Origin of the sequence: Stenotrophomonas sp. PI_27, assembly GCF_027854495.1 — a bacterium.
Lineage (GTDB): Bacteria > Pseudomonadota > Gammaproteobacteria > Xanthomonadales > Xanthomonadaceae > Stenotrophomonas > Stenotrophomonas pavanii.
Map to the genome: position 1 here is coordinate 1 of NZ_JAJNOF010000021.1, position 48,631 is coordinate 48,631.

Sequence of the window (48,631 nt, forward strand, 5' to 3'; positions counted from 1 at the left end):
AGCGGTAAAGCGCGGTGCCGACCAAGGTCGGCACCCACAGGCCCCGGTTACGGGCGGACCGGCAGCGCGACCGGACGCAGCGGCGCGGCATCGCCACCGCGGATCTTCAGCGGGCCGCCGATGAAGGCGAACTCATAGACCTGGTCGCGGGCCAGTTCGTCCAGCGCCACCAGCTCGATGATCGGCGCGCCCTGCTGGGCCAGCAGGTAGGTGTGCAGCGGCACGTAGTCGTCGGACACCTCCGAGGGGAAGGTCTCGAAGCTGAGGTTGTCGGCACCGACGATCATCGCGCCGCTGTCCTCCACCAGGAAGCGCGCCGCGTCCAGGCCCATGCCCGGCGGGTTGGCCATGTAGGCCTTGGGCTGTTCGAACAGGCGCATGCGGCCGGTGCGGATCAGCACCACGTCGCCCTGCTGCAGTTTCACCTTCTGGCGTGCCAGCGCATCCTTCAGGTCCTGGCGGGTGACGCGGTAGCTGTCCGGCAGCATGTCCACGCCCTTGGCGGCGGCCACGTCGATCAGCACGCCACGCGCGATCAGCGGCGGGAACTTCTCGATGCCGGTGACATTCCAGCCACGGTCGCCGAGGTGCTTGTCGGCCTCGAAGCCGTTCCAGATCTTTCCATGGATGCCGAAGTGGTTCAGCGCATCGATGTGGGTGCCGGTATGGCTGTACATCGAGAACGCGGTGCCGGTGTAGCTGCGGGTGAGGTTCATGGTTTCACCCACGCCCATCGGATCATCCATCACCGTGCCGCGTGGGGTGTGGGTCATCCAGAACTGGTAGTGCGGGTCGCCGGCATCCTGCCAGCTGGGCATGCCGACGTAGTATTCGGTGGCCAGGTCATAGGCCTTGCCGCCGCTCACCCGCGACAGGATCGCCGCACGCGAGGCCTCGGTGATCAGGTTGAGGCGGCCGATCTCGTCCTTCGGCCCCCAGGGGCTGGTGCCGACCTGCTGGCCGGAGGGAACGCGTTCGTGCGCGGACACGGTAGTGGAAGCGGCGGTGCCGGCCAGCAGCAGGGCCAGCGCGGTGGCCAGGGTACGTGGGGTCATGGGAAATCTCCTTGCAGGGTGGGGGAGGGTGCGGCTCAGGCCGCGACCAGGTGCGCCAGGGCCTGGCGCAGTTGCGGCAGCGGCAGGGTCTGCAGGCGCAGGCCGTTGCCGCCGATCACAGTGGGTATGGAACGGATGCCGAGCGCGGCGGCTTCGGCACGATCGGCCTGCACGCGCTGGCGCACTGTGTCGCTGCGCATGTGGTCAGCGAAGGCGCCGCGTGGATGGCCCAGCGATTCGGCGATATCCAGCAGGACTTCGGCATCGCCGATGTTGCGGTGCTGGTGCAGGTGCGCCCACTGCACGGCATCGAACATCGCGCCATGGGCGTCGTTGCCACCAAGCATGCCGGCGGCCTGGCAGGCCAGTGCGCCGAGCCAGCCGGATGGATACTCGAAGTCCTGTGCGCGCATGCCTTCGATATCGATGCGCGCGGTGTCTTCATGCGCGGCGCAGTCGGTCCAGTGGCGCAGGATGATCGCCTTGGCGCGCTCCATCGAGCCGAACACTTCGACCATCTGCGCGCGCGAGTCCTGCAGCACGAAGCTGCGGTGGCGCACCTGGATGCCGAGCTTGGCCGAGACCTGCTGCAGGCGCGGGGCCAGCACGAAGCACCAGCCGCAGACCACGTCGTGGAAGAAATCGACCACCGGCGCTGCGGTGGCGGGGGAAGGAACGGAAGACATCTGCCTGCCATCGGTGAGAGGGGAGGCGGCAGATTAGGCAGCGCGGCGTGGCCGAAACAGCACGCCGCGGGCAGCTCAGTTTTCGCTGGCGGTTACGAATCCAGGCCAGCGCAGCCGGGCAGCTCGGCGTGCAGGAAATCGATGAATGCACGCACCTTGGGCTGCAGGTGGCGCGACGTGGGATAGACCGCATGCACGAAGCGTGGCGGATAGCGGTGGTCGGGCAGCACCTGCTGCAGTTCGCCACGGGCCAGCGCCGGTGCCGCCAGGAACGAGGGCAGGGCGCCGATGCCCATGCCGGCCACCAGCAGGTCGCGCAGCAGCAGGCTGTTGTTGACGGTGACGCGCGCCGGCAGGGTGATCGTCACCTGGCCATCGGGGCCGAGCAGCGGCCAGCTGCCGGGCGAGTCGGACAGGCTGTAGGCCAGCACGCTGTGCGCCTGCAGATCGTCCACCGCCCGCGGTGCCGGATGCTGCCGCAGGTAGGACGGGGCCGCGCACAGCACCTGCTGCAGCGACGCCAGCCGGCGCGCCACCAGGCGTGAATCATCCAGCTCGGCACGCAGCCGCAGCGATACATCGAAACCCTCACCGACTGCATCAAGCAGGCGATCTTCCATCACCAGATCCAACGACAGCTGCGGATGCTGCTGCAGGAAGCGTGGCAGCAGCGGCGACAGCGTGCTCAGCGCGAACGACTGCGGCGCGTTCACGCGCAGGCGCCCGGCCACGTCGCCACGCTGTTCGGCGATACCGCGTTCCAGCGCCTCCAGTTCGTCGAGCAGGCGGCAGCATTCGCGGTAATAGGCGTGGCCGGTCTCAGTCAGGCCCATGCGCCGCGTGGTCCGCTGCAGCAGTACCACGCCCAGATGCGCTTCCAGCGTGCGCAGCTGCTTGCTCAGGCCGGCGGGCGACATGCCCAGGTCTTCGGCAGCGCGGGCCAGCCCGCCGCGTTCGACGATGCGGCGGAAGGCACGCATCAGGTTGAAGGAATCCATGCCGGCCCCGGGCGCGATGAGGGCGCCATTGTAGATCCACATCACGCGCCGGGTAGTAGATCCACGCCGTGCGTGGATGTGGGAAACGCGGCGCCGACCAAGGTCGGCGTCTACCCGGTGCGCGCGGGTTGCGCCGTTTGTTCAAGCCAGCACCCCGTACGCGGCGCCAGCATGCAGGCCCCTCACTTCCCGGGTTGCCCATGAAGCACTGGATGCTCCGACTGTATGCCCCGCTGTTCCTGCTGGGCTTCGTTGCCACTGCCGTCGTCTGGGTCGGCCATTGCCACGGTGACCCGCTCTGGCTGCTGGCCTTGCTGGCGGCCGCCATCGCGATCTCGTTCGCCGCCGAGCGTGCCTGGCCGTACGACCCCGCGTTCAACCACGACCACGGCGACAGCCTGCGTGACACCCTGCATGCACTGGTCAACGAAAGCCTGAACCTGCTGTCGATCGCGGCGGTGACGCTGCTGGCGGCAATCATTCCGTGGCAGGCCTGGCCGCTGCAGTGGCCATTCGCGCTGCAGGTGCTGCTGGCCATCGTCTGCGCCGATCTCGGCATCACCCTGGTGCACTACGCCAGCCATCGCATCGGCGGGTTGTGGCGGCTGCATGCGGTACATCACAGTGTCACCCGCATGTACGGTTTCAACGGCCTGATGAAACATCCGTTGCATCAGGCGGCCGAAGCAGTGGGCGGCGTACTGCCGCTGCTGCTGGTGGGCATGCCGATGCCGGTGGCCGCGGTGCTGGCCTTCGCCATCGCCATCCAGCTGCTGCTGCAGCACTCCAACGTGGACATGCGTCCCGGCGTGCTGGGCCGGGTGATGGCGTGGGCGCCGCTGCACCGCTTCCACCACATGCGTTACGGCACCGCCGGCGACGTCAACTTCGGCCTGTTCCTGACCGTCTGGGATCACCTGCTGGGGACCGCCTTCGATGCGCCGGGCTATCGGCTGCAGCAACGCGACCTTGGCATCGGCAGCCAACCAGACTATCCGCGCGATTATCCGGGCCAGCTGCTGGCGCCGTTCCGCGAACTGCCGCATGGCGAGGTGCCGGAGCTACCGGAAGGCCTGCGCAGGCGCGAATGATCGGACATGTCAGGCCGCGTGCAGCTGCAGGCCCTGCAGCTGCGCGGCACCGATGCCGAACATGCGGCGCAGGCTGCGTGACAGATGGGCCAGATCGGCGAATCCAGCGGCATGCGCACTGTCGGTCAGGCTGTGCCCGCGCAGATGATGCATGAGCGCGTTGCGCAGCCGTTGCCACAGCACCCAGCCGCGCAGGGTCACCGCCAGCTCGGACTGGAAACGCCGGTGCAGCTGGCTGGTCGACAGGTGCGCCGCCTCGGCGATATCGGCGGCCGGCACCGGGCCAGGCAGGTGCTGGGCGATACGGGTCAATGCCGCCTGCACGCGGCGGTCCAGCGGTTGCGGGCGGCTCAGTCGTGGCAGCCAGTCGTGCAGTTCCAGCACGTTGCCCGGCAGTACGTGCAGGTGCTGCTGGATCTGTGCGGGATCGGCATGCGCGGGTTCGAGGAACACCGTGCAGCCTGCTTCCGGCGCCGACAGGATCGCGTGCGTCTGGAAGGAGGGCAGCCACAGCCTTTGGCCCTGCTGCCGTACGCCATCGACTTCGATCTGCCAGGGCGTACTGTCGCTCAACAGCAGTTGATGGGCGTAGTGCGCATGCGAGGCGCTGTCACCGGCATGGCCATGAAGCACGGCAGCGTGCGCATCCAGCAGCAACGTGCCATTCCAGGGCAGGGCGGGGGAGGACATGGAGGGATTGTAGATCCACGCCATGCGTGGACGAATCTCCATCGAAATCGAGTAATTCGACGATTGATCGAAGAGCATCCACGCATGGCGTGGATCTAATGCAGATCGCGACGAATTGTCGAAGGCGGGGTGGGTCCGGTTGCGGGGGCGTGAGCGCCATGGATGGCGCGACCGAGCCTCCAGGGACGGATTCACGGCGTCCCCCGCAACCGGACCCACCCCGCCATCGCACAGGAAGCCCGCTTTTGCTTGGGCTGTTGCTTCTGAGGTTGCCGGCCAGCGGCCGGCACTACCGCGGGGGCCGGGCGCAGCCTGGCCGTTCGCCCCCTCAGCGCCCCTGCGGGTCCGGCCGGTGATGCACGTATTCGACCACGGTGCCATCGGGATGCACGGCGTTGAACGCCGCCCCGGTCGGGACCACCTGCAACGGGAAGATGATCTCGGCGCCGGCGGCGACCAGCTTGTCGTGATAGGGCCGAACGTCATCGACCAACAGTGTCCCCGTGGTCGAGGTGAACGGGGCCAGCGCCGCCTGGCTGCCTTCGATCAGCAGGAAGGCGCCGACCATGGCCAGGCGCAGCCCGGCGTCCGGGAACGGGAAGCCCGCATCGGCTACCACGCCCTGCAACTGCTCGTAGAACGCCACGCTGCGTTCCAGCTCGCCCGGAGCCACGAACACCCGGATCAGCACGCGCGGTGCGCGCTGGCTGGAGGTGTCACAGCGGTCGCGCCAGAGATGGTCGAAGTCGCGATGTACGTTCATGGGCTCGATTCGTGGCCAGGGACCTGCATTATCGGCAGCCCTGCGCGGCCCGCTGATGACCGCCAGTGATGGCCTGATAACTGCGGGCCAGGTTGCCCCTGTGACTTAGGTCCTGTTGACAGGTGTGAACGCCCTCGCACAATCTTCACAGGATTGGGTCGCCCTGCGCGGCCCGGGCAGGCAGGTTGTCACGCCGGGAGGAGGGTCCCGCGCGCAGACCGGCCCGTCCTCCGGCCTGTGGGGCGTTGCCTGGCAACCCCTGCGCGGCATGAACGCTGCACCCTTCGGCGGCACTTTCCCTGGACCGATTGCCTTGGCAACGGAATTACGCCTGCCGATGAAAACGTTTACAAAGCCGCTCGCACTGTCCCTCGCCCTGTCTGCCGCACTGGCCGCCCCGGCCTGGGCCGACCCTGCGGCGTTTACCGTACTGACCCTGGAACAGGCACCGGATGCGACGGCGATGGCGGCCCTGGCCGCGCAGTTGAAGACCCTGCAGGTGGACGCGGTGAGCGTGCGCCAGGTACAGCGCGGCATCGGCCAGGTCGATCCGCTGCAGGTGCTGGCCGATGGCCTGGGCTATGAATACCGCTTCATCGCCGCCGGCAAGGACGATGGCCAGACCCAGCGCGGCCAGGCCGTGCTGACCCGGCTGCCGATCGCCGCCGAGTCCGGCCCCGACCAGCCGGGCCTGAACTACCTGCGCCTGGACGATGGCCGCCACACCGTGGCGGTCTACACCGATGCTGGCGCAGGTGCGGCGCAGCTGCCGGCGCTGGTCACGCGTTCGCGGCTGGGCGCCCCGGCGGTGCTGCTCGGCGCGGTGGCCGGTGAATCGGCCAAGGCCGCAGGTTTCGATCCGGCGCGTGTCGCGCTGGAGGCCGATGCCAGCTATTTCAGCGACGGTTTCCAGGCCGCCAGCAGCGCACCGTTCAAGGTGGCAGGCAGCACCCTGCGCGCCACCCTGCTGACCCTGGCCTATGCCGCCGACAAGCACGGTGAAAAGCCATGGATGGACACCACCCTCAACGCCGATGCGCGCGCTGCGCTGCTGCTGAAGGCGATGACCGAGGATGAGAAGTTCCAGATGCTGCACAGCTACTTCGGGCTGGGCAAGGACGGTGGCCCGCTGCCGGAAGGTGCGGTCGGTTCGGCCGGCTTCGTGCCGGGCGTCCCGCGGTTGGGCATTCCGTCGCAGCAGTCGGCCGATGCCGGTGTCGGCGTGACCAATCCGGGGGGCATCCGCCCGGGCGACTTCGCCACGGCAATGCCATCGGGCCCGTCCACCGCATCGAGCTGGAACCGCGAAGTTGCCTTCGCCGGTGGCGCGACCATGGGCCGCGAGGCGTGGCAGCAGCGTTTCAACATCCTGCTGTCAGGCAGCGTCAACCTGCAGCGCGACCCGCGCAACGGCCGCAACTTCGAATATGCCGGTGAGGATCCGCTGCTGGCCGGTTCGATGGTCGGCGCGCTGATCCAGGGCGTGCAGAGCCAGCACGTGATCTCCTCGATGAAGCACTTCGCGCTGAACGACATGGAGACCCGGCGCAACTTCCACGACGTGCGCATCGGCGAACAGGCCATGCACGAGTCGGACCTGCTGGCCTTCGAGATCGCGCTGGACGCCGGCCGCCCGGGCGTGGCGATGTGCTCGTACAACAAGATCAACGGCACCTACGGCTGCGAGAATGGCTACCTGATGAACCAGGTGCTGAAGCAGGAATGGAAGTTCCCCGGTTTCGTGATGTCCGACTGGGGCGGCGTGCACAGTGGCTCGAAGGCAGCGCTGGTCGGCCTGGACCAGCAGTCGGCCGGTGAAGTGTTCGACGCGGCGGTGTTCTTCGATGAGCCGCTGCGCCTGGCCGTGCATGGCGGCGTGGTGCCGCAGGCGCGCCTGAACGACATGGTGGCGCGCATCCTGCGCACGATGTTCCTGCATGGCAACTTCGACAACCCGCCGCAGCACCAGAAGGTGGATGCCGAGGCCGGCTTCGCCGTTGCGCAGCGCACGGTGGAAGAGGGCAGCGTGCTGCTGCGCAATGAGGGCAACCTGTTGCCGCTGGCCGACAGCGTGAAGCGCATCGTCATCATCGGCGGCCATGCCGACAAGGGCGTGATCGGTGGTGGTGGTTCGTCGATGGTGGGCGTGACCGCCAAGGGCACCAACGCGGTGCCGGGCGTGATGCCGACCACCTGGCCGGGCCCGGTGATCTTCCATCCGTCCTCGCCGCTGGAATCGCTGCGTGCGGCGCGCCCGGACGCGACCATTGAATATGTGGACGGGACCGATGCCGCGGCTGCGGCCAAGGCCGCCGCGCAGGCCGACGTGGCCATCGTGTTCGCGACCCAGTGGGCGGCCGAATCGGTGGACCTGCCGGACATGCAGCTGCCGGACAACCAGGACGCACTGATCTCGGCGGTGGCCAAGGCCAACCCAAAGACAGTGCTGGTGCTGGAAACCAACGGCCCGGTGCGCACGCCGTGGCTGGCGCAGGTGCCGGCGATGCTGCAGGCCTGGTACCCGGGCATCCGCGGTGGCGAAGGCATCGCCGCGTTGCTGACCGGCCAGGTCAATCCGTCGGGTCGCCTGCCGGTGACCTGGGTGACGGACGAGTCGCAGCTGCCGCGCCCGCATATCGATGGCCTGGGCTTCAAGCCGGCCAAGCCGTTCGGTGATGTGTTCGATTTCGATATCGAAGGTGCCAACGTCGGCTACAAGTGGATGGCGGCCAAGGGCCTGACCCCGACCTTCGCCTTTGGCCATGGCCTGTCCTACACCTCGTTCGCCTATGACAACCTGAAGGTGAGCGTTGAAGGTTCGCGCCTGGTCGCCAGCGTCGACATCCGCAACACCGGCAAGCGCGCCGGTGCCGACGTGGCACAGCTGTACCTGAAGCTGCCGGCCGGCAGCACCACGCCGATCCGCCTGATCGGCTACGACAAGGTGAACCTGCAGCCGGGCGAACAGCGCCGCATCCGCATCGAAGCCGAGCCGAAGACGCTGGCCCACTACGATGCACAGGCGCGCCAGTGGAAGATCGATGGCGGCACCTACCAGGTGCAGCTGTCGCGCAACGCCGCCGAACCGCTGCAGACGGTGGACGTGCAGCTGGTGGAGCAGGTGCTGCGCTGATGCATGAAGGCACGGCCCGCACAGGGCCGTGCCTGAAAAAGGGGACGGAGGGGATTAAGTCGTTTATGCATAAACGACTTAATCCCCTCCGTCCCCTTTTCATATGGCGAACCACCTGCGCAGGAAATCGATCAGCTGCCGCACCTTCGGCGAGGGCTGCGTGCTGTGCGGGTAGACCGCATACACGCTCTGCTGCGGGAAGCGGTGCTGGCGCAGCACCGGGCGCAGGCGGTCCTGGGCCAGGTCGTCCTCGATCAGCCAACGTGGCAGCACGGTGACCCCGGCGCCGGCCACGGCGAAGGCGCGCAGGCTGCTGGCGCCATCCACGCGCACCACGGCATTGTCCGGATGAGTGGCGAACAGCGCGTCGCTGCCATCGGGGGCAACCACCGGCACGTCGGCCAGGCGTGGGTAGCCCAGGCGGGGCAGGGTACCCAGCTGCACGGGGTCATCGGCCGCATCGGCCGAGGGCAGGCGTGCCAGCAGGGACGGAGCCGCCACCGCACACAGTGGATGGCGCTCCAGTTCGCTGGCGTGCAGCCCTGAATCCGGCAGGCGGCCAAGACGGATCGCCAGGTCGAAACGCTCGGGAATCAGGTCCGCTGGCGCTGGAGAAGTTGAAAGGTGCAGCTGCAGGGCCGGGTGCCGCGCACGGAACGCCTCCAACGCGGGAATCAGGCGCAGCTGCGCGTACTCCGGCGTGGTGGTCAGGCGCAGCACACCCTGCAGCTGGTGCTGGTCGCGGCGTGCGGCATCGATCGCTGCTTGCGCGGCATCCAGCGCCTGCACGCAGTGCTGCAGGAACTGCTCGCCGGCCTCGGTCAGGGCCAGGTGGCGGGTACTGCGCAGCAGCAGGGTCACGCCCAACTCCTGTTCCAGCCGCTTCAGGTTGAAGCTGACCACCGCGCGGCTGAGGCCGAGGCGATCGGCCGCAGCGGTCAGGCTGCCGGCCTCGACCACAGCGCGGAAGATATCGAAGCGGTCGAGGCTGACCATTGCGGCTCACTGTCAAAATGGTTTTGACAGTGTTGCAGCTGCCGTCGTGTTTTTCCAACAAGACCCACACGGCATGCTGCTCGCTTCCCCGCTGGAGCGCCGCCGATGCCGTCCCCCCGCCTGCGCCACGAGGCGATCTTCCTGCTGGTGTTCGCCCTGGATCTGGTCAACATGTTCATCGCCACGGTGGCCTATCCGGCATTGGCAGCGGAACTGCACGCCGAGGTCAGCACCCTGGCCTGGGTGGGCACCGCCTATATGCTGGGCCTGAGCGTGGTGATTCCGCTGGCGCCCTGGCTGGCTGCGCGCTGCGGCGAGCGTCGCTTGCTGCTGGTGGCGCTGCTGTTGTTCGCGGTTGCCGCTGCGCTGGCTGGCGCAGCGCCAGGGATCGGCTGGCTGCTCGGCTGGCGCCTGCTGCAGGGATTGGCCGGTGGCCTGCTGATTCCCGTGGCGCAGGCGGCAGCGTACCGGCACTGCACGCCCGACCAGCGTGGCGCGCTGACCCGGCGCATCCTGCTGGTGGCGCTGCTGGTGCCGGCATTGGCGCCCGCGCTGGGCGGGTTGCTGGTGCAGTGGCTGTCCTGGCGCGGCGTGCTCTGGGCCAGCCTGCCGTTGGCGGTGGTGGCGATCGGGCTGGTGCTGGCGTGGATGCCGGCCGACGGCACGCGCAGTGCACCGCGCCTGCAGGCCTATGCGCTGTCCACCGCGATGCTGGCGCTGGGCGCGCTGCTGCTGGCGCTGACCTGGCTGGGGGAGTGCGGACATCGCAGCGCAGGTGCCGTGTTGCTGCTGGTCGCACTGCTGCTGGCGGCGGCCCACCTGCAGCATGCACGCCGGCAGGCACAACCGCTGCTGCGCTGGTCACTGCTGTCCCATCGCGGGCTGCGCCTGGCGATGCTGGTGTATCTGGCCGTGCCCGGTGTGTTCATCGGCAGCCAGCTGGTCAGTACCCTGCAGCTGCACCAGGCCGGTTACAGCGCCGCACGCATCGGCGCGCTGATGCTGCCGTGGGCGCTGGCCTCGGCCGTGGCGATCACGGCCAGCAAACGGCTGCTGGCCCGCCTCGGCCCGGCCACGGTACTGCGCGTGGGCATGCTGCTGCAGGCCAGTGGGCTGCTGTTGATGGCGCTGCTGCCGCCGCCCGCCTTAGCATCGGCCGCGCTGTTGTTCGCGCTGATGGGCGCTGGCGGCAGCCTGTGCAGCAGTACCGCGCAGACGCTGGCCTTCCAGGGCGTGGAGGGCGAGGCGCTGGGTGATGCCAGCGCTCTCTGGAATCTCAACCGCCAGCTCAGTTTCTGCCTCGGTACTGCGGCCATCGCGCTGCTGCTGGCACTGGCCATGCAATGGCTGCCGGCCAACGCCACCCGCGTGGCGCTGGGGCTGGCCGCCCTGCTGACCCTGCTGCCGATGGCATTGCTGCGCAGGTCTCAGAGGATCACCTTTTTGCAACCGGAGAACACCTGATGCATACCACCGCAGAACATGAAATCCACCACCTGCATGACAAGCTGCAGGCCTGGTTCCGTGCCGACGTCGGCACCGACGCGCTGGGTGATCTGATGGCGCATTTCTGCGCGGACTTCAGCATGGCCGGCATCGCCGGGCGCCGATTGGATCGGCAGGCCGTGCAGGCGTTGTTCGCCAGTGGTCACGGCGCGCGCCCCGGGCTGCGGATTTCCATCGACGCCGTGCAGGCGGTGGATGCGCCGTTGCCGCTGGCGGTGCTGCGCTATCGCGAAGGGCATTCGATCGATGACGGCCAGCCCGCGTGGCGCGAATCGCTGGCGGTGCTGAGGCAGGAAGAGGGTCGCTGGCGCTGGCTGGCGCTGCACGAGGTGGTGGTGGCCTGACCGGGTAGTGCCGGCCGCTGGCCGGCAACTTCATGCTCCTGGGGCGCGTTGCGCGTTGCGCGGTCGCCGGCCAGCGGTCGGCACTACCGTTCGCCGGCGAGCGCAGCGGCACCGCAGGCACATGTGCCATCAGTCCTGCCTGCATCCACCGCAGAATGCAAAGCCTGCACACACTTCACGGCGCAGGGCAGGAGTAGGCTTGGAGCTTTCCTGCCGGGAGGGGTTGTCCATGCGTGTGCGTGCCGTCGCTGTAGCCATTGCCCTTTGCCTGTCCAGCACTGTGCTGGCCGCCGATACCCCGCCGATGACCCCGGACATCAGCGGAAAGCCCTTCGTTGCCCCCGATGTCGGTCGTGACTACGACAAGCGCGTGGTGATGGTGCCGATGCGTGATGGCACCAGGCTGTATACGGTGATCGTGGTGCCCAAGGGCGCCCACAATGCGCCGATCCTGCTGACCCGCACCCCCTACGATGCCGCCGGCCGCGCCAGCCGCAGCGATTCGCCGCGCATGCGCGACCTGCTGCCGCAGGGCGACGAGGTGTTCGTCGACGGCGGTTACATCCGCGTGTTCCAGGACATCCGCGGCAAGTACGGCTCCGAAGGCGATTACGTGATGACCCGGCCGCTGCGCGGGCCGTTGAACAACACCAAGGTGGACCACGCCACCGACGCCTGGGACACCATCGACTGGCTGGTCAAGAACGTGCCGGAGAGCAATGGCAAGGTCGGCATGCTCGGCTCGTCGTACGAGGGCTTCACCGTGGTGATGGCGCTGACCGACCCGCACCCGGCACTGAAGGTGGCCGCACCGCAGAGCCCGATGGTCGATGGCTGGATGGGTGACGACTGGCTCAACTACGGTGCGTTCCGGCAGGTCAATTTCAACTATTTCGCAATGCAGACCGAGAAGCGCGGCAAGGGCACGCCGCTGCCCAGCCTGGGCTACGACGACTACAGCACTTTCCTGCGCCTCGGTTCGGCCGGCGACTACGCGCGTTTCACCGGCGTGGACCAGCTGACCTGGTGGAAGAAGCTGGTTGAGCATCCGGCCTATGACGGCTTCTGGCAGGGCCAGGCGCTGGACGCGGTGATGGCGAAGACGCCGCTGAAGGTACCGACCCTGTGGCTGCAGGGCCTGTGGGACCAGGAGGACATGTGGGGCGCCAACCACGCCTACCAGGCGATGGAAGGGCGCGACAGCGGCAACAACCGCAATTACTTGGTGATGGGCCCGTGGCGCCACAGCCAGGTGAACTACAGCGGCAGCGAACTGGGCGCGCTGAAGTTCGATGGCGATACCGCGCTGCAGTTCCGTCGCGATGTGCTCAAGCCGTTCTTCGACCAGTACCTGGTGGACGGTGCACCGAAGGCCGACACGCCGCCGGTGCTGATCTACAACACCGGCGAAAACCACTGGGACCGCCTGAAAGGGTGGCCGCGCAGCTGCGACAAGGGCTGTGCCGCCAGCAGCAAGCCGCTCTATCTGCGTGCCGGCGGCAAGCTGGCGTTCCAGGCGCCAGCGGCGGGCGAGGGCGACTTCGAGGAGTACGTGTCCGACCCGGCCAAGCCGGTGCCGTTCGTGCCGCGTCCGATCCGCTTCGGCGACCGCGACATGTGGACCACCTGGCTGGTCAAGGACCAGCGCTTTGTCGATGGTCGCCCGGACGTGTTGACCTTCATCACCGAACCGCTGACGGCGCCGCTGCGCATCGGCGGCGCACCGGTGGTTCACCTGCAGGCCTCGACCAGTGGCACCGACAGCGACTGGGTGGTGAAGCTGATCGACGTGTATCCGGACCAGGAAGCGTCGACGCCGGAGATGGGGGGCTACGAGCTGCCCGTGTCGCTGGCGATCTTCCGTGGCCGCTACCGCGAGAGCTTCAGCGAACCCAAGCCGCTGGCGGCGAACCAGGTGCTGCCGTACCGCTTCGATCTGCCCAACGCCAACCACACCTTCCAGAAGGGGCATCGGGTGATGGTGCAGGTGCAGTCCAGCCTGTTCCCGCTGTATGACCGCAATCCGCAGACCTACGTGCCCAACATCTACCTGGCCAAGCCAGGCGATTACCAGAAGGCCACGCAGCGGGTCTGGCACAGCGCGGCGCAGGCCAGCTACATCGATCTGCCGGTGTATTGAGCTTGCTGAGGTCCGCCGGGTTCGCGATGCCCGGCGGTGGTGGTAGTGCCGGCCGCTGGCCGGCATCCACGACGGTGCCGGAGCGTGTCGACCAAGGTCGACACCTACCAGGGCTTGGCCATGGCAGGTTGATTCTGGCGGGTGTGGTAGTGCCGGCCGCTGGCCGGCATCCACGACGGTGCCGAAGCGTGTCGACCCAGGTCGGCACCTGCCGGCGACAGGCTCTCACCCCACCTTCGAGGGACCGGTGCGCCATCGGCTGGGCACCAGGCCGAAGCGCTTGCGGAACGCGGCGGCGAAGTTGCTGGGGTGGCGGTAGCCGCTGGCGGCGGCGGCCTGTTCGACGGTCCATCCGTTTTCGCGCAGGCCCTGTTCGGCGTGGCGCATGCGCTGCTCGTGTAGATAGTCGAACACCGAGCTTCCATACTGCTGGGCAAAATGGCGGCGCAGTGAGCTGGGGCTCATGCAGGCCAGCCGGGCCAGCTCGACCAGGCTGTGGGCATGGCTGGGGTCGTCATGCAGGTAGCTGCGCACGCGTTCCAGGCGCTCGCGCTGGCCGGCGCGCAGCGTGCGCACCGGGTCGGCCTGCAGGTCCTCCGCCTGCAGGCCGAGCGCCAGCAGCTGCAGTGCCACGCCCTCGCGCCACAAGGCATCGATGCCGTCCTGCCACGGGCGGTCGAACAACTGGCCCAGCACTGGCAACATCGCGTGCGGAATGGCCCAGTGGCGGCATTCCAGGTGCGTGTCGAGCGCCTTTTCCAGCAGTGGCATCCGGAAAACTTCCGCATCGACTCCCGCCGGCACGATCACGCTGACCCCGCGCATGCGCGTCTGGCCGGGGTGCGCGCCGGTCATCTCGATCTGGTCGCGATGCTGCGCGGTCATCGCGGTACCGGCACGCAGGGTGAATGCACCGCGTCGCGGGATACGCACGTCGACCTGCCCCTGCAGCATCACGCGGATGGCAAGCCCGGGACGCTGCTGCGCAGTAGCCACATAGGGGAACCGGTTATGCACGTCAGAGGCGATCAGGCTCATGCCACCGCGCATGAACTGTTCGTTGACCTCGCCGCGACCGGCCCACTGGTCCTCGCGCAGGTGTTCCGGATCAGCGCGGTAATCGAAGCCATGGCGCTGGCCGAAACGGCGGTAATCGGCAAAGGTGAAATATCGGGACATCGCTCGGCGCTCGGCAAGGAAAACGGGGCGTCGGTGCACGCTCGCCCTTCGCGTGACATCGCGTTATTTTCGCTGCTGCTGCCGCCTCGATGAGGGGCGGGGTGGCCAAAAACAGGGATCCAAACGGCCAAACTGCCCGCTCCGGTGCCTGCCCGGAACCGGGCAGGCACCGCATTGAACTCAGCGGTCCAACGGTGGGTAATCGGTATAGCCGTGTTCGCCGCCGCCGTACAGCGTGTCCGCATCCAGCTCGGCCAACGGCGCACCGGTACGCAAGCGCGCGACCAGATCCGGATTGGCGATGAAGGGTCGGCCGAAGGCGACCATGTCGGCGTAGCCGCTGGCTATGGCTTCGCCGGCGCGTGCGGCATCGTAGCCGTTGTTGGCGATCCACTGGCCGCGGAAGCGAGCGCGCAAGCCCGCATAGTCGAACGCGATATTGTCACGGTCGCCTCCGGTGGCGCCTTCGATGACATGGATGAAGGCCAGCCCGTCAATCGCGTCCAGGCGTTCCACCGCACGATTGAACAGCGGCTGCGGGTCGCTGTCGTGCGCGTCGTTGACCGGCGTGACCGGCGACAGGCGCACGCCGGTACGGCCCGGGCCGATGGCATCGGCTACTGCACTGACCACTTCAAACAGCAGGCGCGTGCGGTTCTCGATGCTGCCGCCGTAGGCATCGTCACGATGGTTGCTGCCGTCGCGCAGGAACTGGTCGATCAGGTAGCCATTGGCCGCGTGCACTTCCACGCCATCGAAACCGGCGTCGATCGCATTGCGGGCGGCAGTCCGGAAGTCCTCGATGAGCGCCGGGATCTCTTCGATGCCCAGCGCGCGGGGCTCGGATACATCTTCGAAACCGTTGGCGGTGAAGGTCTTGCCCTGGGCACGGATCGCGCTGGGCGCCACCGGCACTTCACCTTCCGGCAGCAGGCTGGTGTGGGAAATGCGGCCCACGTGCCAGAGCTGCAGCACGATGCGTCCGCGCTCGGCGTGCACTGCATCGGTGACCGTTTTCCAGGTGGCGACCTGGTCACGGCTGTAGATGCCCGGGGTGTCCAGATAGCCCTGGCCGAGCGGGCTGATCTGCGTGGCCTCGGCGATGATCAGGCCGGCGCTGGCACGCTGCCGGTAATAGGTGACCGCCAGCGGTGAGGGCACGCGGTCGGGCAGGGCACGGTTGCGCGTCAGGGGCGCCATCGCGATGCGGTTGGCTACGGCGATATCACCAAGGCGGGTGGGCGTGAACAGCAGGTCGGCGGCGGGGGTCGTCATCGGAAATTCCATGGGGAGGAGATGCGTGACCTGAGCATAGGCGCGAACGCGTTGCAGCGATGGGAAGGATCGTTGCAGGCCCTGTATATGCCGCGGTCGTAACACGTCGGGGCGTAGCGTGCTAGCCAGGCGGGTGCATTCCGCTTCGATTGACAACACGTGGAGAACACAGATGATCGATTACCAGCTCACCGGCAAGACCGCGATCGTGACCGGAGGCGTCTCCGGCATCGGCCTTGCGGTGGCGCAGACACTGGCGGCGTCCGGTGCCCGGATCTCGGTCTGGGACCTCAAGCAGGATGCGGTGGATGCCACTGTCGCGCAGTTGCAGGCGCACGGCGGACAGGCGATCGGTGTGGCGCTGGACGTCACCGATGACGCGGCGGTGGAGGCCGCAGTGCAGCGCACGGTGAAGGAGCTCGGCGGCGTGCATATCGCGGTCAACAACGCCGGCATCAGCGGGCCTGCAGCCAGCAGTGGCGACTATCCGGTCGATGGCTGGCAGCGCGTGATCGACGTGAACCTGACCAGTGTCTTCCTGTGCCAGCGTGCGCAGATCCAGGCCATGCGTGCGGCCGGCAGCGGCGGCAGCATCATCAACATGGCTTCGATCCTGGGCCAGGTGGGCTATGCCGGCTCCACTGCCTATGTGGCCGCCAAGCACGGCGTGGTCGGGCTGACCCAGACCGCTGCCTGGGAACATGCCGCAGACGGCATCCGTGTCAACGCGGTGGGCCCGGGTTTCATCAGCACGCCGCTGCTGGAGAAGATGGACCCGAAGGTGCGTGCCACCCTGGAGGGCCGCCACGCATTGAAGCGGCTGGGCACGGCGGAGGAGGTGGCGGCGCTGGTGGCCTGGCTGGCCAGCGACGATGCCTCGTTCGCGACCGGCACGTACTACGCCATCGATGGCGGCTACCTGGCGCAATGAGCGCGCGCGGTCAGCAGATCCACGCAGGGCGTGGATGAGGACGTGCGGTGAAGAGGGCGTGCCATCGTCTTCACCCCCGCCCTACGACCGCCGAGCAAGGCTCCGGGAAAAACACCCGGAGCCTGACCCATGGAACTTACCCAGGATGTCTCGATCCTGCTGCGCGTCGCGACGGCGATGCTGTTCGGCGGCGTGCTCGGCGTCGAGCGCGAGATGGGCAAGCACGCCGCTGGCCTGCGCACGCACATGCTGATCGCGGGGGCCGCCGCGTTGATCGTCGGCCTCGGTGATTCGGTGGCCGAGCATTTCCAGCAGGAGCGCTATCGCGACCTGCTGCAGGTTGATCCGGTGCGTCTGATCGAGGCGGTGGTGGCCTGTGTTGGTTTCGTGGCCGCCGGCACCATCCTGCGCGGCTCACGCGAGGACCAGGTCAGCGGCCTGACCACGGCCAGCTCGCTGATCATGGCCGCGGCCATCGGGATTGCGGTGGGGATCAGCAAGTACGTGATCGCCATCGGCGTGAGCGTGCTGTGCGTGCTGGTGCTGGCGGTGATGCGGCGGTTGGAGAAACGGATCTCGTAGGGAATCTCGAGTTGCCGGCCAGCGGCCGGCACTACCATGGCGGCTCGAATGGTCGGACCAATATGATATCTAGCCCTATGGTCTAATAGGCTCTTCGTCGGAGTGGCGGTTAAATCCGCTGCACGTGGTCTGATCGAAATTATTATTGGTAATGCCAATAATCGACAGCCACGGCGATCCACCGCCTGCGGTGGGGCACCTTCCGCATCCAGTCGAGAGTCTTCATGCAGCCCTGGCAACACCTGTACGACCCCGCCGGCAACCTGTGGTTGTCCAGCCTGATCGCGCTGCTGCCGATCGCGTTCTTCTTCGTTGCCCTGGCCGTGCTGCGCATGAAGGGCTGGCTGGCCGGCACGATCACCGTGGCCATCGCGCTCGGCGTGGCCCTGCTGTTCTACCGGATGCCGTTGCCCCAGGCGCTGGGTGCGGCCGGCTTCGGCTTCGTCTACGGCCTGTGGCCGATCGCCTGGATCATCATCGGCGCGGTGTTCCTCTACAAGGTCTCGGTCAAGACCGGGCAGTTCGACATCATCCGTGCTTCGATCCTGTCGGTGACCGAAGACCAGCGCCTGCAGATGCTGATGGTCGGCTTCGCGTTCGGTGCCTTCCTGGAAGGGGCGGCCGGTTTCGGTGCGCCGGTGGCGATCACCGCAGCATTGCTGGTCGGGCTGGGTTTCAAGCCGCTGTACGCCGCTGGCCTGTGCCTGATCGTCAACACCGCGCCGGTGGCGTTCGGCGCGATGGGCATCCCGATCATCGTGGCCGGGCAGGTGACCGGCCTGGATGCATTCGAGATCGGCCAGATGGCCGGCCGCCAGCTGCCGTTCCTGACCGTCATCGTGCTGTTCTGGATCATGGCGATCATGGATGGCTGGCGTGGCATCAAGGAAACCTGGCCGGCGGTGCTGGTGGCCGGCGGCTCGTTCGCCCTCGCGCAGTACCTGACCTCGAACTTCATAGGCCCGGAGCTGCCGGACATCACCGCGTCGCTGGCGTCACTGGTGTGCCTGACCCTGTTCCTGCGCCGCTGGAAGCCGGTACGGATCTTCCGCTTCGATACCGAAACCAGCGCCGAGGCGGCTGCACAGGCACTGGAGGCACCGCGCTACAGCGTCGGCCAGATCGCCAAGGCGTGGTCGCCGTTCCTGATCCTCACCGCGATGGTCACGTTGTGGAGCATCAAGCCGTTCAAGTCGCTGTTCGCGGCGGGCGGCCCGCTGGAAAGCTGGGTGCTGAAGATCCCGGTACCGGGCCTGGACCAGCGGGTGCAGAAGATGCCGCCGATCGTGGACGCGCCGCTCAGCTATGAGGCGGTCTACAAATTCGACTGGTTCTCGGCCACCGGGACCTCGATCCTCCTTGCGGCGGTGATCGCAATCATCGCGCTGCGCATGCCGGCCCGATCGGCGCTGAAGACCTTCGGTGAAACCGTGCGTGAGCTGCGCATGCCGATCTACTCGATCGGCATGGTGCTGGCCTTCGCCTTCATCGCCAACTATTCGGGCCTGTCGGCGACGCTGGCACTGGCATTGGCGCACACCGGCGACGCCTTCCCGTTCTTCTCGCCGTTCCTGGGCTGGCTGGGCGTGTTCCTGACCGGTTCGGACACCTCGTCCAATGCGCTGTTCTCGGCACTGCAGGCCACCACCGCGCAGCAGATCGGCGTGTCCGACGTGCTGCTGGTGGCGGCCAATACCACCGGCGGGGTCACCGGCAAGATGATCTCGCCGCAGTCGATCGCCATCGCCTGTGCGGCGGTCGGCCTGGCCGGCAAGGAGTCGGACCTGTTCCGCTTCACCGTCAGGCACAGCCTGGTCTTCACCACGATGGTCGGCCTGATCACCCTGGCCCAGGCCTACTGGCTGACCTGGATGATTCCCTGAGCCATGCCGTGCGCTCTGACCCCCTGCTGCACGCTTCGGGCCACAATGGCGCCATGAGCACGCAACGTATTTCGGACAGGGTGGCCGCGCAGCTGCGCGGCCTGGTGCAGGAACAGCGGCTGCAGCCGGGCGACAGGCTGCCGGCCGAGCGCACCCTGGCGGTGCAGCTGGGGGTCTCGCGCACCGCGCTGCGCGAGGCCATCGCGCAGCTGGCCAGCCAGGGCCTGCTGACCGCACGGGTTGGTGGCGGTACCTACGTGGCCGAACCGGCGGCGCGCGCGCGGCAGGCGCTGGATGAACCACTGGCACCGTACCTGCCGCTGTTCCAGGGCGACCCTGAATACCGCTTCGACGTGCTGGAGATCCGCCACGCGCTGGAAGGTGCCACGGCCTGGCATGCGGCGCTGCGAGCCACCGATGAGGACCGTACGCGCATCGCGCAGGCCTTCCAGACCATGATGGACGCGCACGGCAAGGACGACCCCGCCGGCGAAGCGGAGGCAGACGCGGCCTTCCACCTGTCCATCGCCGAGGCGTCGCACAACCTGGTGCTGCTGCAGGTGATGCGCGGGCTGTTCGAGCTGCTGCAGACCAACATCTCGCAGAGCCGCGAGAAGCTCTATACCTCGGCACGGACCTTCTCGCCATTGTCCGACCAGCACCGCGAAATGATGGACGCGGTGCTGGCCGGCGATCCCGAACGCGCGCGCGCCGCCGCGCATGCCCACCTCGAGTTCGTGCACACCACGCTGCGCACCCTCGATGACAACGAAGCCCGGCGTGCGCGGGCCTCGCGCCTGCCTTCCCCACACGGTTGACCCCATGATCATCTCCGCCTCCACCGATTACCGTGCTGCGGCCGAACGCCGGCTGCCGCCGTTCCTGTTCCACTACATCGATGGCGGCGCGTATGCCGAGCACACGCTGAAGCGCAACGTTTCCGACCTGTCCGACATCGCGCTGCGCCAGCGCATCCTGCGCAACATGTCCGACCTGAGCCTGGAAACCGAGCTGTTCGGCGAGAAACTGGCGATGCCGGTGGCGCTGGCGCCGGTCGGCCTGACCGGCATGTACGCCCGGCGCGGCGAAGTGCAGGCGGCGCGCGCGGCCGACAGCCGTGGCATCCCGTTCACCCTGTCCACGGTCTCGGTGTGCCCGATCGAGGAGGTGGCACCGGCGATCCAGCGGCCGATGTGGTTCCAGCTGTACGTGCTGCGCGATCGCGGCTTCATGCGCAATGCGCTGGAGCGGGCAAAGGCTGCGGGCGTGACCACGCTGGTGTTCACCGTGGACATGCCGGTGCCGGGCGCGCGCTACCGCGATGCCCATTCGGGCATGAGCGGCCCGAACGCCTCGCTGCGCCGCATCGGCCAGGCCATCACCCATCCGCACTGGGCGTGGGACGTCGGCCTGTTCGGCCGCCCGCATGATCTGGGCAACATCTCTACCTACCGTGGCAACCCGACCGGGCTGGAGGACTACATCGGCTGGCTGGGCAGCAACTTCGATCCGTCCATTTCGTGGAAGGACCTGGAGTGGATCCGCGAGTTCTGGAACGGCCCGATGGTGATCAAGGGCATCCTCGACCCGGATGATGCGCGCGATGCGGTCAGGTTCGGTGCCGATGGCATCGTGGTGTCCAACCACGGTGGCCGCCAGCTGGATGGGGTGCTGTCCACCGCACGTGCATTGCCGGCCATTGCCGATGCGGTGCAGGGCGACCTGAAGATCCTTGCCGATTCGGGCATCCGCACCGGCCTGGACGTGGTGCGCATGCTGGCGCTGGGGGCCGATACCGTGCTGCTGGGTCGTGCCTTCGTCTATGCACTGGCCGCCCAGGGCGAGGCCGGCGTGGCCAACCTGCTGGACCTGATCGCCAAGGAGATGCGCGTGGCGATGACACTGACCGGCGCGCGCCGCATCGCCGACATCGGCCGCGATCTGCTGGTCAGCCTGCCATGAGTGGCCACGATGCCCTGCTGGCGCAGTTGCGCGACGCGGTGGGCAGCCGCCATGTATTGACCGGCGACAAGGCCACGCGCCGCTTCCGCCGTGGCTACCGCTTCGGCAACGGCCCGGTGTTGGCGGTGGTGCGCCCGGGCACGTTGCTGGAACTGTGGCGTGTGCTGCAGGCGGCGGTGCAAGGCGGCGCGGCGATCATCCTGCAGGCAGCCAACACCGGCCTGACCGGTGGCTCGACCCCGGACGGCGATGACTATGGCCGGCCGATCGTGCTGGTCAGCACGCTGCGCCTGACCGGCATCCAGCTGTTGAACGAAGGCCGCCAGGTGCTGTGCCTGCCCGGTGCGACACTCGACCGCCTGGAGCAGACCCTGGCGCCGCTGGGCCGCGAACCGCATTCGGTGATCGGCTCGTCCTGCATCGGCGCCTCGGTGCTGGGTGGCATCTGCAACAACTCCGGTGGCGCGCTGGTGCGACGTGGCCCGGCCTACACCGAGCTGGCGCTGTATGCGCAGGTCGATGCGCAGGGCCAGCTGCAGCTGGTCAACCATCTGGGCATCGCGCTGGGTGAGACGCCCGAGCAGATCCTGCAGCGCCTGCAGGCCGGTGACTACTCGGCTGCCGACGTGGGTGACGGCGATGGCCGCGCCGCCTCCGATCCACGCTATGCCGAGGACGTGCGCCGGGTTGATGCCGATACGCCGGCGCGTTTCAACGCCGACCCCAGCCGCCACTTCGAAGCGGCCGGTTCGGCCGGCAAGCTGGCGGTGTTCGCGGTGCGCCTGGATACCTTCGAAAAGGAGGCTGCCGAGGTCTTCTACATCGGCAGCAACCGCACCGACAGCCTCACGGCGATCCGGCGCCAGCTGCTGACCGGCTTCGAGCGGCTGCCGATTGCCGGTGAGTACATCCACCGCGATGCGTATGACATCGGCGAGCGCTACGGCAAGGACAGCTTCATGCTGATCGACCGCCTGGGCACTGCGCGCGTGCCGGCCGCGTTCGCACTGAAGAGCCGGGTCGATGGCTGGTTCGAACGGTTGGGCCTGCGCGGGGTCACCGACCGGGTGATGCAGGGGCTGACCGGCCTGATGCCCTCGCACCTGCCCAAGCGCATGGGTGAGTTCCGCCAGCGCTATGAGCACCACTTGTTGCTGAAGGTCTCTGCGCAGGACGCAGCACAGACCGAAGCGTGGTTGCGCGAGTTCTTCGCCGCGCACGAGGGAGGCTATTTCCACTGCACGGCGGAGGAGGGGCGCAAGGCTTTCCTGCACCGCTTCGCCGTGGCCGGTGCGGCAGTGCGCTACCGCGAAGTGCATCGCGCGCAGGTGCAGGACATCGTGGCGCTGGACATCGCGCTGCGCCGCGATGACGCCGACTGGTTCGAGCAGTTGCCGGCCGATCTCGACGGCCGCCTGCTGCACAAGCTCTACTACGGCCACTTCCTGTGCCACGTGTTCCACCAGGACTACATCGCGCGCAAGGGCGAGGACCCGATGGCGATCGAGCATGCGATGTGGGCGCTGCTGGACCAGCGTGGCGCCGAGTATCCGGCCGAACACAATGTCGGCCACCTGTACCCGGCCAAGCCGGCGCTGGCGGGGTTCTACCGGCAGCTGGACCCGAGCAATACGTTCAACCCCGGTATCGGCCAGACCTCGAAGGCGAAAGGGTGGGGTGGCTGCGACTGCGGATGATGTAGAGCCGAGCCTATGCTCGGCTGCTCGTCCGGACAGACAGCAGTCGAGCATGGCTCGACTCCACACAGGTGATGGCGGGCAGCGGTTACCATCGCAATCCCAGCCTGTTCCGCTTCAGCAGCGGGGTATTCCACCCCGACCAGGCGCTGCCGGACTGCGGGGTATACCGAGCCCTGAGCTGTAGCGCCGAGCCTGCGCTCGGCTGTCACGGAAGCGCAGCCGAGCATGGGCTCGGCTCTACAGCGCCTACTCGCAGCGGGTGGCGGTGATGATGTTGTCCTTATCCACGTACACGCGCAGGCGATCGTGGCGGATGTCCTTGGTGGTGATGGTGTTGGGGCCGATCGGGTTGACCAGGCCGGCACCGCTTTCGCTGGACAGGCGGCGGATGTTGGGCTCATTGGCAGGCTGGCCGATTGCCCAGCCCAGCTGGCTGGCGTCGCAGTGGCCGGTACCCTTGACCTGCGGACCGGGGGTGCTGACGCAGGCTGACAGCAGCAGGGCCGACGCGGGCAGCAACAGGGACAGACGGAAGGCGGACATGCAGCGCTCCTGCGCAGGGAAGATGGGCGGAACGATAGCACCCAGCGTGCGAAAGGCGTCAGCGTCCCGGTCATTGCCGGCACAGCGTGATCACTGCATAGTGAGCGGAATGACTGGCAGCACGCCAGCGGGCAGGCCGGGCCATTCCGGTGCGGGTGCTGGAGAGGTATGTCGGCAGGCAGTTTCCGTGACAAAAGCAGGGCAATGGTACTGGCGTTGTCCGCGTGGGGCCTGACGTTCGCCGCGTCGGCGGCTCAACCGGCGCCGGCCGCTGCTGCGGAAACGCCGGTGTTCGGTGCCTGGCGCAACCTGCAGACCGAAGCCGGCCACGTGCCGGCCCAGCGCGATCTGGCCTTTGCGATGCTGCCGCAGGCCGCCACCCGCGGCGATCGGTTCGCCATTGTCGACCGTGAAGGCAAGCGCACGGTGTGCTGCCTGCAGGTAGCCAGCCCGTCGCTCGGCGTGGCCGCGCTGCGCGAGGAGTACCACCTGCCGCAGGCCTGGGTGACCGACCTGAGCAATGGCCGCAGCCCGGCGCGCCCCTATCTGCCGCACGTCTATGCGATGCAGCGGGTGGACGAACTGGCCGACTATGGCTTCGCCGATGTGGCGGGCGCCTACAGTGACCTGGGCGGCCTGCTGATTCCCGAGGGCGCCGCGCTGGAGCCCGACGGCAGTGTCATACGGCTGGGCGACACCCGCTATCTGCTGCACTTCCAGCGGCAGCCGCATGCCGATGACGATGGCGCGCTGGACCGCTACACCCTGCAGGCCGGCGAGGGCGCTGCCCCGATCGTGGTTGAAGTGCCGTTCGGCACCTACTGACTGCAGTACGGCACTGGCTAGAATGCAGCACGGCGCTGTCCGCCGTGCCTGTTCCGTGAGCTGCTGCCGTGTCCCTGCGCCCCTTGTTGCTGCCCTCCCTGCTGGTGCTGTCCGCCTGTGCCAGTGCGCCGCCCCCACCGCCTGCGCATTCCGACGCGCTGTGGCGCCTGATCGAGCGCGACTGCCGGGCGGCGGAAGGCCCGCGGGGCAGCTGCCTGCGGGTGGAGACGGCGGCGGACCGGCGCGACGTGCTGGTCAAGGACGCGCATGGTGACTACCAGTTCCTGCTGATGCCGCTGGACAAGGTCACCGGCATCGAAAGCCACGGCCTGTACCGGCGTGGAGCGCCCAACTATTTTGCCGCGGCCTGGCAGGCCCGCGCGCATACCGAACGCGCCCTGGGCCGGCCGTTGCCGCGCAGCGTGGCCAGCCTGGCGCTGAATTCACCGCATGGCCGCTCGCAGCACCAGCTGCACATCCATGTCGACTGCCTGCGCGCGGATGTGCTGCAGGCGCTGGACGCGCACGCCGGCACCCTGGGCCCGCACTGGTCCCCGTTGCCGATACCGCTGCGCGGGCATCAGTACCAGGCCTACCTGCTGCCCGGCGCGGAGTTGACCGCCAATCCGCTCAACCTGCTGGCCTATGGCCTGAGCGGGGTGGGCGATGTCGGCCAGTGGAGCCTGGTGGTGGCCGGCCGCGACGACGTGCAGGGGGGCCCTGGCTTCATCCTGCTGGCGACCCGGGTGGACGCGGCCAACGGCAACGACGCCAGTGGCGAAGAGCTGCAGGACCACGCCTGCACGCTGTTGACCGGTGCCGGAGCGGCACTGGAGCGGGTGCGTTAGCCGGTTCGCTACCGGCCGTTGCGCCAAGTGGTTGCGGTGAGCGCCAGCAGCTGGCGGTCATGCCATCCGGCCGCATCCAGGTGGTGGTCGCGCAGGATGCCTTCGCAGCTGAAACCCTGGGCCTGCAGCGCCTGGGCGAACGGGGAGGTGCAGCCCGGTGGCAGCAGCACGAAGAGGCGGTGCAGGCCGACGTCGTCGAACAGAAAGGGGCACAGCGCCCGCAACGCGGCCTGCGGATGCGCCTGGCCGTGCTGCAGCGAGTGCAGCTCGGCGCAGCGCGAGTGCAGGGAGTGCAGGCGTACATGCAGCTGGTCGAGCAGGGCGCCCTCGGCGTCATCGAATACGCCGAGCACCAGCAGATCGTTGTCCTGCTGAAGGCGCGAACGATAGACGCTGGCAAGGAAGCGTGCTTCTTCGTCGACGCCGGGCGCATGCCGCTGCACGCGCTGGCGGCGGTCATCGAAGACGCGCCAGCGCGGCAGGTCGGTGCGCTGGAACGAACGCAGGGTGACAGGCGCGGCCTGCAGGTGCAGCAGATGGCGGCGCAGCACGGGCCTTAGCGGGTCAAGAGGGAGGAAAGGGGCGCTGTGGGTCATTCGCCCACCATGGAAGCATCGCCCCTGGCATGCCATGCAAATCCTTGCAAAAACGCCCTACTGCCGCGAACCGCTCTGATTCGGTTCAGGCATAAGCCCATCAGGGCTGGTCATTTCCGTTGAAACCGTCCATTCAGGACACTTTCGTTACGGGATCGTTATGCGCCGCACAGGCACGGCTCCCCGTCCACCACCCACTCCCCCAGGAAGCCCATGTCCGCCTCTCCCAAGGCGTTGCGCCCGCGTCCGCTGGTGCTCGCGCTGTCGTCCCTGATGCTGGCCTCGCTGCCGGCCTTCGCGCAGGAAAGCGCACCCACCACATTGCAGGAAGTGAAGGTCACCGGCTCGCGCATTCCACGTGCCAGCGTCGAGGGGCCCTCGCCGGTGACGGTGATCAGCCGCGAGCAGATCGACGCGCAGGGCTACCGCAATGCCTTCGACGCCCTCAGTGCGCTGACCGAGAATACCGGCAACGTGCAGGGCGAGGACTTCGGCAATACGTTCACCCCGGCCGCCAACACGATCAATCTGCGTGGCCTGGGGCCCAACCGCACGCTGGTGCTGGTCAACGGCCGTCGCCAGGCCGACTACCCGCTGGCCTACGAAGGCTCGGTGAACGTGGTCAACCTGGCCAACATCCCCAGTGCGCTGATCGAGCGCATCGAAGTGCTGGCTGCCGGTGCGTCGGCGGTGTACGGCTCCGACGCCATTGCCGGTGTGGTCAACATCATCCTCAAGGACCATTTTGAAGGCGTGGACGTCAACGTGCGCGCCGGCGGCACCCAGCAGGGCGGCGGTGACAACCAGCGCGTGCAGGTGGTGGGCGGCGGTTCCGGTGAGCGATGGGATGCGCTGTTCGGCTTTGAATTCGACGTGCGCAAGGCGATCCACGCGCGCCAGCGCGACTTCATGGATTCGCTGGACGATGATCCGGCGGGCAAGGCGCCGCAGGCAACGGCGATCGCCTACCGTCGCAACGCCGCCACCGGCCGCAACATCGATCCAGGCCTCAACGGCTGCGATGCCGCGTCCGGCATCTATGGTGGCAGCGTGTTCCGTGCCAGCAACCCGCGCCTGGGCTGGTACTGCGGCAGCAACGAGGCCGCGGCCAGCTACTGGACGGTGCAGACCGAGAAGCGCAACCTCAACGGCTATGGCCTGGCGACCTTCCACCTCAACGAGAACACCGACCTGTTCGCCGATCTGGCGGTAGGCAGCGCGCGCATCAGCAACAACACCCGCGCACCGGCCTGGACCTCTTCGCGCAACTACTTCTACAACCAGAACACCGGCACCCTGGAGAGCTGGTACCGCCGGTTCGCGCCGGAAGAAATCGGTGGCCTGCCGCGCAATGCCAACCGATTCCTGGAGAATTCGTGGTCGTTCAATATCGGTGCGCGTGGCCAGCTTGGCGACAGCGGCTGGGACTACGAAGCGGTCTACAGCCGTTCGCGCTATGAGAACCGCACCCGCCGCCCGGTACTGCTGGCCGGCATCAACGAATACCTGCTCGGCCCGCAGCTGGGCGTGCGCAATGGCGTGGAGGTCTATGCACCGGACCCGTCGCGCCTGTTCCAGCCGCTGACGCCGGAGGAGTACGGCCGCCTGTCCGGCTACCAGGAAAGCCGCAACGCGGCGTGGTTGCAGACCTTCAGCGCCAGCGTCAACGGCCGCCTGTTCGCGCTGCCGGGCGGTGATGCCGCGCTTGCAGCGGTGGTCGAGGCCGGCAGCCAAGGCTACCGCAACCGCCCGGACCCGCGGCTGGGCACCGGCGAGTTCTGGAACACCAGCGCCGGTATCGGTGCCGGCGGTGACCGTGACCGCTATGCGGCCGGCGTGGAGCTGCAGTTGCCGCTGCTGCAATCGCTGACCACCACGCTGGCCGGTCGTTATGACCAGTACCGTGCGGGCGGCGAGCACATCGGCAAGGCAACCTGGAGCTTCGGCGTCGAGTTCCGCCCGATCGAGAGCCTGCTGATCCGCGGCTCTGCCGCGACCAGTTTCCGTGCGCCGGACATGAACTACGTGTTCGCCACCGAGACCCGGGGCTACAACCCGGGCATGACCGATTACTGGCGCTGCCGCACCGCAGGCCAGTCGTACGACAACTGCGACTACAACGGCCTGTCGATCGACTACAGCAACCGCGCCAATGCGCAGCTGCAGCCGGAAACGGCCAAGTCCTATGGGTTCGGCGTGGTCTGGTCGCCGTTGGCCGGGCTGGACTTCAGTGCCGACTACTACGACATCCGCATCGACAACGAGGTGACCAGCCTTGATACCAGCCGCATCCTGCGTGACGAGGCCGATTGCCGCCTGGGCCGGACGCTGGGTGGCGAAGCGCGCGATATCGGCTCGCCGCTGTGCCAGGACGCGCTGTCGCGGGTGATCCGCAACCCGTCCAATGCCACGGTGCAGCCGGACCAGGTCATCCGTGTGCTGATCAACCCGATCAACGCGGCCTCCGAATCGGTGCGTGGCCTGGATCTGAAGGGCAACTGGCGCTTCGACGCCGGCCGCTATGGCCGCTTCACCACGCGCCTGGCCTATACCGTGGTGCTGGAACACACGTACCGGCAGTTCGCCGATGATCCGGAGCGCGACATCCGCAATTCGCTGGATGACTACCAGTGGCGCAGCAAGGCCAATGGCAGCATCACCTGGAACCAGGGAGACTGGACCACCACCCTGTATGGCAACCGCTTCGGCTCGCTGCCGAAGACCGATGGCAGTGGCCGCATCGCGCCGTACATGACCTACAACGCCAGCGTGTTCCGCCAGCTCGGTGAGAACCTGTCGGTGGGCGTGATCGTCAACAACCTGCGTGACAGCCGCCCGCCGGCGGACAAGAACGGAGGCGGCTGGCCGTTCTACCCGGTCGGCAACTACGACCCGTATGGGCGCCAGTACTGGCTGCAGCTGGACTACCGGTTCCGCTGATCCGGCTGGCAGACAGAAGGCCCGGCAATGCCGGGCCTTCTGCTGTGTCGATATCCGCTGTGATGGCGCGCGCCGGTGGCCTAGGGCAGTGCCTGCTGCAGGTACGACTCGATGACGTAGCTGAAGGGCTGCTGCTGGCGGTCGCGCAGCAGGGCGCGCACCTCCAGGATCACGCCGTGGTCGCCTTCGCCGCGCGGCGGCCAGAAGGTCTGGTCGGCCAGGGTCTGGCGCTGGAAGCCGAGCGGGCCGACCACACGACCAAAGGGCTCGTCGGTGCTGTCCAGCACCTGGTTCATGGCAGGGCTGAGATGCTCCGGCAGGTACCAGTTGTCGGCCTCGGAGAGCACACGGCTGCCACAGACCAGCTGCACGCGGCGGTAGCGCAGTGGGGTGCCCGGTCGCGTGGCGCCCAGCGCCTGCAGCACGTCGGCGGGTGCAGGCTTGTCCTGGCCATGCACGCGCACCGCGCGTACCCGGGCCTGCGCGGCCAGGCCATGCTCGGCGCACCAGTGTTCCAGGGTGGCGGTGGCACTCTGCCCGGACAGTACCCGCTGGTGCAGCCGCTCGACCAGCGCCGCCGGTGCGATGCGTTGCTGGCCGGGCGGCGCCTGCAGCGGCGCGCTGGCGGCGGCATCGGTGGCGGACAGGCTGGCGATCGGTGCAGCCGCAAGCAGTGACGCGGCCTGCCAGCGGCGGAGACGGTCGTGGCGGTCGGACGGGCCCATGCGGCATCACAGCGGAAACAGGCGCCTATGTTACCCGTTCAGGCGTCTGTACGGCGTGGCCGTCGCGCGCCGTCGCCACCGCGTTCATCGGATTGGTGAATATGTGGCATCCAGATATTTCGTTGGCCGATGGCGGTCGCTGCGCCCAGGATGGCGCCCTGACTTGGCTTTCCCGGAGTTCCCGATGTCCCTCCAGTTCGTCCATGGCGGTGTCGACCGCGACGGTGCGCCGCTGCAGTTCCATATCCAGGACGGGCGCATCCGCGGCCTCGGCAGCGATGCAGTGCCGGCCGAAGGGGCCGAACACATCGACCTGCACGGTTTTGCGCTGCTGCCCGGGCTGGTCGACGGCCACATCCATCTGGACAAGAGCTTCGTCGGGGACCGCTGGCATCCGCACCAGCCGGTGAACAGCCTGCGTGAGCGGCTGGCGGTGGAGAAGGCCGCGATGGCCGGCGCCGCGCCGATGGCGGACCGCGCCGAGGCATTGATCCGCCAATGCAGCCGCTTCGGCACCGTGGCGATGCGCTGCCACGTGGATGTGGATGGCAGCACCGGCCTGCGCCATCTCGAGGCGGTCCGCGAAGCGGCGCGGCGCTGTGCCGACATCATGCGCATCCAGCTGGTGGCGTTCCCGCAGGCCGGGGTAATGTCCTGCCCGGGTACCGCCGCCGTACTGGAGCAGGCGCTTTCCGCGGGCGTGGAAGTGCTCGGCGGCATCGACCCGACCACGCTCGATGGTGATGCCGAAGGCCAGCTGGCGCTGCTGTTCGGGCTGGCCGAGCGCCATGGCGTGCGGCTGGACATCCATCTGCACGAGCCCGCTGAAACCGGACTGGCGCAGCTGCTGCGCATTGCCGCGCGCACGCGTGCTGCCGGCCTGCAGGGGCGTGTGGCGGTCAGCCATGCCTATTCGCTGGGCGATGTGCCGCTGGCGCGCGCACTGCAGGTGGGTGAGGCGCTCGCCACCGCCGGTGTTGCCATCATGAGCAACGCGCCGGGTGATCATCCGTTCCCGCCACTGCGTGCACTGCACGATGCCGGCGTGCGCGTGTTCGCGGGCAATGACAACATCCGTGACTGCTGGTGGCCCTACGGCAACGGCGACCTGCTGCAGCGTGCGATGTTGCTGGGCTACCGCTCGGGCTTCTACACCGATGCCGACCTGATGCTGGCGCTGGACATGGTCACCACGCATGCCGCGCAGGTGATCGGCCTGCCGCAGCATGGCATCGCCGAAGGCCTGCCGGCGACCTTCGTCGCCGTACGTGCGGACCACGGCCCGGCTGCGGTGGCCGCGGTACCGGTGGAGCGCCGGGTGGTGGTCGACGGCCGCTGGCTGTAGATGCACGTCATGCGCGGGTGGCGCCATCGCGAGGTCTCATTCATCCACGCATGGCGTGGATCTGCCCCGGTGGGCCGTCAGGCGTAGTCGTCGGCGCGGGTGGCGACGAATTCCTCAAGCCACGCCAGCAGATGGGCGATGTCGATGACCTCGCCTTGCTCGACGCGCGTGAGCAGCAGCGTGCTGGCGCCGATCTGCAGACTGCTGTGGGCATAACGCAGCACCGCGTCGATGCCCCGGGCATCGGCGACCTGCATCCAGGCCAAGGCCCGGCACGCGCTGGGCCAGGGTGTCGCAGAACGCCAGGCCCAGCGCTTCCCAGCCATCACAGTCGTCACGATCGATCAGTTCGGCATCGACCACGCGCTGCAGGGTGGTGGCCGCCAGCGGCCACTGCACCGGCAACGTCGGGAATCCGGTAGCCACGCGCGCGCCGATCAGCGAACGCTGGTGCTGCAGATGTGTCTGCAGGGCAGCGGGATAGGGACCGAAGCGGGCGGGGATTTCATCGGACATGGCAAGGCGCCGTGGAGCAAGGAAACAACGGGCACTCTAGCTGGCGATGTAGTGCCCTGGCGCGGCAGGTCCGATCAGATATCGATGGTCAATGCGCGAACTCTGATTGCTCCCGCAGCTGCAACATCAAGGTCCGTATACGTCATTCTGCGCGGCTCAACTGTCCGCTCATGGGCTCACCTGGACCTGCGCGCTTGCTGGATGACGAACTCCTCGAGGGTTTCAAGCAGATAGTTGATCTCAATGGTCTCGCCTTCTTCGACGCGTTTGATCAACAGGGTGACGGCGCTGACCATGATATTGGCCTCTCCATAGCGGAGAACCGCATCGACGCCCCATGCGTCGGTTACCTGGGCCCAGGCAAGTTCCGGTAGACGCTGTGCCAGACAGTCACCGAATGCGACCCCCAGTGCTTCCCAGCCGTCACAAGCATCGTGATCGATCAGCTCTGCATCGACTACGCGTTGCAGCGTGCTCGGCAGTAGCGGCCATTGAACAGGCACCGTGGGGAACGCAGATGCGACGAGCGCAGCAACCTGCGCACGCTGCTGCTGCATATGCGCGACGAGTGCAGGTGGCAGCGGATCAAACCGGATGTCGGCTTCGTCCTTCGGAGCAGGGGTCAAAGTCACCTGGTAAGTGCTGGTCATAGGCGGGGTAATCCGGAGAAGGGCGTTCACCACCCTATCGCCCAGGCCTTGGGTACGCCATCAGCGGGCCTTTTGCGACAAGCGTGTATCTGCTGGCGTACCCGCGCCCTTTTCAATGCCGGAGGGGCGTTTCTATCCACGCATGGCGTGGATCCACTGTGGTCACTCCGGTTCGCGCTGTACCTGCCGCCACAGCTCGCTGGCCAGCGCACGCACGGCGTCATCAGCGTCCGCGCGGTGCAACAGGCCGATCTCGTAATTGTCGATCACCGGCAGCGCGCGATCGCCATCGATGATGCGGTGATCGCGGGTGACCGCCCGACGCGGCAACAGGCTGATGCCGATGCCATCGGCCACCGCGCCCTGGATGCCACTCAGCGACGAGCTGGTGAACGCGATGCGCCAGCGCAAGCCCAGTGCTTCCACGGCGTGGATCATCTCGTCGCGGTACAGCCCGCGCGGCGGGAAGGTGACCAGCGGCAGCGGATCCTGCTGCAGGCAGCTGCTGCGCAGGCTGTCGATCCAGTGCATCGGCTCGCGGCGGCAGTGCACCGCCTGGCGGCTGTTGCGGCGCTGCTTGACCAGCACCAGGTCCAGCTCGCCGTGGTCGAAACCCTGTGCCAGGTCGCGGCTGAGGCCGCTGCTGATCTCCAGCTTCACCTGCGGGTGGCGACGGCTGAAGGCGGCCAGCATGCGCGTGGTCTGCGCATTGACGAAGTCCTCGGGAACGCCGATGCGCACCGCGGTCTCCACCGTGGCGCCGGCCAGTGCCTGCGCCATTTCCTCGTTCAGGTCGAGCATGCGCCGGGCATAGCCGAGCAGGGTGTGGCCGGCATCGGTGGGATGGACATCGCGGTGGCCGCGTTCAAGCAGGCGATGCCCCGCCAACGCTTCCAGCCGGCGCACCTTCTGGCTGACCGTGGACTGGGTCGAATGCAGGCGCGTGGCTGCCGTAGTGAAGCTGCCGCAGTCGGCCACCATCACCAGCGCCCGCAGCAGGTCCAGTTCGAACAGCGTTCTATTCGATTTGGCACTGTCAGCCATTTGAACATTTCACTTCTGGATACCCCGGCCGACTTCTACCATGCAGGCCACGGCCCGGCAATGCCCGGCTGCTGCCACCGCCGCCCGGCATTCCGTGCGACGGACACGAGGAGACACGTCATGCGCTTCCATTGTTCTGCTGCCAGGCCTGCGCCCTTCGCGCGCGTGCTGCTGTTGTGCCTGCTGGCCATGGCCACGCCCGCCTGCACCGCAACGTCCAAAGCCGACGTCGATGGCCGCCTGCGTGATGCCGCCAGTCGCGGCGACGCCGATGCGGTGCGACAGGCGATCGAGGAGGGCGCCACGCTGGAGGCGCGCGATGGCCAGGGCCGCACGGCGCTGCTGCTGGCCACGCACGGCAACAACGTGGAGGCCGCGCGCGCGCTGATCGAAGCCGGCGCCGACGTCAACGCCAAGGATGCGTTGCAGGACAGCGCCTACCTGTATGCCGGTGCGCGTGGGCTGGACGAGATCCTGGCGATGACGCTGGCGCACGGCGCCGATCTGCACAGCACCAACCGCTATGGCGGCACTGCGCTGATTCCCGCCGCCGAGCGTGGCCACGTGGCCACCGTGCGCACGCTGCTGCGCGCCGGCGTCGCGGTGGATCATGTCAACCGCCTGCACTGGACCGCGCTGCTGGAAGCGATCCTGCTCGGCGATGGCGGCGCGCGCCACGTGCAGATCGTGCAGCTGCTGCTCGATGCCGGTGCCGATCCCGAGCTGGCCGACGGTGATGGCGTGACGCCGCTGGCACACGCGCGCCAGCGCGGCTATGCCGGCATTGAAACCCTGTTGCGCCAGCACGGCGCGACGCGCTGAATGCAAACCCCTTCCACCCGCACGCTGGGCGTGCCCACCAGGATGCTGTCCATGTTCCGTTCCCGTCCGTTGTCCCTTGCCATCCTCCTTGCGGTGGCGCCGCTGTCGGCGTCTGCTGCCGAGCGCGCCGACCTGCTGATCCGCAACGCCACCGTGGTCGACGTGGAACATGCCAGCACCCGGGCCGGGCAGAGCGTGGTGATCCGTGGCGAGGACATCGTTGCGGTCGGCCCGGACGCCCAGCTGCGCGACCAGTGGAGCGCAGCCCGCCAGATCGATGCCAAGGGCAAGTACCTGATCCCGGGCCTGTGGGACATGCACGTGCACTTCGGCGGTGGCCCGGCGCTGATCGAAGAGAACAAGGCGCTGCTGCCGCTGTACATCGCGCACGGCATCACCACCGTGCGTGACTGTTCCGGCGACCTGCCCGGGCAGGTGCTGCAGTGGCGCGGTGAAATTGCCAAGGGCACGCTGTTCGGCCCGCGCCTGCTCAGCTCGGGTGCGAAGATCGAAGGCATCAAGCCGGTGTGGAAGGGGACGATCGAAGTCGGCAGCCAGGCCGACGTCGACCAGGCGATCACCCGCCTTCAGCACGACAAGGTCGATTTCGTGAAGATCACCGACAGCACACTGACGCCGGAGCTGTTCCTGTACGCGGCCGATGCCGCGCGCAAGGCCGGCTTCAAGGCCTCGGGCCACATTCCGATGGCGCTGACCGTGGAGCAGGCGGTCGATGCCGGCCTGGCCTCGATCGAGCATCTGGACTACGCATTCAAGGCTGGGAGCAAGGACGAAGCGCAGATCGCCGCCGACTTCGGCGCAGGCCGCATCGACCGCGCCGAAGCCAACCGCCGCCTCGATGCCAGTTTCGACCGTGACACGGCGATGCATGCCTACCGTGATTTCGCCAAGCGTGGCGTGTTCGTGACCCCGACCCTCAACGGCGGCCGCATTCTCGATTTCCTCGACCAGGATGACCATGCCAACGACCCGTACCTGGCCTACATCGGCCCCGGCCTGCGCGCGACCTACCAATGGCGCGTGGACCGTGCGGCAAAGGCCACGCCGGCACAGATCGAGGCGCGCCACGCGCAGTATCACCAGGTGGCTGCCGTGCTGCCGATGCTGCAGGAAGCGGGGGTGACGATCATCGCCGGCACTGATGCGGGCTTCCTCAATTCGTTCAATTTCCCGGGCATCGCCCTGCACCAGGAGTTGCAGTTGTTCGTGAAGGAGGGCCTGAGCGCGCCGCAGGCGCTGTCGGCCGCCACCCGTTCCGGCCCGGCCTGGTTCGGCCAGATGGACCGCTATGGTGGTGTCGCGCAGGGCAAGGCCGCCGATCTGGTGCTGCTGACCGCCAACCCGCTGCAGGACATTGCCGCCACCGAGAAGATCGACAGCGTGGTGCTGCGTGGCAACGTGTATGACCGTGCCGCGCTGGACAAGATGCTGGCCGACACCAGGGCCAAGGTCGCGGCGTGGAATGCCGAGGCTGCCAAGGCGCAGTGATCGACAGGGTCCGATCCCCTCCCGCCGGGAAGCGCTCTGACCCTGTGGCCTCGAACGGAATCCACGCATGGCGTGGAGCTACCCGTATCGTCAGTAGATCCAGGCCATGCGTGGATGATGTGAGCGGGCGCTAGCGCGGTGCCGGCCGCATTCCGTGCAGCTGCGGCAGTGCGGCCTTCATCGCGTCGATGAAGGCGCGCAGCCGGGGCGGCTGCTGGCGCGCGGCAGGAAACACCACGTGCACCGGGAGCGCCGGTGCCTGCCAGTCCGGCAGCAGCTGCACCAGACGCCCTTGTGCCAGGTCCTCTGCGACCAGCCAGGCCGAGACCACCGCCGCGCCCAAACCCGCGCGCGCGGCCTGCTGCACCACGAACAGGTTGTCGGTCAGCAGGCGTGGGCTGATCGACAGCGTGTGCGCGCGCCCCTGCGCGTCATGCAGCAGCAGGCGCTCGCGGTAATAGGTGACCAGCGAGATCCACGGCAGTGACTGCGCCTGTTCCGGCGTGCGCACCACCGTGGCCAGCACCAGCGAGGGCGCTGCCACGACGATGCGCGGCACTTCGGCCAGCGGCAGCGCAACCATGCGCGGCTCGTCCACCGGGCCGACCCGCACCGCGCAGTCGATGCCTTCGGCGACGAAGTCGGGGCGGCGATCTTCCAGGATCCACTCCAGGCTCAGCTGCGGATGCTGGGCGAGGAAGTCCAGCATGGTCGGCAGCAGCTGGGCCTGGCCGAAGGCGTGCGGCACCATCACCCGCAGGCGTCCACGCAGCGTTTCCGGTTCGCCCTGCAGTTCGGCCTGCAGCGACTCCCATTCGTCGACCACGCGTTGCGCATGACGCTGGCAGCGCAGCCCGTCCTCGGTCAGCTGCAGCCCGTGGGTGGAGCGCTGCAGCAGGCGCAGGCCGAGCTGACGCTCCAGCGCCTGCAGGCGCCGGCTGACCGTCGGCTGGGTGGTGCCCAGCTGCACGGCTGCGGCAGACAGGCTGCCGGCATCGACGATGCGCAGGAAGGTGCGCAGCAGATCCAGGCGATCGGCGCCGGTGGCAAGGTCATTCATGCGTGGCACGTATGAAGTGTATGTGCAGGAGCCTACTACAGACGCCAAGCGAATACAGGCAGCATACGCCCACCTCCTCCACCGGACTTCCCCATGTCTACCCCCTCGCTGTCCGTCGCCGCCGCACCCGCGACCGCACCGTCCACGCCGTTGGTGCTGGCGATGGCGGCCGGCGCCGGCTTCTCGGTCGCCTCGCTGTACTACAGCCAGCCGATGTTGGGCCTGATCGCCCAGGACCTCGGCGCAGGTGAACGCGCCGCCGGCCTGGTGCCGACCCTGACCCAGCTCGGCTATGCGCTGGGCATCCTGCTGCTGGCACCGCTGGGCGACCGCTTCGACCGCCGCAACCTGATCCTGTTGAAGTCCGCGCTGCTGGCGCTGGCACTGGGCGCCGCAGCGATGGCCGGGCACCTGCCGGGGCTGCTGATGGCCAGCCTGCTGGTCGGGCTGATGGCCACGCTGGCGCAGGACATCGTGCCCGCCGCGGCGGTGCTGGCGCCGGATGCACAACGCGGCCAGATCGTCGGCCGGGTGATGACCGGCCTGCTGCTCGGCATCCTGTTGTCGCGCGTGGTCAGTGGCGTGGTGGCTGAAGCATGGGGTTGGCGCACGCAGTTCGTACTGGCTGCGGTATCGGTGGCGACGATGGGCGCGGTGATGGCGCGCGCGCTGCCGCGTTTCGCACCGACCAGCACGCTGCGCTATCCGGCGCTGCTGGGCTCGTTGCTGGCGTTGTGGCGCGAGCAGCCACAACTGCGCCGCGCGGTGGCCAGCCAGTCGCTGCTGGCCGTGGGCTTCAGCGCGTTCTGGTCGACGCTGGCGTTGATGCTGCACGCACGCCTGGGCCTGGGCAGTGCTGCGGCCGGTGCGTTTGGTATCGCCGGTGCGGCCGGTGCCCTGGCCGCGCCGTTCGCCGGTCGCTTCGCCGATCGGTTGGGCAGCCATGCGGTAGCGCGGCTGGCGATCGCAGTGGCACTGCTGGGCTTCGGCCTGCTGCTTGCTGAGCGCTGGCTGCCGGTCGCTGCGCTGCTGCCGCTGCTGGTGGTGAGTGCATTGCTGTTCGACTTCGGTTTCCAGTCGGCGCTGGTGGCGCACCAGACGCTGGTCTACGGCCTGGTGCCACCGGCGCGCAGCCGGCTCAATGCGCTGCTGTTCACGGGCATGTTCATCGGCATGGCGGCCGGTGGCGCGCTGGGCAGCCTGGCGCTGGCGCAATGGGGGTGGCACGGCGTGGCCTGGTTGGCGGTGGTGTGTGCGGGCGGCAGCCTGCTGCTGCGTTTGAAGTAGGGGTGATTAGCAGGGCCTGCAGCGCTGCACCTGCGGTCTGTTGGAACCGCTCTCGGGGTCAGATCCGTTTTCCGGAGGAAAGCGGATCTGACCCCAGATGTATTTCGATATCTGACAGAGATTCATCCACGCATGGCGTGGATCTACCGTGTCGACCAAGGTCGACACCTACCACCCGCCATCCCACGGAATCCATGCTGTTGCTGTTGTGGTTGCCGTTGCTGCTGAGGTTGCCGGCCAACGGCCGGCACTACCGCGGGTGCAGGGCTGCGGGCCCTGCCGAACACTCCCTAATCGTGCCCGCTGTCGTCCAGGCTGATGATGCCGCGCCGCAGTGCCTGGGTGACCGCATGGGTGCGGTCACCCACACCGAGCTTGTCCATCAGGCTCTTCATGTGTGCCTTCACCGTCTGCTCGGAAATCTGCATGCGCTCGCCGATGCGCTTGTTCGACAGGCCACCGGCCACATGCCGCAGCACCTCGGTCTCGCGCGGCGACAACCGGTCTTCCACCACGTGCGCGGCAATGCTGGCCGCCACCGCCGGCGGAATCGGCGCGCGGCGGCCACCGGCGACCATGCGGATGGTATCGACCAGTTCGTGGCGCAGCATGTCCTTCAGCAGGTAGGCGCTGGCGCCGGCCTGCAGTGCCCGTACCGCGCGCACGTCACCACGGTAGGTGGTCAGCACGATGATGCGCGCGCGCGGGTCCATCGCGCGGATCCGCACGATGGCCTCGACGCCATCCAGGCGTGGCATCTGCAGGTCCATCAGCACTACGTCCGGCCGTAGTTGCTGGTAGCAGGCGATGGCTTCCTCGCCGTCGGCGGCTTCGCCCAGCAGGCGCAGGTCGGGCTGGGCGCCCAGCAGCGCAGCCAGTCCGTCACGCAGCAGCGGGTGGTCGTCGACCACCAGCACGCCGATCGGGGCAGGGGACTCACTCATGGGATGTTCTTCTCCAGGGCCACCGCCAGCGTGAGGGGCGGCGGTGATACAGGCGCCGGGCGGGAACCGCCAGCGCGACTTCAGTGCCCAGCCCGGGGCGGGTCCACAGCTGCAGCTCCGCGCCGAGGCGCTGCGCGCGCTCACGCATGCCCTGCAGGCCCCAATGGCCATGGCCTGCATTTTCGTCGGCGATGCCCACGCCATCATCGCGCACGTGCAGCAGGAAGCAACGCGCGCCGTAGGACAGCTCTACTTCGATGGCGCTGGCACTGGCGTGGCGCAGTGCATTGCGGATGGCCTCCCGGCCGATCAGGAACACCTCTTCGGCCGCGTCGGCCTGCAGCGGTGGCGCCGTGCCTTCGACGGTCAAGCGCAGTGGGTTGGTGCCGTGCCCGGCGTACTCGGCGTGCACATCGGCCAGCGCCGAGGCAAGGTCGCGGCCGGCGAAGGGGCCCTCGCGCAGGGCACTGACCCGCTCGCGGCCCTCGGCCAGGTTGCGTTCGGCCAGCTGCATCGCCGATTCCAGCTGGCTGCGCACCGGCTCGGGCGTCTGCGCTGACTGGCTGATCGCATGCAGGCGCAGGATCAGGCCCTGGCTGCCCTGCAACAGGGTGTCATGCAGGTCGCGTGCGATGCGTTCGCGTTCGCCATTGCGTTCCTGCAGGCGCGCGCGGAACAGTGCGGCCAGCTGCCCGCTGCGGATGCGCACCGCCATCACCAGCAGCGCAAGTATCGCGGCGGCGCACAGCAGCTTGAACCACACCGTCTGCACGAAGGTGGGTGCGATGCGGAAGCTGCGGCTGGCCGGTGCGGTGCTCCAGATGCCGTCTTCGTTGGCTGCTTCGACCTCGAACCGGTATTTGCCCGGGGCCAGATTGGTGTAGTACGCGCGGGTGCTGCTGCCGGCGTCCTGCCAGCCGTCGTCGACGCCGGACAGTCGGTAGCGGTAGCGGTTGCGTTCCGGGCGTGCCAGCGACAGTGCCACGTAGTCGATCTGCAACTGGCTGGTGCCGGCTGGAAGGCGCAGGCCGTCGCGCAGTGGCGCATGCATGCTGCCATAGAGCACTTCGCCGATGCGGACGCTGGGCGCCATCGTATTGACGTGCGAACGGGTCGTGTCGAGCCAGGCCAGGCCCTGGTTGGTGGCCAGCCACAGCAGGCCGTCATCGGCCAGGACGGCAGTGGCGATCGGCCCGCTCTGCAGGGCGATGCCGGGCATGCCATCGATCGCATCGAACAGGCGCGGCGTGACCGGCTGGCCGCTGCGCAGGGCCGCGCGCAACGGGCCGCTGTCCAGCCTGACCAGGCCGCGGCTGCCGTTGAGCCAGAGGTGCCCGTTCGGATCGGCAACCATGCCGGTGATGCCTTCCAGGACACCGGCCATGTCGGTGCGCACCGGAACGAAACGGCCCTCGCCCAGACGTGCGGCCAGGCCGGCCTCGCCGGCCACCAGCAGCAGCTCCTGATGCTGCAGGATCGCAGTGACCGGCCCGACGGACAGGCCCTGGCGGGCATCGAGGGTGTCGATGCGGGTGGCTCCCATCCGGCGCAGACGGCCATCGGCATAGCCGAGCAGCAGCTGGCCACGGGCATTGAGCGCCAGCGATGAGCAGGCCTGTTCGGGCAGACGGCCTTCCTGCCGCCACTGGCCGTGCAGGTACTGCAGGACGCCATGCTCCCCCGTGCAGACCCAGGCCTGGGTGTCGTCGGGGAACAGCAGGGCGTGCAGGGGCTGCCCGGTGAACGGGGCCGGCAGCGGAATCAATGTCGTGTGGCCGGCCACCGTGCGCGCAAGGTTGACCCAGTCGAACTGCCAGATCGGCGTGGGCGCCTGGCGCGCGGCGGCCTGCAGCTGCGGCGCGCTGCCATCCAGCAGGTGGCGTTGCAGGTCATAGGGCCTGAGGTCTTCGCCGTAGCCATACACGCGACCATCGCTGGCCCGTACCAGCGAGCGGTAGGGATCGCTCGGGCCGACCACCAGGGTGTGCACGCTGCGCGCGCGGAAGCGGTTGAGGCCGAGATTGGTGCCGACCCAGAGATTGCCTTCGCGATCGACGATGATCGGCACCGCCGAGGTGGCGGTCAGCCCGTGCGGCGAATCGAAGCGCTCCATGCGCACGGCCTGGGTGCCGGCGAAGGTGACGCGGGCGACGCCGCCGTGCGGGCTCATCGTGGCCCACAACGCACCGTCGGTGGTGAACTGCAGGCGCGCGGCGACCAGCGCCGGCAGCCGCCGCGCTTCACGCTCGGTGTCCGGTAGCAGGCCCTGCGCATTGGCCAGCGGCGACGTGCCGCGCACGCGGTCAGCCAGCCACACTTCGCCCTGCGGGCTTTCGGCCAGCGTCGCCATCTGCGAGACGGCGATGCCGGTGTCCTTGAACGTGGCCTGGCCGGCGGCACGCATCCAGATCCTCAGGTCGGCCACTACCCAGAACGTTCCCCGGCTGTCGTGCAGCACCCACTGCACACGGCGCTCGGGCAGCCCGGCGCTGGCCGGCATGGGCTGCCAGCGTTGTCCATCGAACCGGCGCAGCCCGCCATTGATCGCCGCCCACAGCTGGCCCTCGCGATCCTGGCTGAAGTGCGGCACCACGCCGACCGGCACGCCTTGCTGGCGGCCATAGCTGTGCAGCTGACCCTGCGCGAAGCGGCTGATGCCGGCCTGGAAGTAGCCGATCCACAGGGCGCCGTCATGGCCATGGGCCAGGGTGACCATGTTGGTGGACGGGAAGTGGCTGCCGGCCGGGGCCGGCTGCCGTTCGAAACGGCGGCCATCGAAGCGGTACAGGCCCGAGCCGGTGGCCAGCCACAACAGGCCGTCCCGGTCCTGGGTGATGTCCCAGATGTCGCCGGGCGCGCCCTGGCCGACCCGCCAGGCCGTGTGTTCGTAATCGGGCAGGCCACCGCTCACCGGCGGGCGCTGCACGGCAAGGGCGGGCAGGGCGGTCAACAGCAGCAGGCACGTCAGCAGCGCCGGCAGGCGACGCAGGAACGGGAAGGGGCGGCCACGCATGGCGCGCATTCTGGCAGGTGTGGGGCAGCCCGGGGTGACCCGAACGGGGTAGGCAACGGGCGTCGCCGTCGGCTATCACGCCGGCATGACTCCCGGAGCGCATCCATGCAGCGCCTGTTCGTGATGTTCCCCGACCGCGGTCCGGGCATTGGCCTGCTGTGGCTGCGGCTGTGCCTGGCTTCGGCGTTGTGCACGCCCGGCGTGCACGCCGGCTGGTGGCTGCTGTGCCTGCTGGCGGCGGCCATGCTCGCGCTGGGGGTGTTGACCCCCCTGGCGGCGATGATGGCGGTCGCGGGCATGTTCGCGCAGCAGGCGCCTTGGCCGCTGGTGGTGTTGCCGCCGGCGCTGTTGATGGTCGGGCCGGGCGCCTATTCGCTGGACGCGCGTTGGTTCGGGCGCCGCCTGCTCGGCCGTCGGCCTCCCCCATTCGGGTAGGCGCCGGCCTCGACCGACGGGGGTAGGGCATCGCACGCCGGCCGCGCACCATGGGCCACCCCCTCGCGGCGCCCCGCATGGCCACCGTCAGTCCGCCCGATCCGTCCGCCATCCCGCTTGCCCCGCAGCAGGCCGCCGCACTGCAGCGAGCCCTGCGCTATGTCGATGAGCACCTGTCGCAGCCGCTGCGCGTCACCGAGCTGGCGGCCGCCGCCTGCGTCAGCCGCTTCCATCTGGTGCGCCTGTTCCGTAGCGGCACCGGCGCCAGCCCGTTGCGCTATGTGCGCCGCCGCCGCATCCAGCGCGCCTGCCAGTTGCTGCCGGGTGCGCAGCTGCCGATGGCGTGCCTGGCCCAGCAGCTGGGCTTCTTCGACCAGAGCCATTTCGTCCGCAGCTTCCGCGCGGAGACCGGGTGCAGCCCCGGCCAGTATCGGGCCGGCGACGCCGCCCTGTTGCTTCCCCATGATCGTGTTTCCCACGGAGTCCATCCATGAGCCTTGCCACCGCCACGCCCGCCCCGGCCCTGCTGTCGCCGACCGACCACGCCCTGGTGCTGATCGACTTCCAGTCGCAGATGGCGTTCGCCACCCACACCATCGACATCTCCGCGCTGCGCAACAACGTGTCGCTGATCAGCAAGGGGGCCAAGGGGTTCAACGTGCCGGTCGTGTTGACCACGGTGGCCGAGACGTCATTCTCGGGCCCGATGTTCCCGGAGCTGCCGCAGATCTTCCCGGGCCAGCCGGTGTTCGACCGCACTTCGATGAACACCTGGGAAGACCAGCCGGTGATCGATGAGATCAACCGCATCGGCAAGCGCCGGCTGGTTCTTGCCGGCCTGTGGACCAGCGTCTGCATCGTTGGGCCGGCGCTGTCGGCGCTGGCGCAGGGGTTCGAGGTCCATGTGATCACCGATGCCTGCGGCGACGTCAGCGAAGAAGCGCACGAGCGTGCGATCACCCGCATGGTGCAGGCCGGCGCGGTGCCGATGACCAGCGTGCAGTACCTGCTCGAACTGCAGCGCGACTGGGCACGGGGTGAAACCTACGACCTGACCACCGGCATCGCCCGCGACCACGCCGGCGGCTATGGCATCGGCATCCAGTACGCCAAGCGCATGTTCGGCGCGCAGGAAGGCGGGCACTGAGCATGCTGGCTGGCCATGGCCTCGACCTGGCCCTGCTGATGCTGCGCGTGGCGGCAGGCGGCTTCCTGCTGCCGCACGCGCTGGGCAAGCTGTTCGGCTGGTTCGGTGGACCCGGGCTGCATGGCTTTGCTGCAGAGCTGCGCGGTTTCGGGCTGCCGGCAGTGGCGCCGTTGCCGCTGCTGTTGTCCCTGCTGCAGGTACTGTCCGGGCTGGCCGTGCTGCTCGGCTGGCAGACCCGCATCGCCGCGCTTGCCGCCGCTGCCTTCATCGGCTTCACCGTGCTGTTGGCCCTGCCCAAGGGCTGGTTCTGGATGCGCGGCGGCAGTGAGTACCCGCTGATGTGGACCACGGTGCTGCTGGCCCTCGCGCTGGCCGGGCCGGGGGCCTGGGCGCTGGATGGCCTACGACTTCCGGGAGCTTTCGCATGAGTCACGATCCCCTCGACCACGGCCGCCGCACCGTGATGCTGGCCAGCGGCGCCGCGGTTGCGCTCGGTCTGGCCGGTCGCGCCGCTGCCGCACTCGATTCCACTTCCAAGGAGCGTCGCATGAGCACCCTGGTCATCCGCAATGCCCGCATCACCACCCTCGACCCGCAGCAGCCGCATGCCCAGGCACTGGCCGTGCAGGAGGGCCGCATCGTCGCCGTCGGCAGCGACGAGGAGATCATGCGCGGCTGGGGCAATGAAGCGACGCTGATCGACGCGCAGGGCAGGCGCCTGCTGCCTGGCCTCAACGACAGCCATACCCACCTGATCCGCGGTGGCCTGAACTACAACCTTGAACTGCGCTGGGACGGCCTGCGTTCGCTGGGCGACGCCCTGGACATGTTGAAGGCCCAGGTCGACCGCACTCCTGCACCGCAGTGGGTGCGCGTGGTCGGTGGCTTCACCGCCGCACAGTTCAACGAGAAGCGCCTGCCGACGCTGCAGGAGCTCAACGACATCGCGCCGGATACGCCGGTGTTCCTGCTGCACCTGTACGACCGTGCGCTGCTCAACCGCGCCGCGCTGCGTGCGTGCGGCTACAGCAAGGACACGCCGGATCCGCCGGGCGGGCAGATCGTGCGTGATTCGCTGGGCAATCCGACCGGGCTGCTGCTGGCCAAGCCGAATGCGCTGATCCTGTATGCGACGCTGGCCAAGGGGCCACGCCTGCCGATCGAGTACCAGGCCAATTCGACGCGCCACTTCATGCGCGAACTGAACCGGCTGGGCGTCACCTCGGTGATCGACGCTGGCGGCGGCTTCCAGAACTACCCCGAGGATTACCAGGTCATCGAGCAGCTGCACCGCGATGACCAGCTGACAGTGCGCATCGCCTACAACCTGTTCACCCAGAACAAGGGCAAGGAAGTGGATGACTTCCGTGGCTGGAGCGAAATCCTGCAGCCGCGCCAGGGCGACGACCTGCTGCGCCACAATGGTGCCGGCGAGATGCTGGTGTTCTCGGCGGCCGACTTCGAGCTGTTCAACGAGCCGCGCCCGGAACTGCCGCCGGAGCTTGAGCCCGAACTGCATGACGTGGTGAAGCTGCTGGTCGAGAAGCGCTGGCCGTTCCGTATCCACGCCACCTACGACGAGAGCATCACCCGCATCCTCGATGTGTACGAACAGGTCAACCGCGAGGTGCCGTTCGATGGCCTGCACTGGTTCATCGACCACGCCGAGACCATCACCCCGCGCAACATCGAACGCATCCGTGCGCTGGGTGGCGGCATCGCCGTGCAGCACCGCATGGCCTACCAGGGCGAAGCTTTCGTCGAGCGCTACGGTGTGCAGGCTGCGCGGCACACGCCGCCGGTCAGGCGCATGCTGGCCGAAGGCGTGCCGGTCGGTGCCGGTACCGATGCCACCCGCGTGGCCAGCTACAACCCGTGGGTGGCGTTGTCCTGGCTGGTGACCGGGCGCACCGTGGGCGGCCTGGCGCTGTATGGCGAGGAGAACCTGCTCGAACGCGAGCAGGCGTTGCGCCTGTGGACGCAGGGCAGTGCCTGGTTCTCCGGCGACGAAGCGGTGAAGGGCACGCTGAAAGCTGGCCAGCTGGCTGATTTCATCCTGCTCTCGGCCGACTTCTTCCGCGTTGATGACGCGCAGATCGCCGACATCACCAGCCTGCTGACCGTGGTCGGCGGCCGCATCGTGCACGCCGACGGCGATTACGCCGGCCTGGCGCCGCAGCTGCCGCCGGCGATGCCGGACTGGTCGCCGGTCAACCGCTTCGGTGGCTACCACGTCGGCGGTGCCGCTACCGGGTTGGCCGCCGCGCATCGCCACCATCACGGTGTGGCCTGCAGGACGCATGGTGCTCACGGCCATGCCGCGCTGCATGCGGCGCCCACCGACGACCTGAGCGCCTTCTGGGGTGCGATGGGATGCTCGTGCTTCGCGTTCTGAGCCTGGCGCTGCTGGCCATGCCATGGATGGCGCTGGCCTGTGACGCCCCCCGCTGCACCGACGTGGGCGACGGCCAAGTGCAATGGGACGCCTCGCTGCGCCTCAGGGGGATGTACTACGACCCGGCCCGATTCGGTATCGGCGGCAGTGAAGACGGCTACGGACTGCTGCGTGCACTGGCGTCGGCCACGTATGCCGAGGGCAACTGGCAGGCACGGGTGCAGCTGGGCGTGCATGCCGAGAATGGCAAGGCAGGCGGCCCGGGCCGTACCGACCGTGGCGCCTTGGACGTGCAGCAGGCCTACTGGCGCTGGCAGCGCGGTGGGTTCCATCTGCAGCTCGGTCGGCAGGAAGCCGGCTATGGCAGTTCGCGGCTGTTGTCGGTGCGTGACGGGCCGAACATCCGGCTGGCATTCGATGGTGCCCGTGCAGGCTGGAAAGGCCGCCTCGGCACGCTGGACCTGATGGCGCTGCGACCGCTGGAGAACCGACCCGGCGCCTTCGATGACCGCGGCGAACGCGGTGCCCACCTGTGGGGCGCGTATGCGACCACCGCGCGGGGTCGTGGCCCAGGGCAATGGGATCTGTACCTGCTGGACTACCGTCGTGAAGGCGCGCGCTTTGCGGCGGGCTCCGGTACCGAGCGGCGGCAGACCCTCGGTGCGCGTTGGTTCGGCCAGGCCGGTGCGCTGGACTGGAACACCGAGTTGGTGGCGCAGGGCGGTGAACTGCAGACGGTCGCCGGCACGCTGGATGTCCGCGCCTGGACGCTGGCCACCGACACCGGCTGGCGCTGGATCGAGCGGCCGCTGCAACCGCGGCTGGGGCTGAAGGCGGATATCGCCAGTGGCGACGGCAACCTTCACGATGGTCGCGTGGGCACCTTCAATGCACTGTTCCCGAAATCGGCCTACTTCAGCGAGGCCAGCCTGCTGGCCCCCGCCAATCTGATGGACGTGCAGCCGACCCTGACCCTGCGCCTGCGCGACGCGGTGACGACGGAACTGGGCGTACAGATGGCGTGGAAGCATCGCCGGGCCGATGCGGTCTACACCACGCCGGCGCCGCTGCTGGCGTTGCCGGGCAGTGCCGGTGGCGCGCGCCGCATCGGCACGCAGTACAAATCCGAAACCCGCTGGCAGGCCAGCGAACACTGGCAATGGCAGCTGCAGCTGGCCTGGGTCGACGCCGGTCCTGCGCTGAAGCAGGCCGGTGGCCAGGACACGTTGTTCGCCTCGATCGTTGGAGCATGGCAATGGTGAACGCAAACGCGTCACAACCCGTACCGGCCGAAGGCGCCTGGTCCCCCCTGAAGATCCAGATGTTCCGATCGATCTGGCTGGCAATCCTGGCCAGCAACATCGGGACCTGGGTCAATGACGTGGCCGCTGCCTGGGTGATGGCCGAGCGTACCGGCTCGCCGTTGATGGTGGCGCTGGTGCAGTCGGCCACCACGGTGCCGATCGTGCTGCTGGCACTGGCCGCCGGCACGCTGGCCGACATCGTTGACCGCCGCAGATACCTGCTGGTAACGCAGGGCTGGATGCTGATGGTCGCTGCGGCCATGGCAGCGTTGACCGCGATGGACCTGCTGACACCGCAGCTGCTGGTGCTGCTGACGTTCTGCATGGGCTGCGGTGCAGCCATGGCGATGCCGGCGCAGGCCGCGATCGTGTCCGAGCTGGTCCCGCAGCCGATGCTGGCCTCGGCAGTGGCGCTGAACTCGATCGGCATCAACATCGCGCGCTCGATCGGCCCGGCCGTCGGCGGCGTGATCGTCGCCCAGCTGGGAGCGGTCTGGGCGTTCGGCTTCAATGCGATCACCTTCGCCGCGATGCTGTTCGTGGTGTGGGGCTGGAAACGCGACCCGAAGCAGTCCAGCCTGCCGCCGGAAGGCTTTGGTGCGGGCTTGAAGGCGGGCCTGCGCTACGCCAGCCGCGCCGGGCGGTTGCAGGCGGTGCTGATCAAGTCGGTCGGCTTCTTCTTCTTCGCTGCAGCGATGAACGCCCTGCTGCCGGTGGTGGTGCGCGGGCAGATGCACGGCGGGGCGGGGCAGTACGGCATGCTGCTGGGCTGCATCGGGATCGGTGCGGTGGGCGGTGCGCTGCTGCTGCCGAAGCTGCGCGCGCAGCTGGACCGCGACCTGCTGGTGCTGCTGGCGACGTTGTCGCTGGCGCTGAGCCTGGTCGGGCTGGCGCTGACCCGCAGCTGGTACGTGCTGCCGCTGGTGATGCTGGTCAATGGCTTTGCCTGGATCACCGTGCTGTCGTCGCTGCAGATCGCCGCGCAGACGGCGGTACCGGCGTGGGTGCGTGCACGCGCACTGGCGCTGTACATCATGGTGTTTTCCGCCGGCATGGCCGCCGGCGGCCTGAGCTGGGGCGCGCTGGCGCAACGCACTTCGCCGGAGCTGGCATTGCTGGTGGCGGCCGCCGGCGCGGTGATCGGAGGACTGCTGGTGTGGCGGGTGCGCATTGCAGGCACCGAGGACCTGAATCTGCGCCCTGCCGGACACTGGCCGGCGCCGGAACTGTCGGTGCCGGTATCGAATGATCGGGGCCCGGTGCTGGTGACCCTCGAGTACCGCATCGACGATGCCGATCGTGCGGCGTTCCAGGCGCAGATGCGCGCGCTGGGCACGATCCGTCGCCGCGATGGCGCGGTGGTCTGGGGCGTGGTCGAGGACGTGGCAACCCCGGGGATTCACCTGGAGTATTTCGTGACCCCATCGTGGCTGGAGCACCTGCGCCAGCATGAGCGCATCACCGCCGATGACAGGGCGATCCAGGAAGCCCTGCGGGCACTGCATCGCGGTGAGCGTGCGCCAGTGGTGCGTCACTTCGTGGGTGGGCACGATCCGTTGCCGGCCACCGTACCGCATCACCACACCGACATCTGACCCGCCACGGGTAGAGCCGGCCGCTGGCCGGCTGTGCGTGATTACGACGGATGATCGGGTTGCCGGCCAGCGGCCGGCACTACCGAAGGAGCGGCGGCGCCCTGGGGCGCCGTCGCGGGACATCACTTGCGTGCGAACGCCAGCAGGTCGGCGTTGAACTGCTCGGCGTGGGTA

The 48,631-nt window shown here is 68.2% G+C and carries 41 protein-coding genes and 1 pseudogene; 25 read left to right on the plus strand and 17 right to left on the minus strand.

Going from position 1 to position 48,631, the window contains the following annotated elements; translation table 11 throughout:
* Nucleotides 1-47: 47 nt before the first annotated feature.
* From LRM18_RS19175 to LRM18_RS19185, 3 genes are all read right to left on the minus strand, one after another.
* Nucleotides 48-1,055 carry a cyclase family protein gene (locus tag LRM18_RS19175; RefSeq protein ID WP_103281760.1) on the minus strand — a complete coding sequence of 336 codons (1,008 nt, stop codon included), beginning with the start codon at nucleotides 1,053-1,055 and terminating at the stop codon, nucleotides 48-50.
* A 35-nt stretch (nucleotides 1,056-1,090) separates the two neighbouring features.
* A complete protein-coding gene (locus LRM18_RS19180; protein ID WP_270955291.1) occupies nucleotides 1,091-1,741 on the minus strand; it encodes a DsbA family protein in 651 nt (216 codons plus the stop codon).
* A gap of 92 nt (nucleotides 1,742-1,833) precedes the next feature.
* Complete coding sequence (locus LRM18_RS19185; RefSeq protein ID WP_270955292.1) at nucleotides 1,834-2,739, minus strand: LysR family transcriptional regulator; 906 nt, start codon at nucleotides 2,737-2,739, stop codon at nucleotides 1,834-1,836.
* A gap of 212 nt (nucleotides 2,740-2,951) precedes the next feature.
* On the opposite strand from LRM18_RS19185, the gene LRM18_RS19190 reads away from it, so the two are divergent.
* Nucleotides 2,952-3,830: a sterol desaturase family protein gene (locus tag LRM18_RS19190; RefSeq protein WP_270955293.1), complete on the plus strand. Its 879-nt coding sequence runs from the start codon at nucleotides 2,952-2,954 to the stop codon at nucleotides 3,828-3,830.
* A gap of 9 nt (nucleotides 3,831-3,839) precedes the next feature.
* Here the strand turns inward: LRM18_RS19190 and LRM18_RS19195 are convergent, their stop codons facing one another.
* Nucleotides 3,840-4,544 (minus strand): AraC family transcriptional regulator, encoded by a 705-nt coding sequence (locus LRM18_RS19195; protein WP_336297095.1) that lies wholly within the window; start codon nucleotides 4,542-4,544, stop codon nucleotides 3,840-3,842.
* A 304-nt stretch (nucleotides 4,545-4,848) separates the two neighbouring features.
* Nucleotides 4,849-5,283, minus strand: coding sequence for a glyoxalase/bleomycin resistance/dioxygenase family protein (locus LRM18_RS19200; RefSeq protein ID WP_049469314.1), 435 nt, complete (start codon nucleotides 5,281-5,283; stop codon nucleotides 4,849-4,851).
* 337 nt (nucleotides 5,284-5,620) lie between these two features.
* On the opposite strand from LRM18_RS19200, the gene LRM18_RS19205 reads away from it, so the two are divergent.
* Nucleotides 5,621-8,416, plus strand: a complete 2,796-nt coding sequence (locus LRM18_RS19205; RefSeq protein ID WP_270955295.1) for a glycoside hydrolase family 3 C-terminal domain-containing protein — start codon at nucleotides 5,621-5,623, stop codon at nucleotides 8,414-8,416.
* Between the two features lie 99 nt (nucleotides 8,417-8,515).
* Here LRM18_RS19205 and LRM18_RS19210 read toward each other — a convergent pair whose 3' ends face one another.
* Nucleotides 8,516-9,412, minus strand: a complete 897-nt coding sequence (locus tag LRM18_RS19210; RefSeq protein ID WP_270955296.1) for a LysR family transcriptional regulator — start codon at nucleotides 9,410-9,412, stop codon at nucleotides 8,516-8,518.
* Between the two features lie 105 nt (nucleotides 9,413-9,517).
* Here LRM18_RS19210 and LRM18_RS19215 point away from each other — a divergent pair, with 105 nt between their 5' ends.
* The 3 genes from LRM18_RS19215 (at nucleotide 9,518) to LRM18_RS19225 (ending at nucleotide 13,402) form a co-directional block, all read left to right on the plus strand.
* The gene (locus LRM18_RS19215) at nucleotides 9,518-10,876 is read left to right on the plus strand and encodes an MFS transporter (RefSeq protein ID WP_270955297.1); all 1,359 of its coding nucleotides are present in this window, start codon (nucleotides 9,518-9,520) and stop codon (nucleotides 10,874-10,876) included.
* A complete protein-coding gene (locus tag LRM18_RS19220) occupies nucleotides 10,876-11,262 on the plus strand; it encodes a DUF4440 domain-containing protein (protein ID WP_053505909.1) in 387 nt (128 codons plus the stop codon). The genes LRM18_RS19215 and LRM18_RS19220 overlap by 1 nt, the downstream gene beginning before the upstream one ends.
* 229 nt (nucleotides 11,263-11,491) lie before the next feature.
* Nucleotides 11,492-13,402 (plus strand): CocE/NonD family hydrolase, encoded by a 1,911-nt coding sequence (locus LRM18_RS19225; protein WP_150826812.1) that lies wholly within the window; start codon nucleotides 11,492-11,494, stop codon nucleotides 13,400-13,402.
* Nucleotides 13,403-13,627: 225 nt separating this feature from the next.
* Here LRM18_RS19225 and LRM18_RS19230 read toward each other — a convergent pair whose 3' ends face one another.
* A complete protein-coding gene (locus tag LRM18_RS19230) occupies nucleotides 13,628-14,581 on the minus strand; it encodes an AraC family transcriptional regulator (RefSeq protein ID WP_049465136.1) in 954 nt (317 codons plus the stop codon).
* 180 nt (nucleotides 14,582-14,761) lie between these two features.
* Nucleotides 14,762-15,856: an alkene reductase gene (locus tag LRM18_RS19235; protein WP_270955298.1), complete on the minus strand. Its 1,095-nt coding sequence runs from the start codon at nucleotides 15,854-15,856 to the stop codon at nucleotides 14,762-14,764.
* A gap of 172 nt (nucleotides 15,857-16,028) precedes the next feature.
* On the opposite strand from LRM18_RS19235, the gene LRM18_RS19240 reads away from it, so the two are divergent.
* The 6 genes from LRM18_RS19240 (at nucleotide 16,029) to dld (ending at nucleotide 22,911) form a co-directional block, all read left to right on the plus strand.
* On the plus strand, nucleotides 16,029-16,787 hold the full coding sequence (locus LRM18_RS19240; RefSeq protein ID WP_049465141.1) for an SDR family NAD(P)-dependent oxidoreductase: 759 nt from the start codon (nucleotides 16,029-16,031) through the stop codon (nucleotides 16,785-16,787).
* A gap of 129 nt (nucleotides 16,788-16,916) precedes the next feature.
* Nucleotides 16,917-17,369 carry an MgtC/SapB family protein gene (locus LRM18_RS19245; protein ID WP_049445899.1) on the plus strand — a complete coding sequence of 151 codons (453 nt, stop codon included), beginning with the start codon at nucleotides 16,917-16,919 and terminating at the stop codon, nucleotides 17,367-17,369.
* A 224-nt stretch (nucleotides 17,370-17,593) separates the two neighbouring features.
* Complete coding sequence (lldP, locus tag LRM18_RS19250; RefSeq protein ID WP_164688884.1) at nucleotides 17,594-19,252, plus strand: L-lactate permease; 1,659 nt, start codon at nucleotides 17,594-17,596, stop codon at nucleotides 19,250-19,252.
* Nucleotides 19,253-19,305: 53 nt separating this feature from the next.
* Complete coding sequence (gene lldR, locus LRM18_RS19255) at nucleotides 19,306-20,070, plus strand: transcriptional regulator LldR (RefSeq protein ID WP_270955299.1); 765 nt, start codon at nucleotides 19,306-19,308, stop codon at nucleotides 20,068-20,070.
* Between the two features lie 4 nt (nucleotides 20,071-20,074).
* On the plus strand, nucleotides 20,075-21,214 hold the full coding sequence (gene lldD, locus LRM18_RS19260) for an FMN-dependent L-lactate dehydrogenase LldD (protein WP_049465145.1): 1,140 nt from the start codon (nucleotides 20,075-20,077) through the stop codon (nucleotides 21,212-21,214).
* Nucleotides 21,211-22,911: a D-lactate dehydrogenase gene (gene dld, locus LRM18_RS19265; protein ID WP_270955300.1), complete on the plus strand. Its 1,701-nt coding sequence runs from the start codon at nucleotides 21,211-21,213 to the stop codon at nucleotides 22,909-22,911. Before lldD ends, dld begins: the two co-directional genes overlap by 4 nt.
* A gap of 249 nt (nucleotides 22,912-23,160) precedes the next feature.
* Here the strand turns inward: dld and LRM18_RS19270 are convergent, their stop codons facing one another.
* Nucleotides 23,161-23,457: a hypothetical protein gene (locus LRM18_RS19270; RefSeq protein ID WP_014037553.1), complete on the minus strand. Its 297-nt coding sequence runs from the start codon at nucleotides 23,455-23,457 to the stop codon at nucleotides 23,161-23,163.
* Between the two features lie 168 nt (nucleotides 23,458-23,625).
* On the opposite strand from LRM18_RS19270, the gene LRM18_RS19275 reads away from it, so the two are divergent.
* Complete coding sequence (locus tag LRM18_RS19275) at nucleotides 23,626-24,282, plus strand: decarboxylase (RefSeq protein ID WP_270955301.1); 657 nt, start codon at nucleotides 23,626-23,628, stop codon at nucleotides 24,280-24,282.
* A 68-nt stretch (nucleotides 24,283-24,350) separates the two neighbouring features.
* A complete protein-coding gene (locus LRM18_RS19280; RefSeq protein WP_270955302.1) occupies nucleotides 24,351-25,130 on the plus strand; it encodes a CDP-diacylglycerol diphosphatase in 780 nt (259 codons plus the stop codon).
* Between the two features lie 8 nt (nucleotides 25,131-25,138).
* Here LRM18_RS19280 and LRM18_RS19285 read toward each other — a convergent pair whose 3' ends face one another.
* A complete protein-coding gene (locus tag LRM18_RS19285; RefSeq protein WP_057493741.1) occupies nucleotides 25,139-25,726 on the minus strand; it encodes a GNAT family protein in 588 nt (195 codons plus the stop codon).
* 213 nt (nucleotides 25,727-25,939) lie between these two features.
* On the opposite strand from LRM18_RS19285, the gene LRM18_RS19290 reads away from it, so the two are divergent.
* On the plus strand, nucleotides 25,940-28,666 hold the full coding sequence (locus LRM18_RS19290) for a TonB-dependent receptor (RefSeq protein WP_270955303.1): 2,727 nt from the start codon (nucleotides 25,940-25,942) through the stop codon (nucleotides 28,664-28,666).
* 80 nt (nucleotides 28,667-28,746) lie between these two features.
* Here the strand turns inward: LRM18_RS19290 and LRM18_RS19295 are convergent, their stop codons facing one another.
* The gene (locus LRM18_RS19295; protein WP_049465157.1) at nucleotides 28,747-29,391 is read right to left on the minus strand and encodes a hypothetical protein; all 645 of its coding nucleotides are present in this window, start codon (nucleotides 29,389-29,391) and stop codon (nucleotides 28,747-28,749) included.
* A gap of 184 nt (nucleotides 29,392-29,575) precedes the next feature.
* On the opposite strand from LRM18_RS19295, the gene LRM18_RS19300 reads away from it, so the two are divergent.
* On the plus strand, nucleotides 29,576-30,736 hold the full coding sequence (locus LRM18_RS19300) for an amidohydrolase family protein (protein WP_270955304.1): 1,161 nt from the start codon (nucleotides 29,576-29,578) through the stop codon (nucleotides 30,734-30,736).
* A gap of 77 nt (nucleotides 30,737-30,813) precedes the next feature.
* Here LRM18_RS19300 and LRM18_RS19305 read toward each other — a convergent pair.
* The 3 genes and pseudogenes from LRM18_RS19305 to LRM18_RS19315 form a co-directional block, all read right to left on the minus strand.
* A pseudogene (locus LRM18_RS19305) lies at nucleotides 30,814-31,252 on the minus strand (DUF3806 domain-containing protein).
* Between the two features lie 176 nt (nucleotides 31,253-31,428).
* Nucleotides 31,429-31,902 carry a DUF3806 domain-containing protein gene (locus LRM18_RS19310; protein WP_270955305.1) on the minus strand — a complete coding sequence of 158 codons (474 nt, stop codon included), beginning with the start codon at nucleotides 31,900-31,902 and terminating at the stop codon, nucleotides 31,429-31,431.
* Between the two features lie 162 nt (nucleotides 31,903-32,064).
* Complete coding sequence (locus tag LRM18_RS19315) at nucleotides 32,065-32,946, minus strand: LysR substrate-binding domain-containing protein (protein ID WP_049465161.1); 882 nt, start codon at nucleotides 32,944-32,946, stop codon at nucleotides 32,065-32,067.
* A gap of 120 nt (nucleotides 32,947-33,066) precedes the next feature.
* Here LRM18_RS19315 and LRM18_RS19320 point away from each other — a divergent pair, with 120 nt between their 5' ends.
* Complete coding sequence (locus tag LRM18_RS19320) at nucleotides 33,067-33,768, plus strand: ankyrin repeat domain-containing protein (protein WP_057493745.1); 702 nt, start codon at nucleotides 33,067-33,069, stop codon at nucleotides 33,766-33,768.
* Nucleotides 33,769-33,819: 51 nt separating this feature from the next.
* Complete coding sequence (locus LRM18_RS19325; protein WP_270955306.1) at nucleotides 33,820-35,277, plus strand: amidohydrolase family protein; 1,458 nt, start codon at nucleotides 33,820-33,822, stop codon at nucleotides 35,275-35,277.
* A 130-nt stretch (nucleotides 35,278-35,407) separates the two neighbouring features.
* Here LRM18_RS19325 and LRM18_RS19330 read toward each other — a convergent pair whose 3' ends face one another.
* Complete coding sequence (locus LRM18_RS19330; RefSeq protein ID WP_270955307.1) at nucleotides 35,408-36,337, minus strand: LysR family transcriptional regulator; 930 nt, start codon at nucleotides 36,335-36,337, stop codon at nucleotides 35,408-35,410.
* A 93-nt stretch (nucleotides 36,338-36,430) separates the two neighbouring features.
* On the opposite strand from LRM18_RS19330, the gene LRM18_RS19335 reads away from it, so the two are divergent.
* The gene (locus LRM18_RS19335; protein ID WP_270955308.1) at nucleotides 36,431-37,624 is read left to right on the plus strand and encodes an MFS transporter; all 1,194 of its coding nucleotides are present in this window, start codon (nucleotides 36,431-36,433) and stop codon (nucleotides 37,622-37,624) included.
* A 290-nt stretch (nucleotides 37,625-37,914) separates the two neighbouring features.
* Here the strand turns inward: LRM18_RS19335 and LRM18_RS19340 are convergent, their stop codons facing one another.
* Both LRM18_RS19340 and LRM18_RS19345 read right to left on the minus strand, forming a co-directional pair.
* On the minus strand, nucleotides 37,915-38,568 hold the full coding sequence (locus LRM18_RS19340) for a response regulator transcription factor (RefSeq protein WP_049469363.1): 654 nt from the start codon (nucleotides 38,566-38,568) through the stop codon (nucleotides 37,915-37,917).
* Complete coding sequence (locus tag LRM18_RS19345; protein WP_206631929.1) at nucleotides 38,561-41,590, minus strand: sensor histidine kinase; 3,030 nt, start codon at nucleotides 41,588-41,590, stop codon at nucleotides 38,561-38,563. Before LRM18_RS19345 ends, LRM18_RS19340 begins: the two co-directional genes overlap by 8 nt.
* 96 nt (nucleotides 41,591-41,686) lie before the next feature.
* Between LRM18_RS19345 and LRM18_RS19350 the strand changes: the two genes are divergently transcribed.
* The 7 genes from LRM18_RS19350 (at nucleotide 41,687) to LRM18_RS19380 (ending at nucleotide 48,457) form a co-directional block, all read left to right on the plus strand.
* Complete coding sequence (locus LRM18_RS19350; protein ID WP_049465174.1) at nucleotides 41,687-42,016, plus strand: hypothetical protein; 330 nt, start codon at nucleotides 41,687-41,689, stop codon at nucleotides 42,014-42,016.
* A 77-nt stretch (nucleotides 42,017-42,093) separates the two neighbouring features.
* The gene (locus LRM18_RS19355) at nucleotides 42,094-42,510 is read left to right on the plus strand and encodes an AraC family transcriptional regulator (protein WP_049465175.1); all 417 of its coding nucleotides are present in this window, start codon (nucleotides 42,094-42,096) and stop codon (nucleotides 42,508-42,510) included.
* On the plus strand, nucleotides 42,507-43,163 hold the full coding sequence (locus LRM18_RS19360; protein ID WP_014647472.1) for a hydrolase: 657 nt from the start codon (nucleotides 42,507-42,509) through the stop codon (nucleotides 43,161-43,163). Before LRM18_RS19355 ends, LRM18_RS19360 begins: the two co-directional genes overlap by 4 nt.
* Before the next feature lie 2 nt (nucleotides 43,164-43,165).
* Nucleotides 43,166-43,591 (plus strand): DoxX family membrane protein, encoded by a 426-nt coding sequence (locus LRM18_RS19365; protein ID WP_074725355.1) that lies wholly within the window; start codon nucleotides 43,166-43,168, stop codon nucleotides 43,589-43,591.
* Nucleotides 43,592-43,710: 119 nt separating this feature from the next.
* Complete coding sequence (locus LRM18_RS19370) at nucleotides 43,711-45,558, plus strand: amidohydrolase (protein ID WP_206631950.1); 1,848 nt, start codon at nucleotides 43,711-43,713, stop codon at nucleotides 45,556-45,558.
* Nucleotides 45,537-46,820 (plus strand): alginate export family protein, encoded by a 1,284-nt coding sequence (locus LRM18_RS19375; RefSeq protein ID WP_206631928.1) that lies wholly within the window; start codon nucleotides 45,537-45,539, stop codon nucleotides 46,818-46,820. Before LRM18_RS19370 ends, LRM18_RS19375 begins: the two co-directional genes overlap by 22 nt.
* Nucleotides 46,814-48,457 (plus strand): MFS transporter, encoded by a 1,644-nt coding sequence (locus tag LRM18_RS19380; RefSeq protein ID WP_206631927.1) that lies wholly within the window; start codon nucleotides 46,814-46,816, stop codon nucleotides 48,455-48,457. Before LRM18_RS19375 ends, LRM18_RS19380 begins: the two co-directional genes overlap by 7 nt.
* The last annotated feature ends 174 nt before the right edge of the window (nucleotides 48,458-48,631 follow it).

What these genes read in the sequence shown, in the direction of transcription:
- LRM18_RS19175 (WP_103281760.1), bottom strand. Translation starts at nt 1,055, where the DNA reads ATGACCCCACGTACCCTGGCCACCGCGCTGGCCCTGCTGCTGGCCGGC.
- LRM18_RS19180 (WP_270955291.1), bottom strand. Translation starts at nt 1,741, where the DNA reads ATGTCTTCCGTTCCTTCCCCCGCCACCGCAGCGCCGGTGGTCGATTTC.
- LRM18_RS19185 (WP_270955292.1), bottom strand. Translation starts at nt 2,739, where the DNA reads ATGGATTCCTTCAACCTGATGCGTGCCTTCCGCCGCATCGTCGAACGC.
- LRM18_RS19190 (WP_270955293.1), top strand. Translation starts at nt 2,952, where the DNA reads ATGCTCCGACTGTATGCCCCGCTGTTCCTGCTGGGCTTCGTTGCCACT.
- LRM18_RS19195 (WP_336297095.1), bottom strand. Translation starts at nt 4,544, where the DNA reads ATGGCGTGGATCTACAATCCCTCCATGTCCTCCCCCGCCCTGCCCTGG.
- LRM18_RS19200 (WP_049469314.1), bottom strand. Translation starts at nt 5,283, where the DNA reads ATGAACGTACATCGCGACTTCGACCATCTCTGGCGCGACCGCTGTGAC.
- LRM18_RS19205 (WP_270955295.1), top strand. Translation starts at nt 5,621, where the DNA reads ATGAAAACGTTTACAAAGCCGCTCGCACTGTCCCTCGCCCTGTCTGCC.
- LRM18_RS19210 (WP_270955296.1), bottom strand. Translation starts at nt 9,412, where the DNA reads ATGGTCAGCCTCGACCGCTTCGATATCTTCCGCGCTGTGGTCGAGGCC.
- LRM18_RS19215 (WP_270955297.1), top strand. Translation starts at nt 9,518, where the DNA reads ATGCCGTCCCCCCGCCTGCGCCACGAGGCGATCTTCCTGCTGGTGTTC.
- LRM18_RS19220 (WP_053505909.1), top strand. Translation starts at nt 10,876, where the DNA reads ATGCATACCACCGCAGAACATGAAATCCACCACCTGCATGACAAGCTG.
- LRM18_RS19225 (WP_150826812.1), top strand. Translation starts at nt 11,492, where the DNA reads ATGCGTGTGCGTGCCGTCGCTGTAGCCATTGCCCTTTGCCTGTCCAGC.
- LRM18_RS19230 (WP_049465136.1), bottom strand. Translation starts at nt 14,581, where the DNA reads ATGTCCCGATATTTCACCTTTGCCGATTACCGCCGTTTCGGCCAGCGC.
- LRM18_RS19235 (WP_270955298.1), bottom strand. Translation starts at nt 15,856, where the DNA reads ATGACGACCCCCGCCGCCGACCTGCTGTTCACGCCCACCCGCCTTGGT.
- LRM18_RS19240 (WP_049465141.1), top strand. Translation starts at nt 16,029, where the DNA reads ATGATCGATTACCAGCTCACCGGCAAGACCGCGATCGTGACCGGAGGC.
- LRM18_RS19245 (WP_049445899.1), top strand. Translation starts at nt 16,917, where the DNA reads ATGGAACTTACCCAGGATGTCTCGATCCTGCTGCGCGTCGCGACGGCG.
- lldP (WP_164688884.1), top strand. Translation starts at nt 17,594, where the DNA reads ATGCAGCCCTGGCAACACCTGTACGACCCCGCCGGCAACCTGTGGTTG.
- lldR (WP_270955299.1), top strand. Translation starts at nt 19,306, where the DNA reads ATGAGCACGCAACGTATTTCGGACAGGGTGGCCGCGCAGCTGCGCGGC.
- lldD (WP_049465145.1), top strand. Translation starts at nt 20,075, where the DNA reads ATGATCATCTCCGCCTCCACCGATTACCGTGCTGCGGCCGAACGCCGG.
- dld (WP_270955300.1), top strand. Translation starts at nt 21,211, where the DNA reads ATGAGTGGCCACGATGCCCTGCTGGCGCAGTTGCGCGACGCGGTGGGC.
- LRM18_RS19270 (WP_014037553.1), bottom strand. Translation starts at nt 23,457, where the DNA reads ATGTCCGCCTTCCGTCTGTCCCTGTTGCTGCCCGCGTCGGCCCTGCTG.
- LRM18_RS19275 (WP_270955301.1), top strand. Translation starts at nt 23,626, where the DNA reads ATGTCGGCAGGCAGTTTCCGTGACAAAAGCAGGGCAATGGTACTGGCG.
- LRM18_RS19285 (WP_057493741.1), bottom strand. Translation starts at nt 25,726, where the DNA reads ATGACCCACAGCGCCCCTTTCCTCCCTCTTGACCCGCTAAGGCCCGTG.
- LRM18_RS19290 (WP_270955303.1), top strand. Translation starts at nt 25,940, where the DNA reads ATGTCCGCCTCTCCCAAGGCGTTGCGCCCGCGTCCGCTGGTGCTCGCG.
- LRM18_RS19295 (WP_049465157.1), bottom strand. Translation starts at nt 29,391, where the DNA reads ATGGGCCCGTCCGACCGCCACGACCGTCTCCGCCGCTGGCAGGCCGCG.
- LRM18_RS19300 (WP_270955304.1), top strand. Translation starts at nt 29,576, where the DNA reads ATGTCCCTCCAGTTCGTCCATGGCGGTGTCGACCGCGACGGTGCGCCG.
- LRM18_RS19310 (WP_270955305.1), bottom strand. Translation starts at nt 31,902, where the DNA reads ATGACCAGCACTTACCAGGTGACTTTGACCCCTGCTCCGAAGGACGAA.
- LRM18_RS19315 (WP_049465161.1), bottom strand. Translation starts at nt 32,946, where the DNA reads ATGGCTGACAGTGCCAAATCGAATAGAACGCTGTTCGAACTGGACCTG.
- LRM18_RS19320 (WP_057493745.1), top strand. Translation starts at nt 33,067, where the DNA reads ATGCGCTTCCATTGTTCTGCTGCCAGGCCTGCGCCCTTCGCGCGCGTG.
- LRM18_RS19325 (WP_270955306.1), top strand. Translation starts at nt 33,820, where the DNA reads ATGTTCCGTTCCCGTCCGTTGTCCCTTGCCATCCTCCTTGCGGTGGCG.
- LRM18_RS19330 (WP_270955307.1), bottom strand. Translation starts at nt 36,337, where the DNA reads ATGAATGACCTTGCCACCGGCGCCGATCGCCTGGATCTGCTGCGCACC.
- LRM18_RS19335 (WP_270955308.1), top strand. Translation starts at nt 36,431, where the DNA reads ATGTCTACCCCCTCGCTGTCCGTCGCCGCCGCACCCGCGACCGCACCG.
- LRM18_RS19340 (WP_049469363.1), bottom strand. Translation starts at nt 38,568, where the DNA reads ATGAGTGAGTCCCCTGCCCCGATCGGCGTGCTGGTGGTCGACGACCAC.
- LRM18_RS19345 (WP_206631929.1), bottom strand. Translation starts at nt 41,590, where the DNA reads ATGCGCGCCATGCGTGGCCGCCCCTTCCCGTTCCTGCGTCGCCTGCCG.
- LRM18_RS19350 (WP_049465174.1), top strand. Translation starts at nt 41,687, where the DNA reads ATGCAGCGCCTGTTCGTGATGTTCCCCGACCGCGGTCCGGGCATTGGC.
- LRM18_RS19355 (WP_049465175.1), top strand. Translation starts at nt 42,094, where the DNA reads ATGGCCACCGTCAGTCCGCCCGATCCGTCCGCCATCCCGCTTGCCCCG.
- LRM18_RS19360 (WP_014647472.1), top strand. Translation starts at nt 42,507, where the DNA reads ATGAGCCTTGCCACCGCCACGCCCGCCCCGGCCCTGCTGTCGCCGACC.
- LRM18_RS19365 (WP_074725355.1), top strand. Translation starts at nt 43,166, where the DNA reads ATGCTGGCTGGCCATGGCCTCGACCTGGCCCTGCTGATGCTGCGCGTG.
- LRM18_RS19370 (WP_206631950.1), top strand. Translation starts at nt 43,711, where the DNA reads ATGAGCACCCTGGTCATCCGCAATGCCCGCATCACCACCCTCGACCCG.
- LRM18_RS19375 (WP_206631928.1), top strand. Translation starts at nt 45,537, where the DNA reads ATGCTCGTGCTTCGCGTTCTGAGCCTGGCGCTGCTGGCCATGCCATGG.
- LRM18_RS19380 (WP_206631927.1), top strand. Translation starts at nt 46,814, where the DNA reads ATGGTGAACGCAAACGCGTCACAACCCGTACCGGCCGAAGGCGCCTGG.